The following is a 57,671-nucleotide window of genomic DNA, read 5'->3' as shown; positions in this document are numbered from 1 at the left end:
CGATATTCGCGCGTCAATCGGACGTAGGCGTTCGAGGATACCTCGGACCAGGTCTTCGCGCTCCCCTCGAGCTTCTTCTTGACCTTTGCGGGCGAGCCGGCGACGAGCGTCGCTTCCGGCACTTCCTGATCTTCGAGCACGACCGAACCCGCCGCGACGACGGCGTTCGCTCCGACCTTCGAGCGGTTGAGGATGACGGCGTTCATCCCGATGAGCGCGCCCGATTCGACGAGGCACGCTTCGAGGATCGCGCCGTGACCGATGGTCACTCGATCTTCGATGACCGTGTCGTGGCCTTTGTAGACGTGGATGACGACGTTGTCCTGAACCGATGTGTGCGCGCCGATGCGGATCGCCGCCTCATCGCCGCGCAGCACGGCGCCGAACCACACGCTCGCGCCTTCCCCGATCTCGACGTCGCCGATGAGCGCCGCCGTGGGCGCGATGAACGCGCCCTTTCCGACGACCGGCGTCTTGCCGTTGAAGGTCACGATGCAGGCCACGGCCGCCTATTCCTCGTCTTCGTCGAACGGGCTCGCGAAAGGCGGCCGTATCGGCGCGGGCTCCTCGCTCGGTTCCCCGCGGCGCGCGTCGGCGCGCTCTCGCGCGAGGCGTCGGCGCTCTTCGAGTTCGGCGTCGCCGCTGACGAACATCGACGCGAGTTCGACCCGCTCCGGTTCGCGCGCAGAGGGTCCTGGCGCCGGCGCGCCGTTCTCCTCGACGTATTCCTCATCGAATTGCTGCGGCGGATAGAGCTGGCGCACTTTGCCCTTCGGCGGCGGCTCCGCACCTTTCTCGCGCATCATCGGACCGCGCGGCGTGCGGCGCGAGGCGAACGGCAGCGCTTTGGGCATGCCTTCCGGCGGCGGCGGTTCTTCTTCCGTGCCCGGCGGCGGATACAACTGCTTCACCGGTCTCGGAATGCGTGGCTCTGACGGCCCTCCCCGGTCACGTCCGCCACGCCGCGGTCCGCGATCTCCATCGCGATCGCGACGCGGGCGATCCGGCCGCTCGCCACGGTCGCCGCGTCCAGGGCGTTCGCCGCGCTCGGGGCGTTCGATACGTTCGGGGCGCTCGATACGTTCGGGGCGCTCGACGCGTTCGACGCGAGCTCCACGCTCGCGATCCTCGTCACCCTCACGCGGCTCTCTTCGACGGCGCGGTGCGACTCGGTCGGGCGATACCGTTTCGACGTCGAGCACGACCGGCGCTCCGGCATCGATGACGACGTCGAGATCTTCTTCATCGTCGAATGCAGCCGGTGTGCGACGCGCGACGGGCGCTTCGTCGCGATCATCGCGAGGCCGGGCGGCGGTCCGGCCGCCGTCGTCGCGGCGCGGACGGCGATCGTCGCGATCGTCTCGACCGCGCGGCTCCTCGCCCCGGCGCGATGTCGTTGGCCGTTCTTCGCGCGTCGGCTTGGCAGAAGGTCGTTCGGTGGCGTCCACATCGAGCGGACGCCCGTACAGTGGTTGGATCGCACCGTACTGACGCGGTTCGCGCCGGCGTGGACGCTCGTCTCGATCGTCGTCCGTGCGTACACGATCGCGCACGGGCTCTCGGTCGCGCAGCGGTTCGCGGTCGCGACGCGGTTCACGATCGCGTCGCGGCTCGCGGTCGCGCAGCGGTTCGCGCGTTGGGCGATCTCGATCAATGCTCGGTTCGCGGTCGCGACGCGGTTCACGATCGCGTTCGACGCGCGGTTCGCGGTCGCGTCGGGGCTCGCGGTCGCGCAACGGCTCGCGCGGTCCTCGCGGATCGCGGTCGCGCAGCGGCTCGCGCGTTCCCCGTGCGTCGCGGTCGCGCAACGGCTCGCGCGTTCCTCGTGGTTCGCGGTCGCGGTCACGCTCGGGGCGCACGTCGCGCTCGTCGCGCGACCGATCACGGTCGCGAACACCGCGCTCGTCTTGGCGCGGCCTATCGGTACGTCCGCGATCGCGCGATACGACGCTTGCGCGTCCGCGCGCTACCGCATCGTCGCGGTCGTCGACGTCTTCGTCTCCGCTATCAGACGCAGCGGGCGAACGATCTTGATCCTCGTCGCCTCCACGTCCGCGGCCGCCGCGACGACGGCGTCTGGCACGTGGTACCGCTTCCTCGTCATCTGAAGGACGCTCGCCGTCGGTGCCGGTTCGCGAACGCGATGGCACGCGCGACGACGGCTGCGACGGCATGACGGTGACCGAATCCTCGTCGTCCTCGTAGTCGATGTCGCCTTCGCCGCCGACGATCATCGCCTGCGGGTGCATCGGCGTCCGTCCACCCGGACGACCCCGTCCGCGTTTGCGATCGCCGCGGGCTTCTTCGCGCCGGCGTGAATCGGGCGGCGGTGCCCCGGCGCGGCTCGCCGAGCCGGCGCCGACGGACCCGCCGGCGACGCGGCCGCCGCGAAGCGTGTAATCTTCCTCGTCTTCCTCGTCGATGCCATACGCGAGCGGCATTTCGCGACGGCGCGCGGCCGCCGCAGGACGGGCCGGCTCCTCGCGTTCTTGATCGCGTCCGCGCGCAGCGGGTTCGTGCTCCTCGCCGGGTGCGCGTTTCGGTGTCGGCGGCGCGATCGGCGCCTCGGTCTCCACGGCTGCCTTGCCGCGGCCTCGGCCGCGACGGCGACGGCGCTGACTCGTCTGCAGCGGCTCGGCGAGTTCGGCTTTCGCCAGATCGCCGTCGACCGATGTGATCTTGATCTTCGCCATCGTGCCCGCGCCGTTGGCGGCGTCCTTCACTTCGATGATGTTCGCGTCGTGGACGGCGACGCCCGAAGCCGGGTCGGGGAGCCGGACGCCGAGCAGGTCGACTTCGAGCTCGCGCCCCGCCGTCAGCGGCTTGAGCGTGCGATGCGAGTTCTCGAGCGTGATCGTCTCGCGATGGCGTTGCGGATCGACGAAGAGCTGGATGTCCAGACCGAGCGACTTGCTCAGTTTTTCGAATTCTTCGTGGTACCAGCCGACGAGCTGCGTCGCGACCGATGGATCGACGATGAGATCGAGCTTGCGCCCGCGGCTGCCGTTCTGGCCTTTCTGACGGATCTTGCGGAGGAGCGAGATCGCGAGCGATTCGCTCGACATGACGTCGCCCAGGCCGGTGCAGTACGGACAGTCGGAGCGCAGCTGGCCCGCGAGGTCTTTACCGACCCGCTTGCGGGTGAACTCGAGCAGGCCGAGATTCGAGAAGGCTTGGATCGTGCTGCGCGTGCGATCGCGCTTGAGCGCGTCGCCGAGCGTATCGATGACCTGCTGGCGGCTCCGCTCGTGCGCCATATCGATGAAGTCGACGACGATGATGCCGCCGATGTCGCGCAGCCGCACCTGGCGCGCGATCTCAGCCGCAGCCTCGATGTTCGTGCGGACGAGCGTGTCCTCGAGGTTGCGCCCGCCGGTGAACTTGCCGGTGTTGACGTCGATGACGGTCAGCGCTTCGGTGTGCTCGAGGATGAGATAGCCGCCCGACGGTAGGACGATCTTCGGCTTGAGAAGCTTTTGCAGTTCTTCGTCGATGCCGCGCGTCTCGAAGAGATCGCCCGGACCTTCCCACAGCTTGAGCCGGTTCAAGTATTGCGGCCCGAGCAGCGACATCGTCGAGCGGATCTCGTCGTACTGCTCCTTCGAGTCGATGACGACTTGACGGACGTCGCTCGTCATGAAATCGCGGACGGCTTTGAAGACGAGGTTGAGGTCTTTGTGGAGCAGCGACGGTGCGGTCGAGCGTTTGTACGATTCGAGGATGCCATGCCAGAGACGGAGCTGCACGCCGAGGTCGGCGATGAGTTCGGCTTCGCTGACGCCGCGCGCGGCGGTGCGCACGATCGTCGCCATGCCCTCGGGTCGGACGCGGCGCATGACCTGTTTGAGCCGTTCGCGCTCGCGATCGTCTTCCACGCGCGACGACACGCCCGAATAGCGGCCGGTCGGCATGAGGACGAGGTAGCGCCCGGGGAGCGAGATGTTCGTCGAGACTCGCGCGCCCTTGAGGCCGCGCGGCTCTTTGACGATCTGGACGAGAACGTCGTCGCCGACCTTGAGCAGCTCGTTGACGGTATGGCCCTTCCGACGGTCCGTGATCTCCGTCTCGCCGATGTTGATCGGATCGCGGCGTATGTCGTCGACGTAGAGAAAGGCGTTGCGGCCGAGTCCGATGTTGACGAAGCAGGCTCCCATTCCGGGGAGGACGTTTTCGACGCGGCCTTTGTAGATGGAGCCGATGACTTTTTCTTCGCGTTCGAAGTAGATCTCGGCCAGCGATCCTTCTTCGAGGACGGCGACGCGGTTCTCCCAATCGTCGCACGAGATGAGGAGCTCAGTGTTCAAGTAAGTCTGCCTTTTGCGGAAATGCGGAAGACGCTCATGTATGGGCCGAGCGAAGCTCGGCGCAAATCCCGCCGGCTCAAGGCCCGCGTTCTACATGAAGCGTTAAGGGTCGTCGTCAGCGCCTGACGGTGAGGTTCCGGGATATCGGTGCCCCCGTAGCGGTCGAGCTTTAGCTCGACCGGGTGCCGCGCTCGGTCGGTTAAGCGACGAGCGCGCCGCCGGACTGCCGTCATCGGCTCGATGCGGGAGCGTACTGCGCGAAGCGGTTGAAGTTGCGGGTCGTTAAATTCTTGGCGTCCGTGCGCTGCCGGCTTTATGGGGCGAGCGGCTCGGGCTGCAACGTGGTCCGGTTCGTGGTACGGGCCTCCGGCATTCTCATCCGGCTAGAACTGCAAGTTCGCCGCAAAGGCGGGGTCGGCCTTTTCGCAAATGGTGCCCCCTCAACTCACCAAACCGATTCGGAAGGACTCATACCATGGTCACGCAGGTCGCGAAGGAACGGACTGGACTCTTCACTTGGAAGGGCGAGCCGATGACGCTCGTCGGAGCGGCGGTCGCGCCGGGCGACCGGGCGCCGGACTTCAACGCGCGCACGCTCGACATCAAGCCGTTCCATTTGAGCGACGCGCTCGACGGCGGGAAGCGCGCCGCGCTCTTCGTCGTCGTGCCGTCGATCGACACCGGCGTGTGTTCGAGAGAGACGAAGACGTTCAACGAGCGCGTCAACGCGCTGCCGGGCGATCGCATCGCCTTTTTCACCATCAGCATGGATCTGCCGTTCGCACAGAAGCGCTGGTGCGGCGCCGAGAACGTCGAGCGGATGACGATGCTCTCCGACTTCTACGACCACTCGTTCGGTCTCGGGTACGGCGTCTGGGTGAAGGAGCGCGGTCTGCTCGCGCGTTCGATCTTCATCGTCGACCGCACCGGCATCGTTCGGACGGCACAAATCGTGCCCGACCTGCTCCAGGAGCCGGATTACGAAGAAGTGATCGCGCTCGCGTCGGCGGTCATCTGATCGACTAACCGCGCAGGTCCAACGTCATCCGCGTGCTCTGAAGATGGATGTTCAGCAGCACGCCGATCGACGCGAGGCACGTGACGAGGCTCGACCCGCCGTACGAGATGAACGGCAACGGGATGCCCGTCACCGGCATGATGCCGATCGTCATCCCGACGTTCACGAGGATGTGGAAAGCGAACATCGCGACGATGCCGGCCGCGACGATGAGGCCGTAGCGGTCGCGCGCCGCGTTGACGGCGAGCATCCCCATGAAGAGCAGCAGCGCGTACAACCCGAGGAGCAGCACCGAGCCGACGAATCCGAACTCTTCGCCGATGACGGTGAAGATGAAATCGGTCGTGTGCTCGGGCACGAAGCCGAGCTGCGTCTGCGTGCCGTTGTAGAGCCCTTTACCGAACAGCTCGCCCGAGCCCACCGCGATCTTCGACTGTATGAGGCTCCAGCCGGCGCCTTGCGGATCGTGGTTGGGGTCTAAGAACACGAGCAGACGCTCGCGCTGATATCCGTGGAGGAAGAGAGGCGACGCGGCGGCTGCCGCTCCGACGGCGGCGACGTACGCGACGAACTGCCACCAGCGCGGGAGGGCGAAGAAAAGCATCGTCGTCAAGATGGCGACGAGCACGAGCGCCGTGCCGAGGTCGGGCTGCTTGAGCACGAGCAATGCCGGCACCGCGACCGCGCCGATCGGGATGAAGATCTCCCACCATTTCTTGTAGCGGCGTTTCGGGTTCGCGAGCAGCGCGGCGACGGAAAGCGTGACGAGCAGCTTCGCGGGCTCCGACGGCTGGAAGACGATCGGCCCGACGCCGATCCAGCGCTGCGCGCCCAGCGCGGAGTGCCCGACGAACGCGACCGCGGCGAGCATGATGATCGTGATGGCATAGACGGGCTTGGCGAATCGATACCAGATGTGGTAGTCGGTGAACGCGAGGACGAGCATCGCGATGACGCCGACGATGAGATACGCCAGTTGGCGGCCGAAGTCGGCGTGCGCGTCGGCTACGTGGAGCGTCGCGCTCTTGATCGCGACCAGTCCGTAGATCGACAGTCCGACCGCGGCCGCAGCGAGCGGATAGTTGAAGGCGACGTACCACGGACGTTCGAGCATCGACGTCGACGCGCCGCGGTCTTAGATCGCTCCGTCCGGCCCCGCTGCAGGGTCGTTGGACGAAGCATCGTCTTCGGGCGGATGACTCGTGCCGTTGCTCGATATCGTGCCGTTCGGCTTGCGGCGCCGGCGACGGCGACGCGACGGTGTCGACCGAGGCGTCTCGGCGATCGCGGCGTTGCCGTTACCGGCCATCGAGCCGTTGCCGAAGGCGTGCGCGGGAACCCCGATCGGGGCGCTCGCCCTGATCTCGTCGGCCGAGCGCACTTTGAGCACCGGAATGCTCGCGAGCAGCGCGAACTGGCGCTCGAGGTTCTCGAAATGCATGTCGAGCGCACGTTCGTCGATGTCGAGATAGCGACGGATGACAGCGAGCATCTCGCACTTCATCTCGTCGAAGATGTCGGGCGCGAGCGAGACGCGGTCGGACATGAGGACCAGACGCAGCCGCTCCTTGGCAAGGGTCTTGCTCGCCTCTTCCCGCTTGAAGAACCTCGTGATGAAATCGAGCATGAGCCTTCCTCTGCCTTACGGGCGGGCGATGCCGAGCGTCGACATGAAGCGTGAGAAAAGTCCCTGGCGTTCTTGGAACGACGGGATCTCGATGGTCTCGCCGAGCAGCCGGCGAGCGATGCGCCGGAATGCGGCGCCCGTCTCCGAGCCGTCGATGTCGATGACCGGTGTACCGCGGTTCGTCGCGATGATGATCTCTTTCTCATCCGGCACGACGCCGATGAGCTCGAGACGCAGGATGTTGTTGACGTCGTCGACGCTCATCATCGTGTTCTTCCTGACGAGCGCCGGCCGGACGCGGTTGACGATAAGCTTCGCCGGAACGTTCGGCGGCAAGAGCCCGATGACGCGATCTGCGTCGCGCACCGCCGAGACCTCGGGCGTCGTCACGACGATCGCCTCTTGGGCGCCGGCGACGGCATTTCGGAAGCCCTGCTCGATGCCCGCCGGACAGTCGATGAGGACGAAGTCGAACTGCGTCTGGAGCGTGCGGATGAGTCCGCTCATCGCCGCTTCAGGCACCTCGTCCTTTTCCCGGTTTTGGGCTGCCGGGAGCAAGTAGAGCGTCCGGCGGACGCGATCGCGGACGAGCGCTTCCTCCATCGTGCACTGTTTTTCGATGACGTCGAGCAGGTGCTTGTGGACGCGGTTCTCGAGACCGAGGACGACGTCGAGATTGCGCAGGCCGACGTCCGCGTCGACGACGGCGACGCGTTTGCCGGCATCTGCGAGCGCCGTGCCCAGGTTGGCGGTCGTCGTCGTCTTGCCCACGCCGCCTTTGCCGGACGTGACGACGATCGCGCGGCCATACGCCGTCTGCGCGGCGGGCGGCGGCGCGCCGGCGACCGGTTCTTGGAGGCGCGCGAACGAGGCGTCGCTCGGGGTCTCTATCTCTTTCATCAGGTCTTGGATCCGATCAGACGGCGCAGACGATTCCAGATGCCGTCGTCTTCGAGGTTCGGCAGCGGCGTCTGCTCGCCGAGCAGCCTGCGCGCGATCGCCGTGTAGACGCGGGCGAGCCTGCGGCTCGGATCGAGGACGACCGGCTCGCCGCGATTCGTCGTGTCGATGATCTCTTCGTCATCGGGAACGACGCCGATGACTTCCCGGCCGAGGATCTCAGCGACGTCGTCGACGCTCAGCATGTCGCCGGTGCGGACCATCTCGAGCCGCACGCGGTTGACGATGAGCCGCGCGCGCCGCCCGCCGAGCATCCCGAGGATGCGGTCGGCGTCGCGGATGGCCGAGACTTCGGGTGTCGTGACGACGACCGCTTCGTCGGCGCCGGCGACGGCGTTGCGAAAGCCGTGTTCGATCCCCGCGGGGCAGTCGATGAGGATGACGTCGAACTCGCGGGCGAGCGCGTGCGTCACGGCGCGCATCTGCTCTTCGCTGACCGCCTCTTTGTCTTTCGTCTGCGAGGCCGGCAAGAGAAAGAGCCCTTCGACACGCTTGTCGCGGATGAGCGCTTGACGCGCCTGGCAGCGGCCTTCGACGAGGTCGACGAGATCGTAGACGATGCGCTTTTCGAGCCCGAGGACGAGGTCGAGATTGCGCAGGCCGATGTCGGCGTCGATGAGGACGACTTGATTGCCGAGCATCGCCAGCGCCGTGCCGACGTTCGCCGTCGTCGTCGTCTTGCCGACGCCGCCTTTGCCCGATGTGATGACGAAGGTCTTCCCGTTCAACGCCGCCTCATGTCGCTCTTCACGCGCGCTCGATGGCAATCTTGCCTTCCCGGATGCGCGCGACCTCCGGCGTCGCATGCTTTTGCCGCTTCTCGTGCGGCGGCGCGATCGCGATGCATCGCGCGATCCGCAACTGCATCGGTTCCAGCCGCAGCGCGAAGACGGCGGCCGATTCGTCGCCGTGCGCACCTGCGTGCGCGACGCCGCGCAAGCTTCCCCAGACGACGATGTCGGCGGTCGCGATGAGCTCGGCGCCGGCGTTGACGTCGCCGACGACGACGATCGTGCCGACCGCGCTGATCGACTGTCCGGATCGAAGCGTGCCCTTGTGATAGCGGATGCCGGCCGCGTCGGCCGTCGCGACGCCGCTGCCGTTGCCGTTGCGCGGTGCGTGGCCTTTGGCGCCGCCAGCTTTGGACGCTGGCCCTGTCCGGTCGTCGCGCGATCGAGGGGCCGCGGCGACGCTGGCCGCGACGAGCCTCAGACCGGCCGACTTGGCGAGTGTCGCGACCGCGTCACTATCGCATACGGCACCATCGGCGACGATGCCGAACTGCTCGAGCGTCGCGACGACGGCCGCGAGCTCCGCGGGCTCGGCGGGCAGCGCGCCGAGCATGAGCACGGCCCGGCTGCCTTTGTAGAAATCCGGTGTCGACGAGAGCCGCGAGCGCATTTCGGCGACCGAGTCGGCAAGAGGCCGCTCGTACAGGTGGAGCAACAGACCCGATTTGGTGCCTTTTATCTGCACGGAGACGGTCTCGAACGGGCGCAGCGGTCGGGACAAAAACGCCCCGAACGCGGATGACGCGCCGCATCGCTTTCGTGGGTTTGTACGTTATCCTTGTGGAAAGGTCTGTGAAAGATCTGTGAAAACGTTGTGGATTGGCGGCGCGCACAGCGCTCGCACATCGCAGGGCTTGGCCGCTTGACCGTCGCAAAACTGTTAACGGAGTCGGCCGTTCGTCGACCCGAAAACCGCGGGGAAATTCCGATCATGATGATGTTGAAACGAGCTCTCGCTCTCGCGACGATGTGCTCGCTGTGTTTGTCGATCGCTCCGACGCCGGCGCACGCCGAGTCGACCCAGGAAGAGATCTCGCAGGGCGCTTACGAGGCTCGACAAGTCGACGCGCAAAACGCCTACGTCACCGACCCGGTTCTCAACGCGTGGGTCTCGGGCATCGCGACGAACCTCGCGCAGTACCGCGCGCGCAAGGACATCAACTACCAGTTCAAGATCGTCGACACGGATGACATCAACGCGTTCTCGCTGCCAGGCGGGTTCACGTACGTCAATTTCGGCCTGCTCAACTACGTCAATTCGGACGACGAGCTCGCCGGCGTCCTCGGCCACGAGATCGGTCACACGGAGCGCCGCAACCAGGTGACGCTCCAGGCGAAGGCCCAGGTGCTCAACCTCATCCTCGGCATCGCATCGATCTTCAATCCGTTCATCTATCGCTTCGGCAACCTCATCGGCGGGGCGGCGATCGAGAAGATGTCGCGCGTCGACGAGCTGCAAGCCGACCAGTACGGTCTGCTCCTCATGTCGCGTGCCGGATACGATCCGAACGCCATGGTGTCGTTTCAATATCGGCTCGGCAAAGAATTCGGCGATTCGTCGACCGGCATCGACAAATATTTCGAAGATCACCCGGACTCGCCGGATCGCGTCGCTCACCTTTTGGGCTATCCGGAACTTTCGCAGACGAACTACGATCAGATCACGACGCAGGCGATCCACGATGAAGACGAGGGACGCTACGCCTACGCTCTCACGAAATACGACGCAGTGCTCAACGCGCAACCGGACAACCAGCTCGCGCTTCTCCACAAGGGCCAGGTCGAGCTCGCGCTCGGCAGCTTCGACAAGTCCGCGACGGCCCTCGAGCAGGTCGAGCACGCTCCGTCGGTGACCGAGGCCGCCGCGCGGAGCGCGGCACAAGTGATGTCGTTGCTGCCCGATCGCACGAAGTCGCCCGGCGACCTCATCATCCACCCGAACCTCACGCCGGTGCGCTCGAAGCTCGCATCCGCGATCTCCCAGGTGAAGGGCGAGCAGACAGCGGTCTCCGATCGCATCAAGCTCGGTAAGGACGATGTCAGCAGGCTTGACGCTCGTCTGCAGAACCTCGAGTACGAGATCCCGGACTTCAGCAACGTCGACGTCCGGCCGGGCAGCCGTCTCGAAGGCGTCGAGTTCGACATGTTCCACATGGCTAAAGACATCAATATCGTCTTCGACAAGAGCAGCTATCTCATCGGCCAATCGGATGGCATCATCCGCGACGATATGGGCGTGCTCGACCAGATGAACGCGCCGCTCAAGGGCAACTCGATCGGCGGCGACACGTTGACGCTGCTGCCGTCGTACGACGACATCGATTCGCAGATGACGACTTCGTCGTCGGAGCTCGTCAGCGGGGTGACCGCGGCGCGCGGTTCGGTCGCGCTCATGTGGCAAGCCATCCCCCTGATGGACCAGTACTTCCGCAAGCTCGATACGATGGGCGCGACCTTCGGCGGCGACCTCTCGCCCCGCGACGCACAGGATCTCAAGCCGCTCGCGCTCGCGGCGATCCAGCAGCTCGATCTCGCGGCAGGAGCCGCCGAGACGGCGCAGACGATGTTCTTCGCAGCGCAGGCGCGCCAGATCCAAGCTCGCATCACGCTGCTCGGGCTCGGTTATCCGCAAGGGCGATACGACACGCTGACGCACGTGATCAGCCGGCGGCTCGCCGTCGACCCACCGACGTACAATGAAGCGCTGCGCCTCGACATCAACCCTGGCGACGTCGCGGCCGCTTCTTGGCTCGCCGCCGAGGAGAAGATCCCGGTGAGCACGGTCATCAACGAGCAGCGGGCGACCGGAACGCCGTTCGTCGATCTCGCGCTCTCGAAGCACCTCTCGATGGAGTCGATGGAAGTCGTCCTCGGCCTCATGTGGGAGGGCTATGCAGAGAAGCCCGTTGCTCCGGTCGCGACCACGCACGTCTCGAACCCGGAACCGGCCGCGTCGGCGACGCCCGCGCCTTCGGCCTCGCACTCGCCAAGGTAGCAGGAACGCCCGCGACGAGGAACGCTCCGAATGGCCGGCCTAAAATGGCCGGCCACTTCTTTTTCGTTATTTCCGCGCGCGAACGGGCACGAAGGTGCCGAAACAATAGGTAGACGGCGACGGTATTAAGGACGGCTATGGCCACTGACGCGCGACCGGCTCCGAAGCCGGGAACGCCCGCGGAAAACTTCGGACGCTGGATCGACCAGTTCCGCGACCGCATCAATCTGAACGCGATCGACTCGCATGCGCGCAGGCCGGTCCGGCTTCGCGTTGCGGGCCCGCGCGCGGGCGAACTTATCGCGGTCCTCGACCCCGACGCTGCGCCGCTCAGCGCCGTCTTCGAAACGGCCGACGCTGCGACGCCGACGAGCGATTCGACGAAGGCCTACGTCTACGTGCGCTCGATCGACGATCCGCCGCTTCCCGATGTGCTGCCGACCGTCGGATCCGCGTTACCGCTGTTCATCGTCGAATATCAGCGGCCGGATGTCGGAGCGCCGGACTCTAGGATCGCGACGACCGCGCCCGATCGGCGCCCATCGGTCGACCACCCCGGCACCTATCAGTTGAGCGACCTCACCGTGCCCGAGATGCGCAAGCATTTGCTGCACGATCTGGTGCTCGCCTGTTCGGGCGTCGAGGTGGCGCTGGGGGCTGCACTGCCCGTTTTCCGGCCGACCGTCGCCGCGCGCCTGACGCTCGATTGCGCGGTCACGTGCCTAAAGGTCGCCGGCGCATCGGCCCTGGCGGATCACATACCCGTGCTTGGCATCGTCCTCGGCGGCATCGCTTCTGCAGGTGACACGATCGCGATCACCGGTCTGCAGATCGATATGTTGTTGAAGATCTCGGCGGCGTACGGCAAGCGCGCCGAATTCGCGCGCGTCGTCGAACTGCTTCCGGTGATCGGCGGCGGTTACGGCTGGCGCGCGCTCGCGCGCGAGCTGTCCGGTTTCATTCCGGTCGCCGGCATCCCGATCAAGGCGGGCATCGCCTACGCGGGAACGCTCGTCGTCGGACAAGCCGCATCGTACTACTACGAGCATGGCACGACTTTGAACGCGGCGTCGACGAAGGCGCTCTACCACGACGCTTTGGAACGCGCGAAGAAGCTCGTCGCCGACATGATCGAGCGCGCCCGCAACAAAAAATAGGGGAGCGGTCGAGATTAATCTCGACCGACCGCCGCGGCCTCACATCGTGCGGCGACCTTCGAGGGCGCGCGCGAGCGTCACCTCATCCGCGTAGTCGAGATCGCCGCCGATCGGCAAACCGTACGCAAGCCGCGTGACGTTGACGCCGAGCGGCGTCAGCAACCGCGCCAGATAGAGCGCCGTCGATTCGCCTTCGGCGTTCGGATTGGTCGCGACGATGATCTCGGAGATGCCTTCGGGCTTGATGCGCTCGATCAGTTCTTTCACCTTGAGCTTGTCGACGCCGATGCCTTCCATCGGCGAGATGAGGCCGCCGAGCACGTGGTAGCGGCCGCGGAAGCTCATCGTCCGCTCGATGGCGTAGACGTCCTTCGCCTCGCCGACGACGCAGAGCACCGAGCCGTCACGCTGCTGGTCGCGGCAGATCGTACACGGATCATCCTCGGTCAGCGAAAAGCAGCGGCTGCATAGCCGTATGCGGTCTTTGAGTCCGCCGATCGCGGCGGCGAGAGCGTCCGCGTCTTCGCGTCTGGCCGAGAGCAGGTAGTAGGCGAGCCGCGCCGCGGTCTTCGGTCCGATCGTCGGCAGCTTCTCCAGCTCACGGATGAGGTCGGCGAGAGGCCCGGCGACGTACACGACGCTCGAGTCCGAGATCCTATAGCCCAGGGATGCCGAGGCCGCCGGTGAGCGGCCCCATGCGCGATTGCGAGAGCGCGCGCGCCTTCGCTTGCGCGTCTTTGATCGCGACGAGCACGAGATCTTCGAGCGTTTCCACGTCGTCGGGATCGACGGCTGCCTTGTCGATCTTCACCTTCGCGACGTCGCCGTGGCCGTTGAGCGTCACTTCGACCGCGCCCGAGCTCGCGCTGCCCGTCACCGTCTCGACGCCGAGTTCTTCTTGGATCTTCGCGAGCTGCGCTTGCAGCTTGCGAGCCTGCTGCAACATCTGATTGGGGTTCATCGTCGGCCTTTCGTCAGGCGTTTCAGAAAAGATCGTCGCCGAGGACGTCGGCCGCCAGCGCGAGTCCGCCGGGCGCCTTCGCCTGCGAGGCCACGGGCGTCGGCGAGAGGACGAAGCGCACCTGCGGATGGGCGCCGCTCGCTTCTGCGATCGCTTCGGCGACGAGCTTGCTCATCGCGGAATCGGCGAGTCTATCGCGATTGTACTTGTCGTCGACGCCGATGGTGACAAGTTCATCCGATGCTTCCGCGACGACCGCGTGCTGCAGATGCCCGTATGCCTGCATCGATCGTCCGCGAGCCGCGGTCAGGACCATCGGCCAAAGACCGGAAAGGCGCGCTGCGCTGATCGAGGCGGCGGCCGGCTCGGCGCGCTTCGAGTCTTTCTTCGCGGCGCGACCGCTCGCGCCCGAGGCGGACTCGGGTGCCGGCGACGCGGGCGGCGCATTCGCCGGCGGGCTGCCGTTCGGAGCACGCTCTTCAAGAAGGCGTAATCGCTCCGACAACGCGCGCAAGCTCAAGTCGTCTGACGGCAAGATGATGCGCGCGAGCGCGAGCTCGAGATCGATGCGCGGTTGCGATGAGAAACGCAATGCCGCCGTCTCCGACAGATAGCGCAGCGCGGTGAGCACTTTCGCGCGGCCCACTTTCGCGGCGCGCTCGTCGATAGTAGCCGCTTCTTCGGGGCCGACCTCGGCTTCGACGAGTCCGCGACCCGCGAGCGAGAGCAGCGCGAGCCGGAACCAGCGCAAGCATTCTTTCGTGAGCCAAGCCGGGTCGGCGCCGACCGCAGTGGCATCGGCGACCGCGCGCAATGCTTCGCCGGCATCGCTGCTGGCGATCGCGTCGACGATCCGTTCGACGAGCTCGCGGTGCGAAGCGCCGAAGGCCTCATCGAGCACGGCATCGTCGATCCTGGTGCCGCCCGCGAAGCCGCGGGCTTGGTCGAGCATGACGAGCGCATCGCGCAGGGCGCCGTCGGCGAGGTACGCGAGACGCTCGACGGCTTCCGGCGAGATCTTGATCTTTTCCATCGCCGCCACTTCGGTGAGCCGTTTGCCGATGTCCGCCGGGGTCATGCGCCGGAATTCGTAGCGCTGACAGCGCGAGAGGATGGTGGCGGGAACCCGGTGTGCCTCGGTCGTCGCGAGGACGAAGACGACGTATTCCGGCGGCTCTTCGAGCGTCTTGAGAAGCGCGTTGAACGCCTCGCTCGTGAGCATGTGGACTTCGTCGACGATATAGACCTTCGTGCGGAATTGCGCCGGCGCGAAGCGGACGCGCTCGCGCAGCTCGCGGATCTCGTTGATGCCGCGATTGCTTGCGGCGTCGATCTCCACGACGTCGAACGCGGTGCCCTCGGTGATCGAAACGCATGCCTCGCAGATGCCGCACGGATCCGGCCGTGGGCCATTCGTCAGGCAGTCTAGACATTTGGCTAGGATGCGCGCCGCGGACGTCTTGCCGGTGCCGCGCGGTCCGGCGAACAGGTAGGCGTGGGAGACGCGGCCCGTCTTGACCGCAGCTTGAAGTCCTTGGACGACGGCGGGCTGGCCTACAAGCGCATCAAAACCCGCGGGTCTATGCTTGCGGTAAAGGGCGAGCCCGTCTTGGGACACCGATTCTGGCACGCTTGCCTTTTTCTCGCGCGGTTTTGACCATTCCCGCAGACAGTGCACGGGAGCACAGTGAACGAAAAAGTAGGTTTCAACGTAAATAGAGAAGGGAATGCATGTCATAGGCGGTTTCGATCGCCACCAAGGCCACGGTTCTCCAGTATAAGGAACCGGGTCTCGTCATCTTCCACGCGAGGAAGCCAAGCGACAGTCATGTCAGTCGACATCGACCTGAACGAAGCACTGGTCCGCCACTTCGGGTACGACCGTTTTTATCCGGGCCAGGAACATGTCATCGAGCGCGTCATGGAAGGCAAAGATACGCTCGCGATTTTGGCGACCGGCGCAGGCAAGTCGCTCTGTTACCAATTGCCCGCGCTGCTCTTGCCGGGCACGACCGTCGTCGTCTCGCCGCTCATCGCACTCATGAAGGACCAGCTCGACATGCTCGCCGCGGCGGGCATCTCGAGCACCGTCGCGCTCAACAGCACGCTCTCCGACGAACAAGAGATCGACCACCTCGAACAGGTCGCGCGCGGCAATCTCAAGCTGATCTACGTGACGCCGGAACGTCTCGAAGACGAGAGCTTCGTCGATATCCTCAAGCGACTGCACGTGCCGCTCTTCGTCGTCGATGAAGCGCACTGCATCTCGCAGTGGGGGCACGATTTCCGGCCCGCGTATCTCAACCTCGGCCGTGTCATCGCGGCGCTCGGCCACCCGACCGTGCTGGCCCTGACCGCCACGGCGACGCCCGCCGTGCGCGAAGACATCGTCACGCAGCTCGGCATCCCGCACACAAAGCCGATCGTCCGCGGATTCGACCGCCCGAACCTCGTCTACGAGGTCATCCGCGCGTCGAACGACGACGAGAAGCTGCGCGTGTTGCGCAAGAAAGTCGAAGGCCAACTCGCGGGCCAGCTCGGCATCATCTACACCGCGACGATCAAGAACACGTACACGGTGTCGGAATATCTCGGCACGCACTGCGGCGTCGAGGCTGAAGTCTACCATTCGAAACTGCAAAAGGCCGACCGCGACCGCGTCCACGACCGCTTCATGAACGAACAGGTCAAGATCGTCGTCGCTACCAACGCGTTCGGTCTCGGCATCGACAAGGCGAACATCCGCTTCGTCATCCACTACGATCTGCCGGGCAGCGTCGAAGCATACACGCAGGAAGCCGGCCGCGCCGGTCGCGACGGCGACGAGTCGCTCTGCCTGTTGCTCTATCGCCAGAGCGATACGCGCGTCCAGAACTACTTCTTGACCGGCAAGTATCCCGACGTCGAAGAAGTGCAGAAAGTCTTCGGCACGCTGCAATATTTCGAACAGCAGCAGAACGGGGTGTCGCTGTCCGACTTGCGCAAGATCTCGCTGCTGCCGCTGACGAAGCTCAAAGTCATCCTCGCGCTGCTCAAGAAGGGCGGCTTCATCCAAAACGTCACGAAAGCGACGTACGGATTGGCGCCGCGGCTCAAGACGCAGTCGGAGCTCCAGCTCAACCTGGCGAGCTACGAGACGAAGCGCTCGTACGATCAGAGCAAGCTCGCGATGATGCTCCAGTACTGCGAGACGCGCAGCTGCCGGCGCAAGTTCATCCTCAACTATTTCGGCGAGGATTACGACTTGCCGAATTGCGGCGCGTGCGACAACTGCCGCAGCGGGGCCACCGCGTTGCAAAACCTGGCTGCCGCCGGCGACGAGGCCGACGAAGACGCGGAGTTCGGCGAGTTCCGCATCGGCGACACGGTCTACCACCGCAAATTCGGCCAAGGCACGGTCGAGCGATTCGAACGCGACCTCGTCACCGTGCTCTTCCCGAGTCACGGTTATAAGACGCTGCTCGCGGCGGCCGTGAGCCGCGAGGAACAGCAGATCGCCTAACGTGACGGCTGTGCGGGCGACGCAACGGCGGTGCGCGACGGCGCTGCTCGCGGCGCTCGTCGCGTTTGCGGCCGGCGCCGCGGCGCAGCCGGACGCGACACCGTCACCATCTCCGGCCGCCGCCGTTTCGTCTGCTCCGCCCGCCACGCCATCGCCGTCGCCCTTGGCGAGCGGCTTACCGCTGCCCCCAGTCAGTTCTCCGGTGGCGACGTACGGGCCGATGCCGCTCGCGACGCAGACGCCCGCGCCCGTCACATTGGGCGCTGCGGCTTCTACATTGCCACTCGGTCACATCGGACGCATTCCCGTCGTGTCGCCGCCGAGCGGTATACTGACGTTGGCGGTTTCGGATCCGAACGTCGCTTCAGCGGTGTTCAACGGTATCGACCGCACGATCGATGTGACCGGTCTGCATCCGGGAACGACGACGCTGACCGCGTCGGACCAGTATGGTCAGACGACGACCATTTCCATCACCGTGCAGCCGTACGCGGGCAGAGCGGCCTCGTCGACGCAAGTGACGATCACCGGCAATCCGGCGTCGGCCGATTTCGTCGCGCAGATGGCCGCGCAGGCGGCTTTGCGCGTCGCGTATCCCGTGCAGGGCGCCTCGGTCGCTGCACCCTCGACCGCCGTCGCCGATGCGCACACGCTCGATGCGGACAACACGACCGTCGTCCACGTACCCGTTTCGATGACCGGTCCGGGTTTGTACCCGTACAACCAGACGGTGGCGGTATCGGTCGTCAATCTCGCGCAGCCGCACGTCGATCCGAAGTTCTTGCTCGTCTCCGATTTCCCCGAGACGATAACCGAGGACGGCACGCTGTTCTATGCCGACGTCAACTACGATGAACCCGCGCGCTTGTTGTACTATCACTACGCCGATCGCGGCGCGCCGCTGCGGCGCGTCACGGTGAAGGTGCAGAACAACGGGCTCGTCTCGAGTCTGATCCAGCTCACCGCCGGCATCGCCGGACCAGACCCGAACGTCCTCGCGGTCGGTCACGCATCGACGCTGCGATTCCTAGAGCAAGAGGCCAGCGACGAGGGACAGATCTTCGAAGTGCCGCCGCACGCGACGCTCAACGTCATCGAGCAACTGCTACCGCCGGTCTCGCTGGTCAGCGGGCTCATGGCCGTACGCGTCGTCGAGGGTGACGGCGTGCGGATCGCAGTCGTTGTCCAAGACGCGAGCGATTCGCCGGTCGAACCGATCTCCGACACATTGTTATCGAGCGTCGTCCACCACTCGCGCGGCGTCTACGAGGTGCCGGATTTTTCGTACGACGAGGCATATACGGTCGGCGACGATCCGACCGTCCTCCACATCGGCAAGCTGCCGTTGCCGAACCTCGTGCAAGGCGAAGTGCTCGGTGGCGACTACGGCGTCAAGCAATCGGCCACGGTGACGCTGCTGAATACCGGCGATACAGATGCGAATGTCGGCATGTGGCTGCAGCCTCGCGGCGGCCGCGCGACAGCGACGTTTCTTATAGACGGCGATCTCGTCGAGATGAAGGCGACCGATCCGGGGCGCTACGCGCTCGTCCGCAGCTTCCCGGTGCCGGCGCACGGCTTTCGGCGCGTCGAGATCGTGACGATGCCCGAAGGCGGCTCATCGTATCCGGTCAACGTGCTGTTCTCTTCTAACGCACCGAACTGAGCCGCTTGATAACGCCCCTGGTTGTTCGGCGCTTCAGTTCGCGATCGTGATATACGCGCCGTTTATCCCTGTCGCACTACCTGATATAACCTGGACAGGCGCAACGTTCCCTGTCGCTCCGGGCGCATAGACGGTGATGGCCATTGTCGCATTATTCAACACGAATATCCGGCCGTCCAAAGAAACAGCGATTCCAATCGGGTTATACAACTGAGTGTTGGACCCGATAATTCGACGGACCGGCGTTGCGTCGCCGTTGGCGTTTGGGCGAAATACTGAGATCGAATTAGAATCAAGGTCGCTAGCGACGTAAATATAGCCGGCACTGTCGACGGCGATTCCGGTCGCAAGTGATAAATGGGTGTGCGACCCAGAAATGGTTCTTGCGGGCGCTACATTTCCCAAGGCGCCAGGTTTAAATATCTCGATTGCAGTTTGCTTGAGGACGAAGTGCGTCCCCCGCCCGTCAATAGCTAAGCCCTGCACCTGGTCCAAGCCTGTGTTTGAGCCATATATTTGTTTATGATCGCTAGGGCAAGATGTGGAATTGCCGGGAAGGAGCGCTATCGAGACCCAGTACGGTGGCGGTGGGGCGATGGTTAGATTCGAAAATGCGATCTGCCCAAATGATCCAACCGCGATCGCATTCGACGCTATAATCTGTTGTCCGCAATTCAAAATGAGGTCTGGGCTGACGTTACCCGATGCATGCGGCCGAAACCGGAGGATCTGCCAAACGGTCTGCTGTGTCGACTGATCATACGCTGGCTGCACAACGTAGGTTTCCCCCCTCGGTCCCGAAGCGATCTGTTGCGTAAGCCCGTTTTGAAACCCCGTGTTGGATCCTTGGATGATGGCCGACGGAGCTACGTCGCCGTTGTCTGAAAGTTGATAGGCGCTGAGGTAATTGCCATCGGATACCCACAGCAGTGGCAACGAAACTCCGTTGCTCTTTGATGTTGGGGAAAGCGGAGATACGATGCGACCTAAGTTGATCATGATCGCGCTATTTGCTGAGTAGGTCTGAGTGCTGTTGCACCCAGCGAGGACAAGGAAAGTCAGTAGTTTTGCAAGGCGACTCATGCGGGGGTGGCTACCTCAAGTCGAATCGAACGCGCTACAAGTTTTGGCCATCGCTGGATTGAAGGACGGCAACGCTTATGTTGCAAGACTACCATCTCGGGGACCGCCCGCATAGGGTCTTGCGAACCGTTGGGCCAGAATCGGCAGAGTTTGCTTGCGATTTGACGGCTAGCCCGACGTCCCGTCCTCTTGGAGACCGAATGTCTGAGAACATTCGTTTGGTGTTCCCTACGGAAAACCAATGGCGGTATCAGGCACCGACGTTCCGGGTAGTTGCACGATAGCAGCGCACGATACTGTCTGCGACGGTGGGCCAAATGAACGTCTGGGCTTGTCTGCGGCCAGCTTCGGCGCGCCGGGCGTCGGACGAACTCGTCACGGACGAGAGAGCCACGGCGAATCCGATGTCATCACCCGGTTCGACGTAGACGGGGCTATCGCCGAGCACCTCCTCAGTCACCGGAATACGCGCCGCGACGACGGGTAATCCGCACGCCAACGCCTGTAGGGGCGGGAGACCGAAACCTTCGTAGCGGGATGGAAAGACCAGGGCCGCTGCTCGCGAGTAGAGATCGCGCAAGGTCGCGTGGTCAACGTAGCCGCGTAAGTCGATCCGGTTCGACACGTCGAGACGCGCTGCCCTCGCTCGCACTTCGTCAGCGTAAGGCGTGAGCGGACCGACCGAAACTAATCGGACATCCGGGATACGCGCGACGGCTTCGACCGCGGTGACGAGATCTTTCCGCCGCTCGACCGTGCCCACGCATAGGATAAACGGTGGATCGTCTACGCGGCGTTCGATGTGGAAGAACGAATCGTCGACTCCGACGCCGACCACGTGGATTCTAGCCGCGTCGATGTCGAGACCATCCGCGACGTCGACGCGCGCGGCTTCAGTGTCGACGAGGATCGCGTCGGCGCGCCGCGCGAGGCGTCGTTGGAGATCGCCGAAATACCAGCGCACATAGAAGCGGCCGCGATTGACGCCGCGCACCCAAACGAGGTCGTGAAGCGTCAGGATCGTCGGATGCGTGAGCCTGAGCGGCAGTGTGCCGCCAGTGAAGTGCACGACGTCCGCTTTCGCACGTGCGGCGAGCGCCGGCGCGCGGACCTGGTCCCAGTAAAGCCTGCGGTCGAATCGCCACAGATCGAAGCTGTCGTCGCGCAGCTCGACGACCTCGACGTCATCGCGTGCTCGGAGCGCTTTGGCAAGACCCGATGCGTAGACGCCAAGCCCGGTCGGTGTGCCCACCGCGAACTGCGTCTCGAGCGCGACGCGAAGGCGGGTCAATTCGGGTCGTTGTTTCGAACGCCGAGTTGGGCGAGGCCTCGCTCGGCGTCGCTTTGGTGCGGGTGGAGATCGAGCACCTTCTCGAAGGCGACGCGCGCTTTTCGTTTGTCACCCCACGCCGACTCGGCAAAACCGAGCGAGAGCAAATACCCTTCGTTGAACGGCGCGAGCTGCGACGCGCGCCGGAACGAACGGATCGCATCGGCGTGATACGCCGCCGCTTTCGCCGACTCACGAGCCGCTCTCGCCGCGCGATTATCGAGTCCGCCGATCAGATAATCCGCGCTGGCCACGTCGGCTTGCGACAGCATTCCCGTTCCCAATCGGCTCGCAAGCGCGCGCTCGAGCTCGATCGCATCATCGTAACGCGCTTCGCTCGCGAGCCGGTCGACCGCACCGCCGACGCGCTCGACGGCGTGGGCGGCGAGATAGTCGTTGATGGCGTTATCGAAGTTGCCGAGGCGGCTTTCCGCATCGCCCGCTTCCGCAGTACATGGCTCGCCGCAGTCGGCGGCTTTGAAGTCTGCGAGGGCGACGGCCGGTTCGGCGTCGAGGACGGCGCGGCCATGATCTTCGAGCAGCGCCCGCCACGTAGGTTCGAAACGAAGGCCCTGCACGAAGTCGGCGGCGGCTGTGGCTCGATCGCCTCGCATGTAGGCGAGGTTGCCGACGTCGAGGCACCACCAGGAGGCTGCGGGCCGCCACAGCAGCACGACCGCAACAATGACAACGACGAGGATCACGAGCCAGCGGAGCACGGTCGAAAGTTAGTGGCCCAGCGGCGTGCGACCCCCAAAGACCGCGGCGGTCGACCGTAAAGGTCGACCGCTCCAATCTTTACCGATGGACCGCGGCGGTCGAGATAAATCTCGACCGCTCCCTGATTCGTCGAGGAGCGGTCGTTAGTCGAACGTTTTCGGACGCTAGAACTTGACGGAGAAGTACAGGTTCTGCTTGTTCTGCACCCAGTTCCACGTCGGCGCGTCGTCGTCGTGGTATTCGTACCGGTTGAAGAACAGATTGACCGACGCGTTCGTGTTCGGGATGTTGTACAGCACGCCGCCCGTCAGTTGGAGCTTTCGCTGGCTGATGCTTTGCGTCAGCGTGTTGAGCGCCTCGCCGGTGTAGCGCTGCTCGTAGTAATCGAGGTTGGCGGTCAGCGCGGCTGTCACCGGAAGCGCGAGCTGCGCGTGGCCGACCGTGTGCTTGACGTCGACGAAGTTCGGATAGAACAGGATCTGTTGGCCCGTGCCCGTCAGCTCCGCGCTTGCGACCGGGTTGTACGACGCGACGTTGAGCGCGGGATCCGCCGCGTAGACGAACGGCGTCGTGTCGTTGCGCTCGAGCCGCTCGAACAGGCCTTGCAGCGTCACGGTCGCCGTACGGTCGAAGATCGGCAAGCCGAGCGTGACGCCGGCGCCGAGCTGATCGTATTTCGCCTTCACCGACGACGCGAACTGCGGTCCGAAGATGTCGGTCGCGAGCGAGTTGGGCCGGATCTCGCGCAGCGACTGGCCGCCGAGGTTCAGCTTCGCGCTGATGTTGCCGAGGGTCAGCGGGAAATTGAGCGTCACCGCAGCGCCGGTCGTGTTCGGCGTGAACGAGCTATAGTAGTACGGTCCTTGTGCCTTGAACTGATTGAACAGCGGGAAGGCGAACGAACCGTACGGGAACGTCGTGTTCGACGAGAGGAATGGACCGGTGAAGCCCGCCGCCGCTGCCGCGCGATCGACTTCGGCGTTGAGCGCCAGGTCGTTGCCGATACCGTACGGCGCCGGCAAATACGGGAAGTTGTAGAAGCTGAATATCGCCGGCGCTTGCCCCGAATACTGGAACTGCGCACCGTCGATCCAGTTCGGTCCGACGTTCTGGAAGACGATCGTCTGATCGCCGCCGAGGATCTTGAACTTCAGGCCGATGACGCCCGCTGTGTCGCTCTGCGCCGGCGTGTGCAAGTAGTCGCCGCTGTACTTGCTCGACGATACCTCGCCGAAGATCGCCGGTGTCTGCACCGGACCGATCGCGTACGCGATCGGCAAGACGAAGTCGAGCCCGAAGACCGTGTCGCTGACGAGACCCACGTTCGGCGTGCCGGGGAATGATGTGAACAGCACGTTGTCGTTCGGGATGTCGAAGATGCGGTTGAACGACAGCCCGAGGGTCGCCGCGCCGTTGCCGATGCCAGGGACGTGGTAGACCGCGCGGCCGCCGACGTCGTAGCGCTGCGGCAGCGTATTGTTGCTCGTGCTGTATCCTTGATATGTCAGCGCGACTTGCGAACCGGCCGGCAAAGGCGTCGAGAATATGACTTCGTTCACCGTCTGCACGTAGGTGAAGGGCGGCTGGCCTTGATTCGGCCCGGTGAACGTGCAGCCCGTCGGGCAACCCGGCCCGAGCAAGTACGAGATGTAGATCGTCCCCGGCTGCGCGAGCAACGAGAGATAGACGTTCGTGATGAGCTGCTGGCTCGGGCCGCCGTTCGGGAACGTGTCGGTCGTCTGCGCCGAACTATACGTGCTTGTCGACTGCTGCGGGTAGTACGGCGACAGGTAGCCGACCGCACCGTAGCCGTCGTTCGGCGGGAACGCGCCGGTGTTGATCATCACCGGATCGATGCGGAAACCGTATGCCTGGAAATCAAGCCAGTTGAACGCGGTGCCCTGGACGGAAACACCCATCGGATACGGACGGAACGGGTCCTTGAAGCCGATCCTGAAGTCGTCAGGCGGGCTATAGGTGAGGCCGGTCAGCGAGCCGCGCAAGTTGTTGAGCATGCCGATGCGCATCTCCAACCCCTTGAGGTTCGTGATATCCGGAGCCGTCACGTCGAGCGTCGGGTTGATGCCGACGCCGGTCTGCTGCTGGCGATAGCCTCCGAACGAGTAATCCCAAACCTTGACCGGCAGGGTCACGATGAGGTTCGGCGTCACCGCGTACTGCGCTGTGAACTCCCAGTTCTCGCGCGGGAGCAGCACGCCCGGGCTGTCTCTGCCGTAGTACGGATCGTTCGTGATGTCGGTCTCGATGAACGCGTCCGTGAACTTGAAGACGGAGTCGTTCGCCGCGATCGTGTGTCCATCGACGAGCATCGGTGATGTCGTGCGCTCGCGCTCGGTGAACTGCGACGACAGCGTGCCGTGAACGGAGAAGCGCTGGGCGAACTGCGTCGATTTGTCGAGCGTGTTCAGCCGGTCTTCGACCGTCGAGACGCGGACGCCGAGCGAGTCGAGCTCGTCCTTGTAGGCGTCCATGAGCTTTTGGAGTTTCGCCATGTCCGACGCAGAAGCGCCGTTCGCTTGGACGTAGGAGACGGCGCGGGCGACGATCGCGGCCACCTCGTAGCGCGTCATGTCCTTGCTGCCGTCGAATTTGCCTTGCGGATAGCCTTGGATGATTCCGTCGGCTGCGAGAGCGCGGATGTAGTCGATCGCCCAATGGGTGCGAGGAACGTCAGAAAACGGAGACGCGGCCGACGTGGACGGCGACGCGAACAGGACCAAGGCCGCCAGCGCGCACGCAGCTAGGCCGGCACTCGTCTTCAAAGCGGTCCTCCTAAGTCGGAGGCGTAATTCATATGGACTCCGAGCGCCCCGGCTTGACCGCAGAACTCCACGTTTCCTGACGGTTACCGGTGTCCCGATTTCCATTCGTTACCCGGCCGAAGCAGAACAAAGACATTCCGCCGGGTGAACGCCTCGAAGGTCTGCTTTGGCCCGGATTTCATCCCTTTCCTGCCCTCGGATATGCGCTGTCCCGCGAGCCCTTTTCGGCCTCGAATCGGGTCACGATGAGCAACGCCGCGTAGGCGTCGAGGGGTTCGTCCGGTACGAGCAGCCCCCGCGGGATAAAACGCCATAGCCCCCGGGGCGGATGGTCGATATAGTAGAGCCGGCGAGCCTCGAGCGTCGTGTTCGTCTCGTCCACGACATGCCGGGGGATATCGGGCCAGCGGCTCGCGCACAGGGCGACGATCGAGTCTGAGCCGGTCGCATGGCCGATGCAGATCGCGCGTACGTCCGACGCCCGCACTTCCGCATCGAGGCGATCGGCTATCTCCGGCGTCGGTACGACAGCAAGCGATTTGCGTGATCCATCGTCGTAGACGATCGCGAGGCCGCATTTCGAGCGGCCTGGGTCGACGCCGATTATGACTGTGCGGCGGCTCGTTGCGCCGTCGGTCATCGCCCGATCGGTGAAACGACGAGCATCGTCACGAGCGGGCCGTGCGCGTAGATGTCGTACGGCGCCACTGCCTTGATGAGCGCCGGTCCGCCGATCGACGTCAATTGCCGCAAGCTCGCCGCCGACTCTTCCTCGGTCGTCGTCAAGTTGTCGGCGATCATGTTCGGCATCCCGTGATCTTCGGCGTTACGCTGCAAGCTCGTCTCGAGCTGGATGAGCGCCGCTTGGTCCTTGCCGGTGTCCTTGCCGTTCGAGACCGGGACCGTTCCCATGAGCTCGCCTTTGCGATAGATGAGCTCGTCTTTGAACACGGCGAACGAGATGCTCATCGCAGTGTCGCGGAAGATGTTTTGCCCGGCAACTGGCACGACGATCGCCGGCGTCGGGTTGAGCGCCTTGATGCCGGCCGCCGCGCGTGAGATCGACGTCTTGACTTCCGGGCTCAGCGGGTCTTTCGGATACGGCCGCACGCCGGGCACGGAGCGATATAGGTTCGCGACGTCGACGAAGAGCGCTGACAGCTGTCCTTCGATACTCGCCTGCGTCCCCGACGAGTTGATGATGACCGGCTGCGTCAGCGGCTGACCGGAGAAGTAGATGACCGGGTCCTGCAGCTCGCGATCCCGTTCGCGCGTGAGCGCTGCGATCTGATCGTTCAGCTTGTTGAGCGAGAACAGCGCGAGCCGCGCGTCGTACGAGATCGAGAGCCCGACTGCGATGACCGCCATCGCGATGAGCATGCCGAATCCAACTGCGAAGATCGTGCTCGTGTATTTCGGCCGCAGACCGAAGATCGTCATCCGGCGGCGCCCGACGAGATGGCCGACGCGATCGCCGATGTAGGCTATCGCACCCGCGACGATGACGCTCGCGAGGATGATGAAGATCGGGCCCCACGCGATCTCGGCGAACAAGGCGGCCATCGCGATCATACCTTCGCCGCCTCGCGGACGAGCCAGATCGCGGTCGCACCGAATGCGACGTTCGGCAGCCATGCCATGATCAGGCTGAGGTTCGGGTTCGAGCGGCCGACCGCCAGACACACGGTGCTGACCACGTAGTACGCGAAAACGATGAGGATGCTGATGCCGAATCCGGCGCCCGACGACGAGCGCTGCGGCCTGATGCCGAGCGGCATGGCGAGCATGGTGAAGACGAGCGCGGCGAACGGCCGGGCGAGCTTGCTGTCGAACGTCACCTGGAGCAGCGCGTAGCGCGAGCGATCGGATTCCTTGACGCCGCTTTCCATGAGCTTGTAGATCTCTGCGCGGCTCATGTCTTCGGGCGATTTGGTCTGTTCGACGATCTGGCTCGGATCGGCGCCGATATCGATCTCGAGCATCGGATAGTCGCTCACTTTGCAGCACGGCTGCTGGAGTCCGAAGAGGACGGCATCGCGGAATTGCCAGCGATCGCCTGAGTACGTCGCGCGCGGCGCGTAGAGCATCGATATCGGATAGCCCGCGTGGAAGACCTCGACGGTCGTCCCCTGGAGCTCGTTCGTCGCCGGATCGAAGCCTTGCGCGAACGTCACTTGCTGATCTCCGTTCGGCAGTATCGTGCTGACCGTTTGATTGGCCAGCGCTCCGGTACCTCCGGATTGGATCTCGTTACGCAGTATATCGGCTGCGCGCGCGCTCGCGTACGGCACGACGTATTCCTGGAACAAGAACCCGACGATCGACGCGAGCAGACCGACGGCGAACAGCGGCGCGGCGATGCGGTAGAGGCTGACGCCGCCCGCGCGGATGGCGGTGAGCTCCGATTCGCCCGATATCCGGCTCATCGCGAGCAGTACGGCGAGGAGCATGGACATCGGAAACGTGAGGACGAGCGTCGCGGGAAGCGTATAGACGAAGTATTTCGCGGCCGAGAGGATACTCGCGTGCTCTTCGGAGACGAGACGCGCGATATTGAGCAGATTTCCCGCGACGAAGAGCAGCGTGAACGCCGCGAGTCCGAAGACGAACGGCCCGACCAGCTCTTTGAGCATGTACCGGTCGAGGATCTTCACAACCGGAAGCTCTCTCCCAGGTAGAACTTGCGCGCGACCGGCGATTCCGCCACTTCGGTCGCACTGCCGGCGACCTCGATCCGGCCGCGGTTGAGGATGTACGCGCGATCGACGATCGCGAGCGTCTCGCGGACGGAGTGGTCGGTGATGAGAACGCCGAGCCCCTTGGCTTTCAATAGCCTGATGATCTCTTGGATGTCGGCGACCGCGATCGGGTCGATGCCCGTGAACGGTTCATCGAGAAGCAGGAAGGCGGGGTCGGTCGCGATGGCGCGCGCGATCTCGACGCGGCGCCGCTCGCCGCCGGACAGCGTCTCGGCGCGGTCGTGGGCGAGCGCACTCAAGCCGAACTCTTCGAGCAACGCCGGCAAGCGCCGGTCCTGCTCTTCGCGAGAGACGCCGCGCTGCTCCCAGATGAGCCGCAGATTGTCGGCGACCGTGAGGCGTCGGAACACGGACGTCTCCTGCGCGAGATATCCAAGACCCTCACGCGCTCGCAAGTGCATCGGCTCGTGCGTGATGTCCGTCTCGCGGCCCTGGTCGTCGACGAGGATGACCGACCCGTCGTTGGGCTTCACGAGCCCGACGACCATGTAGAACGTCGTCGTCTTGCCGGCGCCGTTCGGACCGAGCAGGCCGACGACTTCACCGACGTTGACGTCGACGAAGACATGGTCCACGACCGTGCGCGCGCCGTAGCGCTTCGTCAGCCCGCGGACGTCGATCTTCGTTGGCAGACGCTTGTCGTCCAAAGCCGCTCCTCTTCAGCGCCGCCGGCCGATGCCGACGTGGCCTGACATGTGGATTTCTTGGAGGTCGAGGTCGGCGACCGCTTTGTCGCCGGTCAGCACATCGCCTTGGGCGTCGACCGCGCGGACCGAACCCGTCGCCGTGAGCAGTTTCGTGTTGCCGTTGTACGACATCGTGTCGCACGTCATCGTCACGCCCGTCGCGCTCTTCGCCTTGACACCGGTGTCGCCGTGAAGGACGAAATCGTAGGTCAATCGGTTGACGTCCGCGACTTGCGCGACGAGCGTCAGACGCACCGCGTTTCCTTTGTAGAAGTAGATCGTGTCGTTCAGAAAACGGCCCTTTGCGCTCGACGTCGAGTAGTAGACGTCTGTCGCCTTGAGGACGTACACAGGATGGCCCTTGACGATATCTTGTACTTTGACCGGCGCTCCGTTCGAGGAGCTTCCATGGATGAAGTAATCGGCTTTCGTCGGTGTTGGTCCAGGCGTCGGGCTTTGTTTGACCTGCGTCGTCGCGTTTTGCGAGCAACCGCAGAGCATGAGTGCGACGACCGCGACAACGATTCGCCAGGGGGTCCATGCGGGGACGCGCCGATTTTCGGGGCAGACTTGCATCTCGGCGCTCGGCGCCGACGGCTCTCGCCGTCGGCGACGCCCCGCGTTTGGACCCCCTTGTCGAATCGTCATGTCAAGGTTCACGCGACATTCCTAGCATCAATCCCATCATCGGCCACCACATCAAGAAAACGAACGTCGTGACCAAATCGACGCTGTTCTGGATGGCCGATGCGACGAATGATGTGACGAGCGCGACGAAAAGGAGGCCACGTTCGTGGTCCTTTGACGCGATGTCCTTTGATCCGGCGCGGGCTGCTTGGATGCACGCGATGATACAGAATGCGAGGGCCGCGAGGCCGAGGACGCCGTTTTCGATCAACACGTTGAGTGGAAGATCGTGCGCGTGGACCTCGTCGATCTGGGCGTCAGGCATCTTGTACGCCGGATATGCGATGTTGAACGCGAGCGGACCGACCCCGGTGAGCGCGAAGCGTTCTGCCATTCGCGCCGCGCCTCGCCACACGGCGATGCGCGAAGCGTTTTCGCTTGGATCGTGCGCGACGTTGCGCAGCACGGTCAGTCCCAGTCCGAGCGCGATCGCCGCGCCGATGCAATAGACCAGCAGCGTGCGCTTGCCGAAGCGCCGCGCGAGGATCGGCAAAGCGAGAAGCAGGCCGAGTATTGCCGCGCGCGACGCGGACATCGCGATCGCGACCGTTCCGAGCGCCGCCCCTGCGATGCCGAGGCGCTTGAGCCACCCGGTCGCGGCGAATTGCGCGACGCCGATCGGGATCACGAAGAGCAGATAGCCCGCGAACTCGTTGGGCTGCAGGAACGTCCCCGCGGCGCGGCCATGTTCGTACGCAAAGGCGGCTGGTGGATGGCGCGTGAGCGTCAGAGCGATCGCGAACACGCACGCGAGGATGCCGGATATTAAGAAGAGCGAGAGAAACACGCGCCGCACGCGCTCGTCGCGCAATGCCATCCAAAGCACGCAAAAGCCGAGCGCATCGCCGATCTCGCAAAGTATCTCGAAAACACCCGCGTGCCACGACAAACCGGCAGCAGCAGCGATGATGCCGGTCGCGATGAGCGCGAGAAGCCCCCAGAGCACCGGCATGCGGATCAGATCGCGCCAACCAGGCGCGCCGACACTCCCGAAAGTGCCGAGGGCGCAGAGCACGATGACGATCGCGGCTAGCGCCGCGGCGAACCCTTCGCCGACGACTGCGACGCCGCGCGGCAACACGTCCGCGAGTTCGATGAGCAACGGGAAAAGCGGCAACAGCAGCGCGTAGCCGTACGGGAGTGCGAGCGACAACGTCGAGACCGCGCGAGGCTGCGTCATGCGCACCCCTCCTTCGCGACGTCGAGCACTGCCTGCGCGATCGCGTCCGATGCTCCAGGCGCCCCCATGCGCTGTCGACCTGCCGCGCCCATCGCCGCGACGCGATCGCGGTCCGCCAGCAGCGCGAGGACGTCGCGCGCGAAGGTGTCATCATCCTCTTGTAGCACCACGAGAGCTTCGCCGAGGAGTTTCTGCTGGCGCATGCGATACCAGCCGACCGATTGCGGCGACTCGCCCGGCGCCGCCGCGGCGACGACCACCTTGCCGAGCCCCGCAGCCTGTTCGTTGCCGGTGCCGGCCTGACCGAGGACGACCTCAGCCGCCCCGAGCGACGCGGCGAGGCCGCTCCGAACGAGCCCGATCTCGACGCCGTCGCGTACGGCGATGGCCATGACGCCTCGGCCGTGGCGATACACGGTGACCTCGAACTCCTCGGCCTTGAGAGCGCCGATGATCGCGGTGATGTCCGCTGCCGGTGCGAGCGCCAGAAACGCTTGGACCTGCTTGCCGGACAACGCCGACATCCGAAGCAGCCTGCGCGCGGCGGCGCGCGTGTTTTGCGGCGCGTCCGAGCGGCTGCCCGGCAAGAGCGCGACGTGGATCGCGCCGTCGGCGATCGGCAAAGGGAATTCCGGCGCCGCGACTTGGTCCATCATCGCGTTGCCGGCGTAGCGCGCCCGCACGCCGCCTCGCAGGAGCGCAAGCGCGGTCGGCTCGTCGCGCGCGAACGTGATGCGCGCGCCTCGAAGGATGCGGCGTTCGATCCAGGAGTGCGATGCGACCCGCTCGGACTTGGCGGTCGCGACGACGACCGTCGGAAGGCGCGCGAACCACAAGCATGCGGCGGCACAGTACACGTCGCCGACGGCGACGACTGCGTCGTACGACCGTCGCTGGCGCGAAAGAAACGTGAACTGCGAGAGCGACAGGCTGATGAGTCCGGCGCCGACGTCGCGCACGATGTTCGGCGCGTTCCAGTACGTGACCAGGCCGCCCGACGGCATGACCGCTTGTGGTCCCACGGGCTGGGGCCACGCGCCGGCATCCACGCGGCCGACGAGCGCCATGTGCGCGAGGTTCGCGCTCGGATCCCGCGCCGCGATCGCTTTGGCGATCGTCTCGAGGATCGCCATCTCGCCGTATCCGTTGCTCACGAGCAAGATGCGTGCAGGCTGGGTCATCGTCTTGATCCCGACGCGAGCAACGGCACCAAACTGTAGGAGGCGACGCTCGGACGCTCCGTACCGAGGTCGAGTTCGAGGCGACCCACATACTCGGCGAACGGACCCGGTTGGACGATCGGAACGCCGTCGACGATTTCCGGATGCGCGAGGGTATCGTGACTGTGCCCGCCGATGATCGCGGCGAGTTCGGGATGTTGCGGTGCGAGCACTCGGTCGGCGGCGAGGCCCAGGTGCGAAAGCAGGAGCGTCGCGTCCGCTTTCTCGGTGGCGGCTGCTTGCATTTCGCGCAGCGCCACATCCGGCGCCAGGAAGCGCCAACCGAAGACCCGCTCCCAGCCGCTTCCGGTGCGGTACTGCGGCACGAGCAGAGCGAGGATCCTGACGCGCAAGCCGCCCGCGTCGACGACGAGCGAGCGCGCGAACGCGGGCGGACGGTCGCGGAGGTCGACGAGATTCGAACAGACCCACGGCACGCGCGACGAGCGCGCGCGCGCGAGCATCCTCGAATGCAGGTAGTGGAACTCGCGATTGCCGACCGCTTGTGCTTTGTACGGGGCCTCGGCGAATTCTGTCAAGACGCCTTCGACCGAGTGGAAAACCGTCGACGACCCGCGGAGCGCATCGCCGGAATCGACGAGCAGGCTGTCCGGCTCGACGATAGCTGCAAGCTTCGCTCCGAAACCGCGCGCGTCGTGAACGTCCGACGTATGGTAGACGACGAGCCTGCGCGGTCCGCTCACGTGGTCGCCGATCCTTCGAGCATCGCGTGCACGCGAGCCGCTATGCGTTCAAGCGAATCCGGCGGCCCGAGCGCGCGGCGCATGCGGGCGTAGCCGTCGAGCATGGCGTCACGTCGCGTGCGATCGTCCAGCAACGGGGTCGTCTCTGCGAGCAGACGTTCGGCCGACATCGCATGCTGGAGCAGCTCCGGCACGATTCGCTCGTCGAGGACGAGGTTCGGCAGCGTCACCGGTCCGGCGAGCAGATGCGGAAGATGCCGCTCCACGAAGCGGTACTGCGCGTCGGACACCCGATAGAACGTCACCTGCGGCGTGCCGACGAGCGCGGTCTCGAGCACCGCGGTCCCCGAAGCGACCCACGCGACGTCTGCGTCGACGGCTGCGGTCGCCGCGTCGGAGCGGACGACGGCGGAAGCACCACCGCAAACCTGCGGCCAGCGAGCGCCGATCGACGCTGCGAGCGCGTCGGACGCGGCGACGACGCGAAACCGGGCGCCTCGTTCGCGACCGAATCGCTCCGCGGCGGCTGCGAGCACCGGCAAGTGGCAATCGACTTCGCCTTCGCGGCTGCCGGGCATGACGACGACGATCGGCGTCGCGGCTGGCTCGACCGGCGCCCGCGGCGCGATGAGCGACACGAGCGGATGTCCGAACCACTCGATGCCAAGGCCGAGGCCTCGATAGAAGTCGGCCTGGTGCCGAAAAGGTGTGATCGCTTCGGCGACGCGCGCGACCTTACGCGCTTGCGCGGGGCGGTCGAGCCACGCCGCCGGCGGGAAGTAGTAGAGCGCGCGGCCCTTGTAGCCGCAAAACCGGAGCCACTCGAGCATGCGGACGTTGAACGCGCCGAAGTCGACGCAGACGAGTAGGCGCGGCGGGTCGCGCATGATGCTGTTCGCGAGCAGCAGCATGCGGAAAAGCAGCCATGGGATCTTGATGTACGCGCGCAAGTGCCCGATGCTCGCCCAGCCTCCGGCGACCGAATCTTCGACGATCTCGGCGCCGGCTGCGCGCAGACGTGGTCCGCCTATCGCCGCAGCGGTGAGCGATGGTCGCAGGTTGCGAAGCGCGGAGACGAGCAGCGACGCCTGAAGGTCGCCCGATGCTTCGCCCGCGCTGACGAACAGATCGGCGGGCATCCCGCGTTACGTCTCGTCGAACGTGTCGGCCGTCGCCGCTGCCCGGCCGTTGCTCGTGCGGCGCCTGGCGGTCGGCCGCGTCACGATGCCGCGTTCGGTCGGTAGCATGAAGAAGTCGATGAGCTCTTTGCCCTCGGCCGTCGTCAAGCTCGTGCGCAGCTCCGCGAGCGCCGAAGACCGGCGGTCTTCCGAGCGATAGAGCTGACGGTACGCTTCCTTCAGCTCGTTGACGGCTTCGCGGGCGACGCCGCGGCGCTTCATGCCTTCGACGTTGAGGCCGCGCACGTAACCCGGATTTCCTTGGATCATGAAGTACGGCGGCACGTCTTTCAGCAGCTTGCTGTAGCCGCCGATGAACGACATCTTCCCGATGCGCACGAACTGATGGACGCCGACCATGCCGCCGATGCCGGCGTAGTCCTCGACCGTGACGTGTCCGGCGAGCTGGCTCGAGTTCGACATGACGACGAAGTCGCCGATCAGGCAGTTGTGCGCGATGTGCACGTAGGCGAGCAGCAGGTTGTCATGGCCGATCGATGTCTGCGAGCCCTCGCCCGTGCCGCGGTGAATCGTGACGAACTCGCGGATGATGTTGCGGTCGCCGATGAACACGCGCGACGACTCGCCGCGATACTTCTTGTCCTGCGACGTCGCACCGATGACCGTGAACGGGTGCACCTCGTTGTGCTTGCCGATCGTCGTGTGACCGTTGACGACGACGTTGCTGAGCAGCCGCGTGCCCTCGCCGAGCTTGACGTTCTCGCCGACGAGGCAGAACGGGCCGACCTCGACCCCGCGCCCGAGTTCCGCGCCCGGATGGACGATCGCGGTCGGATGGATGTTGAGCGAGTGCGCTCCGAGGGAATCGCGTTTCGTCACATCAGCCTACATGTGCAAGATCGACGCGTCATGGCGGAACAGCCGCGTGTCGGACACCATCGAGAACGCGAGCTCGCCCGAGCAGACGAGCTGGTCGTCGACGCGCGCTTCGGCGCGAAGGCCGCCCATGTTCATGCGCACCCACATGACGTTCACTTCCATGACGAGCTTGTCGCCCGGAATGACCGGCCTGCGGAACTTCACCTTGTCGACGCCTGCGAGATACGGCACCGTCGTCGTCTGGCTGTTCGGCTCGAGGATCGCGCTGCCGCCGAGCTGCGCCATCGCTTCGATGATGAGCACGCCCGGCATGACCGGGTTGTTCGGGAAGTGGCCGGTGAAGAACGGCTCGTTGAACGTGATGTTCTTGTAGCCGACGGCGCGCTTCTGCGGCTCGAGCTCGGTGATGCGGTCGATGAGCAGCATCGGATAGCGATGAGGCAATATATCCATGATGGAGCGGACGTCGACGTAAGCCACTGGTCTATCGTCTCCCGGGATGCGGCCTGAGCGCCGCGGTGCGAATGCTGCGGCGCTTCAACGTGCGATCGCGGCCGGACGGTATGGCGCGAGCAGCTCTCGCACCGCCGTCACGTGCAGCGCATGACCCGATTTGAGCGCGATGACCTCGCAGCGCGGATGCATGCCGAGCAGCGCGAAGTCGCCGATGAGATCGAGCGCTTTGTGACGCACGATCTCGTCGGGAAAGCGCAGCTTGCCCATGTATCCGTCGCGGTCGATGACGACCGCATTGTCGAGCGACCCGCCGAGCGCGAGACCCTGCGAGTAGAGCGCTTCGACCTCGGCGCGGAACCCGAAGGTCCGGTTCGGCGCGATCTCGCGCAGGAAGTACTCTGGCGTGATCGCGGGCGTCTCGAGGAACTGGTTGCCGACCGGCTCGGGAAACGCGACGAAGAAGTTGATCTTGAAATGCGGCGCCGGCACGACGACGAGGAGCTTGTCGCCGTCGCGCACCCAGAAGGGCGAGCGCAGCTCGAGGATGCGGCGCGGCACCCGTTGCTCGACGAGTCCCGTCTTGGCGATCGCGTCGGCGAACGGCTTCGCGCTCCCGTCCATGATCGGGACTTCTTCCGCGTCGATCGAGATGACGGCGTTGTCGACGCCCATGCCGGCGAGCGCGGCGAGCACGTGCTCGACCGTATTTATCTCTGCGGTCGGCGATCCGAGCGTCGTGCAACGGACGGTCGAGCGTACGGTCTGATGCGTCGCAGGTATGCGCGAGCCGTCGGCGAGCGAAAACGAAAAACCCGCGTTTGCCGGCGCGGGCGAAAGTGTCAGATTTGCCTCGCAGCCGGTGTGTAGGCCGACTCCGGACAGGTGTATCTCGTCGGCGAGTGTATGCTGGTATTCCACGATCACCGCGTGCGGACGAGCTACCGACGTTTACGGAGCTCGGTCACCGCATCCATCAACGCCCGCACTTGCTCGACGAGTTTAGGCAGCCTGCGCAGGAGGACCTGCTGTTCCATCACCGCGCGATGCGGCTGCGCAGGAAAGCCCGATACGCGCGAGTGCGGCGGTATCGAATGTGTGACGCCTGCTTGCGCGAGCACGAGCGAATACTCGCCGATCTCGAGATGCCCCGCGATGCCGGCTTGTCCGGCGGCGGTCGTGCCGCGGCCGATCTTCGCGCTGCCGGCGACGCCGACCTGACCGCAGAGCACGCAGTTCTCGCCGATCTGCACGTTGTGCCCGATCTGCACGAGGTTGTCGATCTTCGTCCCCGATCCGACGACGGTCGAACCGGTGACCGCTCGATCGATCGCAGCGCATGCCCCGACCTCGACGCGATCGCCGACGACGACGTTGCCGATCTGCGGGATCTTCACGTGCTCCTCGCCGATGCGGACGAAACCGAAACCGTCGGCACCGATGACGCAGCCGGCGTTGAGGATGCAATCGTCGCCGACGATGCAATGATCGAGCACGACCGCGTGCGGGTGCAGGAGCGTACGTTTGCCGATCGACGCGTGGGCGCCGACGTATGCGCCGGCGAGCAGCACCGCTTCGTCGCCGATCGACGCGCCGCTCTCGACGATGACGCCCGGTCCGATCCAGGCGTCCTTGCCGCGGACGCAGTCGGATGCGACGACGGCGGTCGCGTGCGTCGATTCGCCTCGAGGGAGCGGGGGTGCGAAGACCGCGAGCATCGCCGCGAGCGCGGCTCGGACGTCGCTCGCGACGAGCAGCGTCTTGTCGCGGCGGTCGACTTCCGGCGAGGTCCCCGGTACGATGACGGCAGATGCGTGCGACGCGATCGCCTTATCGACCCAACGCGCATCGACCGCGAAGGTCAGCGCGCCGGCCGTGGCGTCGTCGACGGAGCTGATGCGTTCGATGAGGATGGCGCCGTCGCCGACGACGGCCGCGCCCGCCGCCTTGGCGAGCTCCTCAACCGTGCGGGCGCGCTGCACGACGTCGCCTGGGTCTAGAACGCGGGCGAGGGTGAAGCCGTCGGGATGCTCATCGCCTTTTCGACGTCGGTCGTGATGTCATCGCCGCCGTACGCCACGCCCTCGCGCGTCACGACGAACTCATAGTTGCGGCCCTTGGCGATCGTCGACACGGTGGCACGCAAGTCGTTCGTCACTTCGTCTTGCCAGCGCTTGCTCTGACCCTGCAGTTGTGCGAGCTGCTGCTGCTTCTGCGATGCCGGCATCTTGCTGCCCTCGATCGCGGCGAAGCTCGCCTGCAGCTGGTTCGAATAGTTCTGGAATTTCGGCCAGTTCGCTTCGATCGCCACGATGTTGACGACCGCTATCTTCGAGCGCTGACCTGCGCAGCCGCCCGCGAAGAGCGCGCTGGCCACGCACGCGGCGAAGAGCAGGCCGTATGAGTACGTTCGCATCTATCCCCCGGATGGTGCCGGCGACGGTGTCGCCGACGGTAGCGCGGCGACCGCTTTCGCCACTTGGTCGGTGAGGTCGACGGCGCTCCCAGAGCCCGCGACCGAATCGAAGACGATGGCGATGCCGCGCGCTTGCGCGACTTCGCCGACCTGCTGCTGCACCTGATCGAGAATCTTCGCGTAGAGATCACGGCGCTGCGACGCGATGCCGTCGATCTGCGCTTGGATCGCCTGGTCGTCTTGGAACTGCATGTGCGCGATCGCGCTGTACTTTTCGACGAGCGCCTTGCGGGTGTCGCGATAGGACGCCATCGCGGCGGTCGCATCCGCCTCGAACTTCGCGGACGTCTGGTTCTGGATCGCCTGCGCTTTCTGCTGGAGCGCGGGATCGCTCGCGATCGCTTTGTTGACGTCGGTGAGACGCTGATTGAACTTCTGGCTCAGCGCCGTGGCCTGCTGATGGAACTCGACGTTCATCTCGGTCTCACGCGACGCGAGCTTCTGGCTCGTCTGCTTCTCGGTCGCCGTCCGTTCGGCGTCGAAGCGCGCGGCCGCCTGGCTCTGGAGCGTCTTCTCGTAAGCGGAGAGCGCTGCGTTGTCCTTCGTCTTCAGCTGGTTCGTGAGGAACTCTTCACGCGTCTCGATGTCTTGGAGCTGCGCCGCATACTGCGAGCGGTCTTGCGGCGATAGCGAGAGGTTCTCGAGCTTCGTCTTGAGGTTGAGCCGCTGATCCTGGTCCTGATGGGCGAGCTGCACTTGATACGTCGTCTCGTTCGAGACGAGCTCCGATTCTCTCGCGCGTACCTTCGCGGCGACATCGGCCGCGAGCAGCCGCTGCACGCTCTTGAGGTGCGCCGTGTCTTCTTTGAAGAGCGACGTGCGATACGCCTCGAGCGTCTTAGCACCCGACGCTTGAAGCTCTTGCATCTGTACGGCGAACTGGCGCTGCATGTCGCTCACGACGCCGCCCGACGTCGCCGATGGAGTCCCGCCGGCATACATCTTCGCGAGCGCCTCTTGCTCCATGGCTTGATAGAATTGGCGCTTGTGGAGCATGTCTTGCTCGAACTGCGCTTCGGCCGCCGCGAGATCTCTCTCGAGCCCCGCCTGCGCGTCGCGCTGCGCCGGCGTCACCGCCTGCGGGGCCGAGACCGACTGCGCGTTGAGCAGCGTGATCTGATCCTCGAGCGCTTGAAGTTCGGGATGGAGGGGATGGGCTTGGACGACCTTGTCGATGTCGACGTAGGCGATGCCGTGCGCGGCCGGCCGCGAGTTGAGTATCTCTGCGGTCTTGGCGCACCCGATTCCGAGCAGCGCGGTCAGCGCAAGCGCCAGCACCGCGAATCCGCGGGCGGCCGTGCGCGACTGCGAGCCGTACATTACTATTGAAGCGCCTTGACGACGTCCGCCGTCACGTCCGTGCCGCCGTAGACGCGGTTCTCGGCGTTGACGACGAGCAGCAGACCCTTCGACTTCGCGACCGTCGAGATGGCTTTGTCCGTCTGGTCGACCATCGGCTGGAGCACTTTCGTGCGCTCGTCGGACATCTGGCTCTGGTACTGCGCGAGGATCTTCTGCCGCTGGTCGACCGGCGTCTTGTTGTTGATCTGCGACGACAGACTCTGGCGCAGCGTGTTCTGGAACTGGACGAACTGGTCGCTCGCGGCCTTCATCTTCGGCAGCGCGTCGATCTGCGACCGGTCGACGTAGCCGATCTCGGACGGCGCCGGCGTGTTCACCGGCGGCACGACCTGACCCGGCTGGTTGAGCAGGTCGGTGACGTCCTTCGTTATGTCGAGGCCGCCGAAGATGACGATCTGCTTGTCGACGACGACGCTGAGGCCTTTGTTCGCCGCGACCTGAGCGATCGCCGCGTTCGCGCGTCCGAGCAGCGGGTCGAAGATCTGATGCTGCGCGTTAGCGAGCCGGTTCTGGAAGTCGGTCGAGATGCGCTGCTGATCGGCCGCGCTCTTGCCTTTGATCGCGGATTGGAACTGCGATTGAAGCTGCTGCTGGATCTGGGTGAGCTGCGCTTTCGCGGCTTGGAACTGGCTCAAGTTCCCGATCGCCGCTTGGTCGACGATGCCGATGTCGGCGACGTCGGTCGCGAGCACTTGCGGCGTCAGCGCGAGCACGAGCGCCATGACCGCCGCGGCGGCGATGAGCGCTCGACGGACCTTCGCAGGTCTCGTCGACGCTTGTCGTTGGATGTCCATGATGCCCTTGTTCCCTCTTCTCCCTAGTCGAGTAGGCAGCCGCGGCGCGCGGCTGTACGCTCGAGCGGCCGCGATGCGCCCGCGCGAGCGGCGGTTAGAACGATTGGCCGATGCCGAACGATACGTGCGCGCCGTTCTGGCCGGTCGCGAAATCGAGGCGCAGCGCTTGGCCCGGCAGCAGCGGCGTCTGCACGCGGATGCCGATGCCGAAGTCCGTCTTCAAGTGGAATGGCGCCTCGACGAACGTGACGACGGGTTGCGGCCCCGGCTTGAACGGCGAGTGCGGTCCGGCCGGCGGCGTCGGCGTCGGCGATGGCGACGGACCGACGACCGGTGTGACGTACGGAGCGTCGCCGGTGTCGGTGAACAGCGCGATGGCGAATTTCTTGTCGGGCGTCACCGGGATCCGAAGCTCGAGCTGGCCGAGGATCTCGCGATCGCCGTAGAACACGTACCGTTGGCCGCGCAGCTGCTGGTCCGAAAGGCTGAAGAGCGTGTTGTACGGCAGCGTCGCGCCGCCGCTCGAGAACCCGAGATTCAAGTGCGCGGCGAGCGTCGAGTGCTGGCGCACCGGATAGAAGCGCGTCAGGTCGATGTCCGACTTGTCGTATTGGTAGTCCGAACCGAAGCCGTGGAGCGACACCTCGTTCGCGAGCGATGACGTGCCGCCGAAGCGCGGCGACACGACGTCATCGCGATTGTCGCGATTGATGCCGAGCGAGACGGTGCGCAGGTTCGAGACGCCGTTCTTCACCGGCGAACCGCCGATGTTCTGGCCGAAGTTGTTCGGCGAGATGAGCGCCGAGCGCAGGTCGAGCAGGCTCTGGCTGAATCCGTTCGCGGTGAAGCCTTGGAACAACCGCGTCGCGCTCACGCCGAAGCTGACGCGCGTGAAGTAGGCGACCGGGTGTCCGAAGCCGACTTGCGCGCCGGCCTGCCGCGATGAGTAGCCGGCCGACAGACCGCCGCACGGCGTGCCGCCGGCGATGCAAGGTCCTGACGGCGCCGGTGTTCCGAACTGCGGCGACGGGATGGTGCCGCCCCCTGGCGATATCGAATAGAACGGGTTGTTGCCTGCTTCTTTATATACGGGGTACGGCTGGTTGTTGATGTCGTTGTTGAAGATCGAGAACGAGACCGAATCCGGCTTGAACTTGTGGATGTACGGCACCGTGACGCCGAAAGTGATGTCGCTGATGTACTGGCCGCGCTGGAAGCCGATCGACGCGCCGTTGCCCGTGCCGTTGAGGTTGTTCTCGGAGAACGATATGTTCGCAGCGAGCCCCTGGCCGTACGTGCCGCCGCCCGAGTAGCTGACGCCGAAGTTCGCGCTGCCGGTGCGCTGCTCGACGACGGTCCAGACGAGCGTCACCATGCCGCACTTGGTCCCGAACGGCTTGAACGACGCATCGACCGATTTGAAGAACTGCGTGTTGTTTATCTGCTCGTAGTCGTAGCGCAGCCGGTTGTCGCTGATGAGATCGCCTGGGTGGAGGCGCAGGAGCCGGCGGATGACGTAGTCCTTCGTCTTCGAGTTGCCCTGGATCTCGATCGCGCCGATGCGATACTCGCAGATCGTCACGTTGACGACGCCGGGATCGTTCGGATCGGCACCGCCGTCGACGGCGGCGGAGAATCCGATGTCCTTGTACAGCTTGTTGATCGCGGTCAGGTCGTCTTGGAACGTCTGGTCGGAGTACGTGACGCCGGGCTTCGTCTTCATGACGCCGATGATGGCCGGTGTCGGGATGATCGTATTGCCTGTGACGGCCACTTTCGCGACGGTGACGCCTTCCTTGATGTCGAGCCGAAGGGTGCCGTCGCGATCGATCTTGATGTTCTGGACGTGACGCGTGCCGGTGTAGCCGAGCTTGTCGTAGTACGAGTTGATCTTCTGCACGTCGTCGCGCAGCGTGTTCGTGTTGAGGACGCTGCCGTCGGTCGTGTCCATGAGGGCACCGAGGATGTCGGATGTGACGTGCGCGTTGCCCGTGAAGAAGATCTTCGACACGACCGGGTTTTCGATGACGATGAAGTTGACGCTCACACCGCCCGGCGTCGACCGGATGTCGGTCTTGACGTCGGTGAAGTAGCCGAGCCCGAGGATGGCGTTCTGGTCGTTGGCGACTTGCTTCGTGTCGAGCGGAGCGCCGACTTGGCTGCGTACGACCGCAGCTATCTTATCGACGGGGACGTGCGCGTTGCCGCGCACGTTGATGGCCGTGACGATGGGCGCCAGCGAAGCCGGGCTTTGCACCGGATTTGCGACGACCGCTGCGATGGCGACGACAATCGCGACCGCTGCGCTTCGCAGAATTAGGACCAATGGAAAGGCGCTCCTCATCTTCGGTGGCTAGGCGGCGTCCCGGCGGCCGTCGCGTTGCCTCGGGACTGACCGATGGGCATGACCGGACCGACCGCGGTGTAATGCAGCCGGGTCCTCCTTCGCCCTAGGGAGCAACGAGGCCGATGTCTGAGCTGAAAACGCGAGTTGTTTTCCCACGGTTCCGCTCGGTTTCCTCCCCTGGGACGCTAGTGGAACGTGAGGCGCAGATTCAGCGTCGCTTGCTGCAAACCGCTCGCCGACTGTGTCTGCAAGATCTCGAGGTCGGCGTAATCGCGCAGGCTGTACGCGACGCCGGCGGTCTGCGTGACGGGGACGTTGAGCGAAGATCGATAGATCGCGTACACGGTCGGCGTCACCAACTTGCGGACTTCGACGTTCACCCGTCCTTGCTGGTCGTAGATGAGCGATATCTGCTCGACGTTGATCGTCTGCGCGAGCAGCGATTCGACCGGGAAGAGCAGCGAGCGCGTCAACTGCGCGTTGAAGTAGGACTGCGCTTCGGCGTAGAGCGCCGTTTGCGCCTGGCCAGGCGTCGAACTGATGACCGACTGGACTTGCGGCGCGTGCAGCAGCGTCGCAACGATGTCATCGCGCGACATCGACGGATTCGACGAAAGCTCGGTCTGGAGGTTGTCGATTCGGCCGGTGACGGTGAGCGTGATCTCCGCGCCGCTCAGATTCGTGGTCGCCCTGACGTCAAGCGTCGGCAGCAGGCCCTCGGTCGGGTCGAAGGTCACGACGCCGCGTTCGAGCCGGAAATTCGTGTCGAAGTAGCCGATCTGGCCGCGCGTCGCCGAGAACTCTCCCGCGAGCGTCGGCGCGCGCAGGTTGCCAGCGATGAGCACGCCGCCGCCGGCAGTGAGGTCGATGGCGCCGCCGTGCACTCGCACGTTCTTTCCCGCGCTCGCTTTGATCGAAAGGTCGACGGATGGCAGTTTTGGCCTGGCAGCTGCTGCTTGCTTCTTGCTCGGCGGTCCACCGAGCACGTACGGCCCGCCCTCGCCGAAGACGCTGCCTCCATAGACGACGATGTGGCCGGGCAGCAGCTCCGGCACGCCGGGTATCGGACCGCTTTCCGGCGCCGGTCCGCTTCCGTAACCCGATGCAAGTCTGTAGATCGCAGCGAATGGGATCGTGCCGTCGTCGAGGGTCATGTCGCCGGTCGCAAAAGGCGTCGTTCCCGATTTCGTGACCTGCAAGTCGCCGGTGACGGTGCCGGCCGTCCAGTCGGGGACGTCGATCTGCGCGTCGCGCAGATGGAGACGCGAGGTGTACTGGATGCCGGCGACGCTCAAGAGACCGACCGCGGGTATGATGTGGATCGATCCGCCGCCCGACAGCGTGCCGCGGCCGAGATCCGCGTGGACTTTCGAGACGGTGAGCGTGTCGCGATCGAGCGCGACGTCGGCGTTGAGATGCTCCGCGGGCACGGTTTCGAAGGGCGATGTGATGCTCGCATCGCGGAGTTGCGCGGAACCTGAGAGCAGCGGCCTGCCGGCCGTGCCCGTCACCGCGCCGTTGACGTCGACCGTCCCCGTCATCGCCGCGTAACGCGACGTCATCCCATCGAAGGCGCTCAGGTCGACCGACTTCGCCGCCACCTTCAGGTTGATAGGACGCGTCTTCGGGCCGAGTCCGAACGGCTCGAGCTGGAGCGGCAGCGTTCCGCCGATCGTGATGACGCCGCGATTTCGCGATAGATCCACTTCGGCATCGGCGATATCGACTTCACCTGGTGCGTAGCCGACGCGACCGGTGATGCGGTCGAACCGAACGCCGAAAGCGGCGCCTTTTCCGCTGACGATGTTCGTCGTGACGTGCGGCGCCGAGAGCGACCCGCTGACGCTGACGTTCGCGAGCGCCGAACCGCTCGCGAGACCCGGATGTCCGGCGAGCTCGAGCACGCGCCCGAGGTCGGTCGCGTTGATCGTCGCCGTCGCCGCGATGCGCTTGGCGGGTCCGACGCTTCCTTGTCCTGTGATCTGGGCGAACGGCAACGCGATCGACGCGTAACGGAGCGAGAACGTCTTGCCGTCGGTGTCGATCCTGCCCGACGCGTTGTCGATCGCCACCTTGCCGAGATGACCGTCGTGCAGCGCGAACGTGACGCGGCCTGCGGGCGCCGACGGCCGGCCGCGCAGATAACCGTCGGCGTCGATGACCCCGGTGAATCCAAGATTCTCTTTGCCGATCACCGGCATGATGCGCCCGAGATCTGCGCCGCGTATCCGGCCCGCGATGTCGTAGAACGCCGTGCTGAAGTCGGGCAGCGCGTTGCGGCTTTGGGCGAACGTTATGCTGCCGCGAAGATCCGAGGTGCCGGTTTCGCCGTTCTGCCGGACATTGAGGAGCAATCGATCGCTTTGGCCGGAGAAATCGCCGTCGACGGTACCGAGCGGAAATCCGAGAACCGAGGTCCCCTTGAGATTGACGTTACCCGATCCGATGATGCCGCCGCGCGTCGATTCGAACGCGACCTGAGCGCTCCCGCGACCTTCGAGCGTGTCATAGCCGTTGAAGAAATCGTTGAAGTCGGAGAGATCGACGTCGGCACTCGACGCGCGTACGCTCGCGATCGAGCGTGAAAGGCTGCCGCCGAATGCGAAGTGCGATGAGCCGACGCCGATTTTGCCGCCGGTGACTTGGACCGAACTCGCCGATGCGTCGACCGACCCGCGCAGATCTTCGAACGTGACGCCCTGCAGCGTGCCGCTGCCGGCACTGACATCGCCGACCGCGTGCGGAGCTGCGACCGTGCCGTCGACGCGAAGCGCTGCAGCCACCGTACCGCGCAACTTCACGTTCGACGGCAAGTAGCGGTCGGCGAGCGCGCCGAGATCGCCTTCGCGCATCGACGCGGCGAGGTCGAGTGTCGCATCGCCCATCGGCCGGTCGGGTCCGAGTTTGCCGACCGAACCGTCGAGGTAAACGAAGCCCCCGCCGACTCCGAATCGGACGCCGCTGGCGACGAGGCGATCGGCCCCGTAGCTCACCTCGAGATCACCCGATACTCTGCGCCCGGCGATCTGAGCGCGATAGACCGAGGCTGCACCTGTGATCCGCGGTGCGCGGAGCGTGCCGCCGATCGTCGCCTCGCCGATCGCGCTACCGCCTTTGATGCCGGAACTCGCCGGCGCGATCGCGCCGATATCGAGAGCATCCGTCCAGATCTTCAGATCGCCTTTTTCGCTCGCACCGTTGCCGGGGACCGTTCCCATCCCCGACAGGACGCCGCCGGCGGTCGCGACGCGGCCTGCGTAGACATCCGTCGCCGATCCGCCGCCTCCGCCGAAGCTCGCGTCGAGCGAGCTGACGCGCACGCCGCCGACGGCGGCATCCGCGCTCGATGCGTCGAGGGCAACCGTCCAATGCCCGCCGCCGAGCGCGGCGGTGAATCCGCCTCGCGCGTTGCCGCGAAGCGCGTGGATGCCCGAAGCGCCGCCGAGAGCGGCGAGATCCGCATTGCCCGAGCCTTTCAGCACGGCGGCATAGCGGCCGGATTTCGGCGAGATGACGGCGTCGCCAGCGACCTCCATCGCAGCATCGGGGCCGTCGATCGTCGCGCGCGCGATGTGGACCTCACCGCCACGGCCGGTTGCGACGATCGTCGCGCGCCCGAGCCGCGCACCGCCGACGACGAGGTCGTGCGCGGTCGCGTCGATCGCGACGTCGGGCGAACGCTCGTCGCCGAGCACGACGATGGTGCCGTCGAGCGATCCGTCGACTGCCGGCAGCGTGATGGGTGCCGCTTTGTTCACGCCGGGGAGCGACCGCGAAGCCGCGACCGAGTGGAGCGAGGCCGAGCGCGCGACGACCACACCTTGGATCATCCGCGCAGGCGTCGTGCGATCGATCGCGCCGCTCGCGATGAGCTGACCGCCGCCGGGATCGTCGATGATCGCGGGGCCGATCGCAAACCGCTGCGGACCGGCGTCGAATGCCGCGCGGAACGTGCCGCCGTCCTTGCCGTCGACTTGCGCGAAGCCTACTCCGCGCATCGCCGCAAGGGGTCCGCTCATCGACACGAGCGCGCTCGCGACGCCGCCCGGCTCGACGTTCGCCGCGATCGGCAGTTTGTCCGACGGTATGGTCGCGAGCACGTCGAACGTGCCGGTGATCGGCGCGGCGCTGAGGTCGACCTCTCCTTGCGCGTTGACCGAACCACTATCGTAGACACCTGCGATGATCGGGAACGTCAGGTGCCCGCCCGAGTAGAACACCGTGCCTGCGAGCGACGTCACCGGTACGCCGCCGTACGACACGATCGCCGGTGCTACGTAGCGGCCTGCGACGTCGACGGTTGCCGGCGGCCCGTTGACGCGCAGGTCGATGCCGATCGGCCCGACGATGTCGAGCTTCGTCGCGAACGCGAGCGCGTGCCGCATGTTCTCGAGCGATTGCGTGCTATGAACGGCGAGCGCGAGCGTGACGCCGTGGAGCAAGCGCAGGCCGCCGTCGATAGTCACCGGCGCGCCTTCGAGCGTCCCCGTGAGCTGCGGACTCGTCAGCTCGCCGCCGGCGAACGCGAGCCGCCCCGAGACATGAGCGATCGGGGCCGTGAGTGGCAGCACGCGAAATGCGCCGTCCGTCAGTTCTCCCGATCCGGAGATCTGCCAATCGGGCCCGTACGCCGGGTCGTATCCTATCGAGAATGCTCGCAGCATGAGCCGCCTAACGGTCGCGCTTTCGATGGAGAACGCTTTGGTCGGCACGAGACCGTCGACGATCGACGCGACGTCGATCTTGTCGGCGCGCAGCGTCGTCTGTGCGAACCGCTGCGCGTCGTACTCGCGGATGTCGAGCGTCAATGGTACGCGACCTGGGCCGGCGATGTATGCGCCCGTGAAGGCGAGCGAACTCAGCGAACCGGTCTCGAGTTGCCCCGATCCGGCGATCTTCTCGATGTGAAAGCGTCTGCCGATCGGCGACGCTGCCGCGGGATCTTCGAAATCGAGCTCGCCGGCACGAATGGCGAGCGACAGATGATAAGGAAGCGGCGGCGGTCCGAGCGCTGTGGACGGCGCGCCGAGCAACGGCGCATAGTTGTAGGATCCATCTGCATAGCGGACGATGTGGATGACGGGTTTCACGAGCTCGAGGGTGACGAGCCCGTAGCGCCGGTCGCTGCGTAAGGTCCAGACCGCCGGATCGAGCGTTGCGGCGATCTTATCCGCCGTGAAGAACGGCGAGCCGCTCCGGTCGTCGATCTCGAGGCCAGCCGCCTCGATCTTCGACGACGCGATCCGCAGCGTCTTCGTATGTAAGGAAAAACCGCGCGCGTGAAGCGCCGCGTCCAGCGCGGCGAACGCGGCTGCGTTGCGAGCGGGCGGGATGACGAGGACGAGGACTATCGCCGCCAAAACCGCGGCGGCTGCCGCGGCGAGGACCACCCATCTTCGGCGAAGTCGTCGCACGTTGTCTTATTCCAAGTCGTCGCGCTGCAAACCCGGTCGCGCTCGAGGGCGCGTAGCCGCGGACCCGGCGTGCCCTTACATAATGTAACGCTGCACACGCCGGGCGGGTTTCCCGCCCTCGATCATATGTCGAGGTTCAGGTTCATACGTAGGGTTATCGGTCGACCTAAAGGTCGACCGCTACACGGCCGCCGAGGAGGAGCGCGTTGCGTCAAACATCGAGGTTCTGCACCTCGCGCGCGTTTTCAGCGATGAACAGCTTGCGCGGCTCGACTTTCTCGCCCATGAGGATGGTGAAGGTCTCGTCGGCCGCCACCGTGTCGTCGAGCAGCACCTTGCGGACGAGCCGGCGCTCGGGATCCATCGTCGTCTCCCACAGCTGCTCCGGATCCATCTCGCCAAGGCCCTTGTACTGCTGGATCGAGTAGCCGTCGCCGACCTGGGCTATCGCCGCATCCCGCTCTTCCTCGCGATAGCAGTAGATGAGCTTCTTGCCCTTCTTCACCTGATAGAGCGGCGGCTGCGCGATGAAGAGATGCCCCTCTTCGATGAGCTTCGGCATGTAGCGGAAGAAGAACGTCAGCAGCAGCGTGCGGATGTGCGATCCGTCGACGTCGGCATCGGTCATGATGTAGACGCGATGATAGCGCAGCTTCGAGACGTCGAAGTCGGCGTCAAAGCCCGTGCCGAGCGCGGTGATGAGGGTGCGGATCTCTTCGTGGCTGACGATGCGATCGAGCCGCGCCTTTTCGACGTTGAGTATCTTGCCTTTGAGCGGCAAGATCGCTTGGAAATGCCGATCGCGGCCGAGCTTCGCGCTGCCGCCGGCCGACTCGCCTTCGACGAGGAAGAGCTCGCTCTTCGACGGATCGCGCTCGGAGCAGTCGGCGAGCTTACCGGGGAGCGACCCGCCGTCGAGCGCGTTCTTGCGCCGCGTGAGGTCGCGTGCCTTGCGCGCCGCGTCGCGCGCGCGCGCCGCGGTGACGCACTTATCGACGATGCGCCGCGCAGGCCCCGGATTTTCCTCGAGATAGTAGCCGATCGCTTCGCCGACGATCTCGCTGACGACGCGCTCCGCTTCGGTGCTGCCGAGCTTCGCTTTCGTCTGCCCTTCGAACTCAGGGTTCGGGATCTTGACGGAGATGACCGCGGTAAGACCTTCGCGGACGTCATCGCCGGTCAGGGTGCCGTCGGAGTCCTTGAGCATCCCCGACTTCTTCGCATAGTTATTGATGACGCGCGTCAGCGCACGCCGGAAGCCGGACAGATGCGTGCCGCCGTCGACCGTATGGATGTTGTTCGCATACGCGAAGACATTTTCGATGTAGCCGTCATTGTATTGGAAGGCCACTTCGACTTGGATATTCGAGCGTTCGCCGGTAACGTAGCGGACCTCGTGGAGCGGCTCCTTGTTCTTGTTGAGGTGCTCGACGAAGCTCTTGATGCCGCCCTCGTAACAGAACGACTGCTTCTTGTCGACGCGCTCGTCGATGAGGTTGATCCGCAACCCGCGATTGAGGAACGCGAGCTCGCGCAAACGCTGCTGAAGGATGTCGAGCGACCATTCGAGCGTCGAGAAGACCTGCGGGTCGGGTTTGAAGTGCTGCGAGGTGCCCGAGCCCTCGGCCGCGCCGATGACCTTGAGCTTCGACGTCGCGACGCCGCGCGCGAACTTCATCTCGTAGAGCTTCTCGTCGCGCTTGACGCGCGTGATCATCCACTCAGAGAGGGCGTTCGTCACCGAGATGCCGACGCCGTGAAGGCCGCCCGAGACTTTATAGCCGAGCTGGTCGAACTTGCCGCCCGCGTGGAGCACGGTCATGACGACTTCGACCGCGGGTTTCCCCTCGCTCGGCAGATCGTCGACCGGAATGCCGCGCCCGTCGTCGACGACGCTCAGCGAGCCGTCGGCGTGAATGGTGACGTCGATGTTGCTGCAGTAGCCGGCGAGCGCTTCGTCGACCGCGTTGTCGACGGCTTCGAATGCTATCTGGTGGAGCCCGCGGGTACTCGTATCGCCGACGTACATACCCGGGCGTTTGCGCACGCCTTCGAGGCCCTTGAGGACCTTGATGGATCGGGCATCGTACTCATCGCCGCTCGGGGTAGTCGCTACGTCCTTAGTCGCCAAAGGGTCCTCGTGAGGCAGTGTCACGCACCGTGAGGGCGCGTGCGTTCGTCTTATGTCGTTTCTTTACCGGCGCGCCCGGAGCCTCTCTTTCGGACGTCGCACGCGGGCCGCAAAGCGCATCGGCCCAATCATCGCCGAGCGCGTCGGCGACGACTGCGCGACCGATGAGATGTTGTTGCGTGCCGCTGCGCAACATGAGATAGCTCCACGCGAGCACGCGATCGGCGGCGAGCAGCGCATGTCGCCGCAGCCGCGCGCGCATCGCGAATATCTGCTCATCCCAGCGCGCGAGCAGACGGCGGCGCACTCGTTCGATCGACTCGGCATCCCCATCTTCGACGTGCGATGCGACGTCGTCCGCTCGCAGCCACGGTGCGCTGACGAGCACGCGTTCTATCCGCCCGTCCGCGGCGCGCTGCGCTGCCGCCGTGCAGACCGCGCACGCTTGCGCCGCATCGCTCGGCGGTTTCCAATTGCTGCATGACGAGCAACGCGTCCATCCGTCGCGCTGGCGGCGCCGATCGAGCGCCTGTTGCCGTCTGCGAAGCCGGCGTACGACGTCTTCCGCGCCGTCGGTCGCTTCGTCAACCGCGCCCGCTGCCGCGTCGACCTGTGCGGCCCTCGCTTTAGGCGTGCGGAGGAGCCCATCGAGCATCGCCTTCATGCGACCGGCGGCGACGACAAAACGAAGGCGTTTGACATGCGCTCCCGGACATCGCGCGTTGAGCTCGGCGATGATCGACGGCGCCAAAAACGTCAGCTGATGGCTCCACGTACTGCCCGCCGTGTACACGGTGAGCACGCCCTCGCGCAGCCGGCCCGATCGCGTTCGCCGCGCGACATCTTCGCCTACCGCTTCGGCCCAAACCGCGCCGACGGCAGATGCTTCATCGGTGCGTAGCTCGCCGGGCTCCCACCTTTCCAAGATCACATTGAGCGGCCTCGGCCCCTTCATCGTCGATCCGCTCTCATCTGATGCGTGTCGGGGTGGCCGATGCGCGGACGCGCCGAGATTCGGGGCAGACTTGCATCTCGGCGCTCGGCTCCGGCGGCTCTCGCCGCCTCCGTCGCCGCGACTTTCGGCCACCCCGACACGCATCGCAAGTCGAAATCGCCATCGCGCGAATGTCTCGCCGCGAGGGGTGTCGCTCTAAGCGGGGCGTTGAAGGCGGCGAAAGCCGCCGGAACCGAGCGGCGGAAGGCAAGTATTTCCCGACTTCCGCCGCGTCGCCGCGCGAGCGGCGCCCGAGCGGCGAGACGATACGAGCGATTCACGATGCGAGCGGACTCGCGAGACGGAGAGCGCCTGAGACGACGGAGATGAGCGAGGCTGACACGCCCGCAGGCATATCGGGCGGATCGGTCGCCGTGATGAACGCTTGATCGAACGATCCGATCGATTCGAGAAAGGCGCGTCGCCGATCATCGTCGAGCTCGGAAAGAACATCGTCGAGCAACAGAAGCGGTGCTTCACCGGTGGCGCGCTGTAGAAGCGCGTATTCGGCGGCCTTGAGCGCGAGGACGGCGGTGCGTTGTTGTCCTTGCGAACCGAAGCGCGAGAGCGCTTCTCCGTCGAGCGAGAGCGAGACGTCGTCGCGATGTGGACCGACGAGCGAGCCGCGGCGCGCAATTTCGGCAGGCCGCATGCGTGCGAACGCGGTGCGCAGACCGGTCTCGATCGCAGCGGGCGCTTCGTCAGCGATCGGCGGCGCCGGCTCGTAACGGATGGCGAGCGCCGGCGACACGCCGACCCAGCGCGCGTGGACCTCGCTCGCATCCGCGCCGAGGCGACGGACGTACGATGCGCGCTCGGCGACGAGCCGTGCGCCGACCGGAGCGAGTTGATCGTCGTACGTGTCGAGCAGCGCGCGATCGACCGTGGGCGCACGGAGCAGTGCGTTTTTCTGCGCGAGGATCTTCGCATAGACCGCAAGGTCGTGATAGTATCGCTTGCTGCTTTGCGAGAGCGCGGTGTTGACGAGGCGCCGCCGCAGTGCGGCCGGGCCGCCGACGAGCTGCAAGTCGTACGGCATGAACGTCACCGCATTGACGCCGCCGAGGAAATCGCCGTAGCGGACGGCGCGGCCTTGCCGGAAGAAACGCTTGCGCGCGCCCTCACCGGCGCGCGAGATCACGCACTGCGCGACGACCTCGCCGTGACGCGTGCGGACGCGTGCGCTCACCGACGCTGCCGGCGCGCCGCTGCTGATCAGATCGGCTTCACGAGAAGTCCGAAACGATTTGCCGGTCGATAACAACGCGAGGGCTTCGAGCAGATTCGACTTCCCCTGCGCGTTTTGGCCGACGAAGATGCACGCGCCCTCCGGCGGCTCGAAGCGGAGGGCGGCGTAGTTCCGAAAGGCGGTCAGTTCGAGTGCGAGAACGCGCACGAGCTCATTGCCGCAGCGGCATGAGGATGTAGAGCTGCCTGTTCGCGCGCTCGCCGCTTTGCGGCTTGATCGCCGTCGGCTGCAGCGGGCCGACGAACTCGAGCGTCACGGTCTCCGCGTCGACGTGATTGAGTATCTCGGCGAGATACTTCGCGTTGAAGGCGATCGTGATCGGATCACCCGTGCGCTCGACGTCGAGCTCTTCGTACGCGTTGCCGGCCGTGTCCGAGCTTGCGGTGATGACGAGGCTCGTCCCCTCGGCTGCGATCTTCACCATGCTCGCGCGATCGCCGGCGACGACTTCAGCGCGGCGCAAGCTCGCGAGCAGGCGCGCCGTGCTCGCGGTGATCTTCCGGTCGAACTCTTTCGGGATCACTTGCGGATAATTCGGGTACTGACCATCGACGAGACGTGCGATGACTTTGACGTCGCCCGTGTTGAAGACGAGCTGATTCGCTTGTCCGCCGAGCACGGTCGCTTCGATGACGCCGCCGCTCGCGACGCGCATCACCTCGGCGAGCGCCCGCGCCGGCACGATGAGCCGCGCGGACGTCTTCGACGGTTCGGAGAGCGGGAGCTCGAAACGCGCGAGCCGGTAGCCGTCGGTCGCGACGAGCGTGATCGTCTGACCCTCGATCTCGAGCAGCGTGCCCATCAGGACGGCGCCGCGCGCCTCTTCACCGCTCGCCGCGAACGTCACCGCGGACGCCGCCTCGCGAAACGCTTTCGCGTCGACGCGGAACTGATCGCCGAGCTTGCCTTCCGGCAGCGGCGGATATTCGTCGGCCGGCAAGGCGAAGAACTCGTAGTTCGAGCGCTCGCATTTGAGCGTCGCGCGCGTCGGCGTGCCCTGCATCTCCAGCTCGGCGGCCGGCAAGTTCGCCAGGTAGCCCGAGAACAGGCGGGCTTGCACCGTGCATTGGCCTTCTTCGGAAACGCTCGCCGGGAAGCCGTTCTCAAGCGTCAACTCGAGATCGGTCGCGCGGACGCTGACGCGGCCGGCCTTCGCGGTCAGCAAGACATTGCCGAGGATCGGCATGGTCGTGTGGGCATTGACGACCTTGCTCGCCGCCGCGACGGCGCCGGCTATGTCCTTGCTGTTGCACGTGAATCTCATCGATGTCCCTTTACGCCCGCATCGGTCGTCGGTAGTGGCGCCCGCTTTTCGCCGCGCCCGCTTGTCTCGCCTATCGCACTGAACTCGATGTCGTCCACAGTCATCGGTCCATCGTCTTCCCTAGGAATAGAATATAGATGATCCGTCATCGTCACACTAGAGCGGTGGATTGCGTGGAATAGCGCTGTCGGTCAATCGGCACATGGGCTTGCGGCATCGGGATCGTTGTGGAGGCAGCGGCCGATCCATCCACGTCTACCACAGGTCGCCTCGCGCGAGCGAAAAGCAGACAAAACCGTCCACACCATCCTCAATCCATCCACGGGATGGTCGCAGACGGTCGGGGTTAGCCGTCTTGCGTGATGGTCGCGAGAACCGAGCGGACTTTGCTCCGGAACTCGGGGTCGCGCTCCATCTGCTCCTTCACCTTGTCGCGCGCATACATGACCGTCGTGTGGTCTTTCTTGCCGAATTCGCGGGCGATCTGGGGCAGCGACGCGTTCGTGAGGTCGCATGCGAGGTACATCGCTATTTGACGCGGCACCGTCAAGCGCTGATCGCGGCGCTGACCCTCGAGCTCCTTGAGCGTGATGCCGTGGAAGCGGGCCACCTTCTCTTTGATGAGCGAGATCGTGACTTTGCGCAGCGGCACTTCGTTGATCTCGTTGCGCAGCACGTCGGTGGCGAGCTCGACCGTGAGCGCTTTCTTATAAAGCGACGCATAGGCGGTCAGCTTGATGAGCGCGCCCTCGAGCTGGCGGATGTTCGACGGGATGATCTTTGCGATGTACGACGTCACCTCGTGCGCCACGTCGATGCCGTCACTCTCGGCCTTCTTGCGCAAGATCGCTTCGCGGGTCTCAAGGTCGGGCGACTGGATGTCCGTCAGCAGCCCCCACTCGAATCGCGACCGCAGTCGGTTCTCGAGCGTCTGGATGTCCTTGGGCGGACGGTCGCTCGAGATGACGAGCTGCTTCGACGCTTCGTGCAGCGTGTTGAACGTATGGAAGAACTCTTCTTGGGTCTGCTCCTTGCCTTCGAGGAACTGGATGTCGTCGATGAGGAGCACGTCGACCGTCCGATAGCGATTGCGGAACTCGACCGTCTGGTTGTTCTTGATGGCCGTGATGAACTCGTTCGTGAACGTCTCGGACGACACGTACACGACGCGAGCGCGCGGATCGAACTTGAGCACGCGGTGGCCGATCGCGTGCATGAGATGCGTCTTCCCGAGGCCGACCGCACCATAGATGAAAAGGGGGTTGTAAGCGCGCGCCGGCGCGTCCGCGACCGCTTGGGCCGCCGCGTGGGCGAACCGGTTCGTGGCGCCGACGACGAACTGCTCGAACGTGTACCTGCCGTTGAGGCCGGTCTGCCGGAAGTCGTCGACCGGAGCGAAGGCGGTGCCGTTGCGATCCGGAAGCCCCGGGCGCGGCTCTGCGGCGGGGGCGTCGGGGTCGATCATGAAGCGGATGTTGATGGGCGATCCGAGCAGCTCGGTGAGCGTGCCGACGATGGTCGTCTTGAGACGGTTCTCGGCCCACTCTTTATGGAAGGGCGTCGGCACCATGAGCGTGATCTCGTCGCTCGTCAACCGGTGCACTCGGATCGGCTTTATCCAAGACTCGAAGACCGGCGTCGTCAGTTTGCCCTCCAATTGTGCAAGGCAATTCTGCCACAAGAACCCTTCGTTCGTGTCGACGACGGTCGCAGTGTCCATCCTGTCATGCCTCGTATCGCGAAGAGAAAACCGGCCGAGTTCTTTGCGTTGACGTTCGGCGGGTCGCGCGCTTTAGGGGGCGGAAAAGCTTATTCCTGTTGGGATTGCGCGATTTTTCTTGTGCACAAATCCACAGCGGTCGTGCGAGCGATGTGGATAGATTTTCGCTCGATGAGCGCAACCGCATGCCGTGCAAGCGATTGCGCTTTTCGATCTCGCGACGGCGTCGATCGGCGAGAGCCGTTCGAGCTCGGATGATCAAGTAATGCATCGCCTGCCAGAAAATGCGCAAAGCCTCACCCTATGGGCGTTTGCGACCCGCCGCTTCTCTATCCACAGGCTTCTCCACAGGTGTGAATAACAGACTCCCGAGACCGTTCGCGCGAGCGCAAACGCTTGTCGCTATTGACTTTGAGGGCGATCGGCGACCAGGACCATCCGGCGCTCCATGCACCGCTTGTCCACCACAGCGAGGCCTCAGCCGGCAATCGTAGGCCGTCCCTTTCCAAAGGACATTGGGAAAAGTCGACGAGGCTTGCGCGGTGTTCGCGTCGGCTGCGACCGCGTTGACGGAAAACGGCGCGACAGACGCCAAGCACCACCCGACCTTTCACGCTTTGCCGCCGCGGAGGCGGCATTCCCTTTGTAATGCGCCCTCGCAACTGCGAAAACCGGGCGCTTCCGAAATCGGAGCGACAGAACAGATCCCGTGAAACGCACCTATCAACCGCACAACAGGCGCCGCAAGCGCACGCACGGATTCCGCAAGCGTATGTCGACCCAGAACGGCCGGCGCGTACTCGCGTCGCGTCGCCGCAAGGGCCGCAAACGCCTCACTCCCGATTGACCGTAACGGCGGCGATGCGTCCGTACGTGAGCCTACGTGGGCGGCGAGAATTCGCGACGACCATGCGGCGCGGCGCTTCCGCGTCGGCGCCGGTCTTGACCGTCCATGCCTTTTCGCCGCCGGCCAAGGCGGCTGGCGCGCCGAAAGTCGGTGTCATCGTGACCCGCAAAGTCGGCAAGGCGGTCGTGCGCAACCGGATCAGGCGCCGCTGCAAAGCGATCCTCGAGACGGTGGTCGCGCCCGACGACGTGCGCTGGTTCGTCGTCACCTGCAAACCGGCCGCCGCGCAAACGCGATTCGCCGACCTGCGGCATCAATTGTCGAACGCGATGCGCGGCGCCGGTAAATCGCGCGGGGCTCGCGCATGACGGCTGCGCAGGTGTGCATCGCCGCCATCCGTACGTATCAGCGCTTCGTCTCGCCGTCGTTGCCCGTCGGCACGTGCCGCTTCAGCCCATCATGTTCCGAATACGCTGCGCAGGCGATCGCCAAATACGGGGCGGCGCGCGGCAGCGTCATGGCCGCGAAACGGCTCGGCCGGTGTGGCCCGTGGCACCCCGGCGGTCACGACCCCGTCCCCTAGACGTCGTCATCCTTTGACATAGAAAAGCGACCGAATCTTGCTGTTGATCTCGACCCTAGGCATCACCGCGCTGTTCGCGGACAACTGGTTCACCGACATCATCGCGGGCATCGCGAGCGCGATCTCGGTCGTCCTCGACTTCATCTACGCGCACATCGCCCACAACTACGGCTGGTCGATGATATTGCTTGCGCTCGCCGCGACGCTCGGCATGCTGCCGCTCTATCTGACGCAGTTCCGGTCGTTCCGCGAGATGCAAGCGATCCAGCCGTACGTGAAGCGGCTCCAGGATCGCTACAAGAACGACCGTCAAAAGCTCGCCGAAGAACAGATGAAGCTGTTCCGCGAGCACAACATCAACCCGTTCGGCGGCTGTCTTCCGACGTTGATCCAACTGCCCGTCCTGTGGGGCATCTACCAAGCGATCAACCAGCATCAAGCGGTGTTCTCGCACGCCGGCTGGCTTTGGATCGGCAGCGCATTCGCACAGCATTCGCCCTCGCTGCCGGCCTGGATGGGCATGTTCGGCGGACCGATCTTCGCCGCGAGCCTCGCCGCGCCCGACAAGATCCTGACGGTCTTCTACGCCATCTCGATGTTCTTCTCGTTCCAGATGACGTCGATGCCGTCGTCGGATCCGATGCAGCAGCAGCAGCAGAAGCTCATGAGCTACATGATGCCCGTCATGATGCTCTTCATCGGGCAAAGATTCATATCGGGGTTCGTCCTTTACTGGCTCGGTCTCAACGTCTTCACGACGGCGTTGCGCTTCTTCGCGATGCGCGCGCCGTCGAAGATCCCGGCGCCGCCGCAAGAAACCGCCGCGACGCTCGCCGGCTATCCGCTCCACTGCCCGAATTGCAAAGAACTGCTGACGATCCAGAAAGGTTCGCGCTGCGCCGCGTGCGGCACGAAGGTGAAGAAAGTCGGGCCGGCGTCGAACGGCCAGATCGCGGCGACGTCTGCGAGCAAACCGGCGACGAAGTAGCTCACGCCCGACGCCGGCGGCGGACGAGGATAACCAACGACCCGAGCGGGCGCGAGCCACGCGACCGCGACTGACGAGGACGACATGAACGGATACGGTTACGGCAACAATCGAGGCGGCGCCGCGCGGCGCCCCTACGGCGATCGCGGCGACCGCGGCGGCCCGGGCCGTCGCTCGGATGGCGGCAGAGGTTTCGGTGCTCGCGACGATCGCGGCTATCGCGCTCGCCCGCCGCGACACGTCGAGTGCCCACCGGATCTACGCGCGCCGTTCAAGGACGCACGCGATTTTCTCGCCGGGCTCATCCGCGTCTTCGGTCTGCCCGCGCGCCTGTCGTTCGGCGGCGTCCAGCCGGCTCGCGACGGCCGGCAGATCGTCATCGACATCAGAGGCGTCCGCGCGCCGTCGGATCCGCGCCGTTACGAGCGTGATGATGAACGCGACGACGAGCTCGGATTGCTCATCGGCAAGCACGGCGCGACGCTCGACGCGCTCTCGGCGGTGACGAATGCGGTCATGCACAAAGCGGAGTTTCGCGATCTCTTCTTCGCCGTCGACATCGAAGGTTATCGGGCGCGCCGCACCGCGACGCTGCGCAATCTCGCGCAGCGCTGCGCCGGACGCGCGCTTCGCGAAGGTGTCTCGATCGAACTCGATCCGATGCCACCGGCCGAGCGGCGCATCGTCCACCTGACGCTTGCGAACCATCGCGAGCTCGAGACCGAGAGCACCGGTCAGGGAAACACGCGCCGCGTCGTCATCATGCCGCGAGGCGGCAGACGCCCGGCGTCCGCCGAGGATGACGAGTACATCGACTAAGCGTGGATAGCGACACGATCGCCGCCGTCGCAACGCCGCCGGGCGTCGCGGCCGTTGCGATCGTTCGCATGTCCGGCCC

At 65.1% G+C, this 57,671-nt stretch carries 48 protein-coding genes (2 of these 48 running past the window's edge); 11 read left to right on the top strand and 37 right to left on the bottom strand.

Going from position 1 to position 57,671, the window contains the following annotated elements; translation table 11 throughout:
- A protein-coding gene (locus VFO25_02420) for a gamma carbonic anhydrase family protein (protein ID HET9341757.1) crosses the window boundary here: on the bottom strand, positions 1-503 show its 5' portion. 55 nt of this gene lie to the left of the window's left edge; only the first 503 of its 558 coding nucleotides appear in the window; it begins with the start codon at positions 501-503; its stop codon lies off the left edge, out of view.
- Between the two features lie 6 nt (positions 504-509).
- Positions 510-4,304, bottom strand: a complete 3,795-nt coding sequence (locus VFO25_02415; protein HET9341756.1) for an Rne/Rng family ribonuclease — start codon at positions 4,302-4,304, stop codon at positions 510-512.
- Positions 4,305-4,779: 475 nt separating this feature from the next.
- Between VFO25_02415 and tpx the strand changes: the two genes are divergently transcribed.
- Positions 4,780-5,322, top strand: a complete 543-nt coding sequence (tpx, locus tag VFO25_02410) for a thiol peroxidase (GenBank protein HET9341755.1) — start codon at positions 4,780-4,782, stop codon at positions 5,320-5,322.
- A gap of 4 nt (positions 5,323-5,326) precedes the next feature.
- On the opposite strand, the gene rodA is transcribed toward tpx, so the two are convergent.
- Genes rodA through minC form a run of 5 tightly spaced genes read right to left on the bottom strand, consistent with a single transcriptional unit; the run spans position 5,327 to position 9,385 of the window.
- On the bottom strand, positions 5,327-6,436 hold the full coding sequence (gene rodA, locus VFO25_02405; protein HET9341754.1) for a rod shape-determining protein RodA: 1,110 nt from the start codon (positions 6,434-6,436) through the stop codon (positions 5,327-5,329).
- A 21-nt stretch (positions 6,437-6,457) separates the two neighbouring features.
- Positions 6,458-6,949 (bottom strand): cell division topological specificity factor MinE, encoded by a 492-nt coding sequence (minE, locus tag VFO25_02400; protein HET9341753.1) that lies wholly within the window; start codon positions 6,947-6,949, stop codon positions 6,458-6,460.
- 15 nt (positions 6,950-6,964) lie between these two features.
- Complete coding sequence (gene minD, locus VFO25_02395) at positions 6,965-7,849, bottom strand: septum site-determining protein MinD (protein ID HET9341752.1); 885 nt, start codon at positions 7,847-7,849, stop codon at positions 6,965-6,967.
- The gene (gene minD / locus VFO25_02390) at positions 7,849-8,637 is read right to left on the bottom strand and encodes a septum site-determining protein MinD (protein ID HET9341751.1); all 789 of its coding nucleotides are present in this window, start codon (positions 8,635-8,637) and stop codon (positions 7,849-7,851) included. Before minD (VFO25_02390) ends, minD (VFO25_02395) begins: the two co-directional genes overlap by 1 nt.
- A 19-nt stretch (positions 8,638-8,656) precedes the next feature.
- The gene (gene minC, locus VFO25_02385; GenBank protein ID HET9341750.1) at positions 8,657-9,385 is read right to left on the bottom strand and encodes a septum site-determining protein MinC; all 729 of its coding nucleotides are present in this window, start codon (positions 9,383-9,385) and stop codon (positions 8,657-8,659) included.
- A 246-nt stretch (positions 9,386-9,631) separates the two neighbouring features.
- Between minC and VFO25_02380 the strand changes: the two genes are divergently transcribed.
- Both VFO25_02380 and VFO25_02375 read left to right on the top strand, forming a co-directional pair.
- Positions 9,632-11,695: a M48 family metalloprotease gene (locus VFO25_02380; GenBank protein ID HET9341749.1), complete on the top strand. Its 2,064-nt coding sequence runs from the start codon at positions 9,632-9,634 to the stop codon at positions 11,693-11,695.
- 137 nt (positions 11,696-11,832) lie between these two features.
- Positions 11,833-12,852, top strand: a complete 1,020-nt coding sequence (locus tag VFO25_02375) for a hypothetical protein (GenBank protein HET9341748.1) — start codon at positions 11,833-11,835, stop codon at positions 12,850-12,852.
- A 39-nt stretch (positions 12,853-12,891) separates the two neighbouring features.
- Here the strand turns inward: VFO25_02375 and recR are convergent, their stop codons facing one another.
- Genes recR through dnaX form a run of 3 tightly spaced genes read right to left on the bottom strand, consistent with a single transcriptional unit; the run spans position 12,892 to position 15,443 of the window.
- On the bottom strand, positions 12,892-13,488 hold the full coding sequence (recR, locus tag VFO25_02370; protein HET9341747.1) for a recombination mediator RecR: 597 nt from the start codon (positions 13,486-13,488) through the stop codon (positions 12,892-12,894).
- Between the two features lie 19 nt (positions 13,489-13,507).
- The gene (locus VFO25_02365) at positions 13,508-13,813 is read right to left on the bottom strand and encodes a YbaB/EbfC family nucleoid-associated protein (protein ID HET9341746.1); all 306 of its coding nucleotides are present in this window, start codon (positions 13,811-13,813) and stop codon (positions 13,508-13,510) included.
- Between the two features lie 22 nt (positions 13,814-13,835).
- Positions 13,836-15,443: a DNA polymerase III subunit gamma/tau gene (dnaX, locus tag VFO25_02360; GenBank protein ID HET9341745.1), complete on the bottom strand. Its 1,608-nt coding sequence runs from the start codon at positions 15,441-15,443 to the stop codon at positions 13,836-13,838.
- A gap of 198 nt (positions 15,444-15,641) precedes the next feature.
- Here dnaX and VFO25_02355 point away from each other — a divergent pair, with 198 nt between their 5' ends.
- Entirely contained in the window at positions 15,642-17,315 is a 1,674-nt protein-coding gene (locus VFO25_02355; protein HET9341744.1) for an ATP-dependent DNA helicase RecQ, read from the top strand.
- 1 nt (position 17,316) lies between these two features.
- A complete protein-coding gene (locus VFO25_02350; protein ID HET9341743.1) occupies positions 17,317-18,981 on the top strand; it encodes a pilus assembly protein N-terminal domain-containing protein in 1,665 nt (554 codons plus the stop codon).
- 33 nt (positions 18,982-19,014) lie between these two features.
- Here VFO25_02350 and VFO25_02345 read toward each other — a convergent pair whose 3' ends face one another.
- The 27 genes from VFO25_02345 to dnaA all read right to left on the bottom strand — a co-directional run bounded on the left by VFO25_02345 (position 19,015) and on the right by dnaA (position 54,355).
- Positions 19,015-19,980: a hypothetical protein gene (locus tag VFO25_02345; GenBank protein HET9341742.1), complete on the bottom strand. Its 966-nt coding sequence runs from the start codon at positions 19,978-19,980 to the stop codon at positions 19,015-19,017.
- A gap of 334 nt (positions 19,981-20,314) precedes the next feature.
- Positions 20,315-21,355, bottom strand: a complete 1,041-nt coding sequence (locus tag VFO25_02340) for a glycosyltransferase family 1 protein (GenBank protein ID HET9341741.1) — start codon at positions 21,353-21,355, stop codon at positions 20,315-20,317.
- Entirely contained in the window at positions 21,352-22,113 is a 762-nt protein-coding gene (locus VFO25_02335; protein ID HET9341740.1) for a hypothetical protein, read from the bottom strand. Before VFO25_02335 ends, VFO25_02340 begins: the two co-directional genes overlap by 4 nt.
- A gap of 165 nt (positions 22,114-22,278) precedes the next feature.
- The gene (locus VFO25_02330; protein ID HET9341739.1) at positions 22,279-24,897 is read right to left on the bottom strand and encodes an S-layer homology domain-containing protein; all 2,619 of its coding nucleotides are present in this window, start codon (positions 24,895-24,897) and stop codon (positions 22,279-22,281) included.
- Positions 24,898-25,075: 178 nt separating this feature from the next.
- Positions 25,076-25,537 carry a hypothetical protein gene (locus VFO25_02325; protein HET9341738.1) on the bottom strand — a complete coding sequence of 154 codons (462 nt, stop codon included), beginning with the start codon at positions 25,535-25,537 and terminating at the stop codon, positions 25,076-25,078.
- Complete coding sequence (locus VFO25_02320; protein HET9341737.1) at positions 25,534-26,460, bottom strand: DUF3084 domain-containing protein; 927 nt, start codon at positions 26,458-26,460, stop codon at positions 25,534-25,536. Before VFO25_02320 ends, VFO25_02325 begins: the two co-directional genes overlap by 4 nt.
- A gap of 5 nt (positions 26,461-26,465) precedes the next feature.
- Positions 26,466-27,551, bottom strand: a complete 1,086-nt coding sequence (locus VFO25_02315) for an LptF/LptG family permease (protein HET9341736.1) — start codon at positions 27,549-27,551, stop codon at positions 26,466-26,468.
- Positions 27,548-28,303 carry an LPS export ABC transporter ATP-binding protein gene (gene lptB / locus VFO25_02310; GenBank protein ID HET9341735.1) on the bottom strand — a complete coding sequence of 252 codons (756 nt, stop codon included), beginning with the start codon at positions 28,301-28,303 and terminating at the stop codon, positions 27,548-27,550. Before lptB ends, VFO25_02315 begins: the two co-directional genes overlap by 4 nt.
- 12 nt (positions 28,304-28,315) lie before the next feature.
- Positions 28,316-28,918 (bottom strand): LPS export ABC transporter periplasmic protein LptC, encoded by a 603-nt coding sequence (gene lptC, locus VFO25_02305; GenBank protein ID HET9341734.1) that lies wholly within the window; start codon positions 28,916-28,918, stop codon positions 28,316-28,318.
- A 73-nt stretch (positions 28,919-28,991) separates the two neighbouring features.
- On the bottom strand, positions 28,992-30,209 hold the full coding sequence (locus VFO25_02300; GenBank protein HET9341733.1) for an O-antigen ligase family protein: 1,218 nt from the start codon (positions 30,207-30,209) through the stop codon (positions 28,992-28,994).
- Positions 30,206-31,390, bottom strand: a complete 1,185-nt coding sequence (locus VFO25_02295; GenBank protein ID HET9341732.1) for a hypothetical protein — start codon at positions 31,388-31,390, stop codon at positions 30,206-30,208. The genes VFO25_02300 and VFO25_02295 overlap by 4 nt, the downstream gene beginning before the upstream one ends.
- Entirely contained in the window at positions 31,387-32,133 is a 747-nt protein-coding gene (locus VFO25_02290; GenBank protein HET9341731.1) for a metallophosphoesterase, read from the bottom strand. Before VFO25_02290 ends, VFO25_02295 begins: the two co-directional genes overlap by 4 nt.
- Positions 32,130-33,272 carry a hypothetical protein gene (locus tag VFO25_02285; protein HET9341730.1) on the bottom strand — a complete coding sequence of 381 codons (1,143 nt, stop codon included), beginning with the start codon at positions 33,270-33,272 and terminating at the stop codon, positions 32,130-32,132. The genes VFO25_02290 and VFO25_02285 overlap by 4 nt, the downstream gene beginning before the upstream one ends.
- Before the next feature lie 6 nt (positions 33,273-33,278).
- Positions 33,279-34,151 carry an acyl-ACP--UDP-N-acetylglucosamine O-acyltransferase gene (gene lpxA, locus VFO25_02280; protein HET9341729.1) on the bottom strand — a complete coding sequence of 291 codons (873 nt, stop codon included), beginning with the start codon at positions 34,149-34,151 and terminating at the stop codon, positions 33,279-33,281.
- 6 nt (positions 34,152-34,157) lie between these two features.
- A complete protein-coding gene (fabZ, locus tag VFO25_02275; protein HET9341728.1) occupies positions 34,158-34,631 on the bottom strand; it encodes a 3-hydroxyacyl-ACP dehydratase FabZ in 474 nt (157 codons plus the stop codon).
- A gap of 57 nt (positions 34,632-34,688) precedes the next feature.
- Entirely contained in the window at positions 34,689-35,525 is an 837-nt protein-coding gene (lpxC, locus tag VFO25_02270) for a UDP-3-O-acyl-N-acetylglucosamine deacetylase (protein ID HET9341727.1), read from the bottom strand.
- A 20-nt stretch (positions 35,526-35,545) separates the two neighbouring features.
- Positions 35,546-36,586, bottom strand: a complete 1,041-nt coding sequence (lpxD, locus tag VFO25_02265) for a UDP-3-O-(3-hydroxymyristoyl)glucosamine N-acyltransferase (protein HET9341726.1) — start codon at positions 36,584-36,586, stop codon at positions 35,546-35,548.
- 14 nt (positions 36,587-36,600) lie between these two features.
- Positions 36,601-37,020 carry a hypothetical protein gene (locus VFO25_02260; protein ID HET9341725.1) on the bottom strand — a complete coding sequence of 140 codons (420 nt, stop codon included), beginning with the start codon at positions 37,018-37,020 and terminating at the stop codon, positions 36,601-36,603.
- Positions 37,021-38,400, bottom strand: a complete 1,380-nt coding sequence (locus VFO25_02255) for an OmpH family outer membrane protein (protein ID HET9341724.1) — start codon at positions 38,398-38,400, stop codon at positions 37,021-37,023. It abuts the gene before it with no gap.
- Positions 38,401-38,402: 2 nt separating this feature from the next.
- Positions 38,403-39,236 (bottom strand): OmpH family outer membrane protein, encoded by an 834-nt coding sequence (locus VFO25_02250; protein HET9341723.1) that lies wholly within the window; start codon positions 39,234-39,236, stop codon positions 38,403-38,405.
- Positions 39,237-39,330: 94 nt separating this feature from the next.
- The gene (locus VFO25_02245; GenBank protein HET9341722.1) at positions 39,331-41,562 is read right to left on the bottom strand and encodes a POTRA domain-containing protein; all 2,232 of its coding nucleotides are present in this window, start codon (positions 41,560-41,562) and stop codon (positions 39,331-39,333) included.
- Between the two features lie 206 nt (positions 41,563-41,768).
- On the bottom strand, positions 41,769-46,997 hold the full coding sequence (locus tag VFO25_02240; GenBank protein HET9341721.1) for a translocation/assembly module TamB domain-containing protein: 5,229 nt from the start codon (positions 46,995-46,997) through the stop codon (positions 41,769-41,771).
- A gap of 211 nt (positions 46,998-47,208) precedes the next feature.
- Positions 47,209-49,128 (bottom strand): DNA topoisomerase (ATP-hydrolyzing) subunit B, encoded by a 1,920-nt coding sequence (gene gyrB, locus VFO25_02235; protein HET9341720.1) that lies wholly within the window; start codon positions 49,126-49,128, stop codon positions 47,209-47,211.
- Entirely contained in the window at positions 49,118-50,083 is a 966-nt protein-coding gene (locus VFO25_02230; GenBank protein HET9341719.1) for a DUF721 domain-containing protein, read from the bottom strand. The genes gyrB and VFO25_02230 overlap by 11 nt, the downstream gene beginning before the upstream one ends.
- A 316-nt stretch (positions 50,084-50,399) precedes the next feature.
- Positions 50,400-51,518, bottom strand: a complete 1,119-nt coding sequence (gene recF / locus VFO25_02225; protein ID HET9341718.1) for a DNA replication/repair protein RecF — start codon at positions 51,516-51,518, stop codon at positions 50,400-50,402.
- Positions 51,519-51,522: 4 nt separating this feature from the next.
- Positions 51,523-52,635: a DNA polymerase III subunit beta gene (gene dnaN, locus VFO25_02220; GenBank protein HET9341717.1), complete on the bottom strand. Its 1,113-nt coding sequence runs from the start codon at positions 52,633-52,635 to the stop codon at positions 51,523-51,525.
- A 346-nt stretch (positions 52,636-52,981) separates the two neighbouring features.
- Positions 52,982-54,355, bottom strand: a complete 1,374-nt coding sequence (gene dnaA / locus VFO25_02215; protein ID HET9341716.1) for a chromosomal replication initiator protein DnaA — start codon at positions 54,353-54,355, stop codon at positions 52,982-52,984.
- 709 nt (positions 54,356-55,064) lie between these two features.
- Here dnaA and rpmH point away from each other — a divergent pair.
- The 6 genes from rpmH to mnmE form a co-directional block, all read left to right on the top strand.
- Positions 55,065-55,202 (top strand): 50S ribosomal protein L34, encoded by a 138-nt coding sequence (gene rpmH / locus VFO25_02210; GenBank protein ID HET9341715.1) that lies wholly within the window; start codon positions 55,065-55,067, stop codon positions 55,200-55,202.
- Positions 55,203-55,216: 14 nt separating this feature from the next.
- Positions 55,217-55,570 (top strand): ribonuclease P protein component, encoded by a 354-nt coding sequence (gene rnpA, locus VFO25_02205; GenBank protein ID HET9341714.1) that lies wholly within the window; start codon positions 55,217-55,219, stop codon positions 55,568-55,570.
- Complete coding sequence (gene yidD / locus VFO25_02200; protein ID HET9341713.1) at positions 55,567-55,785, top strand: membrane protein insertion efficiency factor YidD; 219 nt, start codon at positions 55,567-55,569, stop codon at positions 55,783-55,785. The genes rnpA and yidD overlap by 4 nt, the downstream gene beginning before the upstream one ends.
- 43 nt (positions 55,786-55,828) lie before the next feature.
- On the top strand, positions 55,829-56,773 hold the full coding sequence (locus VFO25_02195; protein ID HET9341712.1) for a membrane protein insertase YidC: 945 nt from the start codon (positions 55,829-55,831) through the stop codon (positions 56,771-56,773).
- 84 nt (positions 56,774-56,857) lie between these two features.
- A complete protein-coding gene (locus tag VFO25_02190) occupies positions 56,858-57,592 on the top strand; it encodes a R3H domain-containing nucleic acid-binding protein (protein ID HET9341711.1) in 735 nt (244 codons plus the stop codon).
- 2 nt (positions 57,593-57,594) lie between these two features.
- Positions 57,595-57,671, top strand: partial view of a tRNA uridine-5-carboxymethylaminomethyl(34) synthesis GTPase MnmE gene (mnmE, locus tag VFO25_02185; protein ID HET9341710.1) — the 5' portion only. It continues 1,306 nt past the right edge of the window; only the first 77 of its 1,383 coding nucleotides appear in the window; it begins with the start codon at positions 57,595-57,597; its stop codon lies off the right edge, out of view.

This window comes from Candidatus Eremiobacteraceae bacterium, assembly GCA_035710745.1.
Lineage (GTDB): Bacteria > Vulcanimicrobiota > Vulcanimicrobiia > Eremiobacterales > Eremiobacteraceae > JANWLL01.
This window is presented reverse-complemented; position numbering and strand designations above follow the sequence as displayed.

Bases quoted from the DNA above. Each gene is read 5' to 3' on its own strand.
- tpx (HET9341755.1), top strand. From the start codon at position 4,780: ATGGTCACGCAGGTCGCGAAGGAACGGACTGGACTCTTCACTTGGAAG.
- rodA (HET9341754.1), bottom strand. From the start codon at position 6,436: ATGCTCGAACGTCCGTGGTACGTCGCCTTCAACTATCCGCTCGCTGCG.
- minE (HET9341753.1), bottom strand. From the start codon at position 6,949: ATGCTCGATTTCATCACGAGGTTCTTCAAGCGGGAAGAGGCGAGCAAG.
- minD (HET9341752.1), bottom strand. From the start codon at position 7,849: ATGAAAGAGATAGAGACCCCGAGCGACGCCTCGTTCGCGCGCCTCCAA.
- VFO25_02380 (HET9341749.1), top strand. From the start codon at position 9,632: ATGATGATGTTGAAACGAGCTCTCGCTCTCGCGACGATGTGCTCGCTG.
- VFO25_02375 (HET9341748.1), top strand. From the start codon at position 11,833: ATGGCCACTGACGCGCGACCGGCTCCGAAGCCGGGAACGCCCGCGGAA.
- VFO25_02365 (HET9341746.1), bottom strand. From the start codon at position 13,813: ATGAACCCCAATCAGATGTTGCAGCAGGCTCGCAAGCTGCAAGCGCAG.
- VFO25_02355 (HET9341744.1), top strand. From the start codon at position 15,642: ATGTCAGTCGACATCGACCTGAACGAAGCACTGGTCCGCCACTTCGGG.
- VFO25_02345 (HET9341742.1), bottom strand. From the start codon at position 19,980: ATGATCAACTTAGGTCGCATCGTATCTCCGCTTTCCCCAACATCAAAG.
- VFO25_02325 (HET9341738.1), bottom strand. From the start codon at position 25,537: ATGACCGACGGCGCAACGAGCCGCCGCACAGTCATAATCGGCGTCGAC.
- VFO25_02320 (HET9341737.1), bottom strand. From the start codon at position 26,460: ATGGCCGCCTTGTTCGCCGAGATCGCGTGGGGCCCGATCTTCATCATC.
- lptC (HET9341734.1), bottom strand. From the start codon at position 28,918: ATGCAAGTCTGCCCCGAAAATCGGCGCGTCCCCGCATGGACCCCCTGG.
- VFO25_02300 (HET9341733.1), bottom strand. From the start codon at position 30,209: ATGACGCAGCCTCGCGCGGTCTCGACGTTGTCGCTCGCACTCCCGTAC.
- VFO25_02295 (HET9341732.1), bottom strand. From the start codon at position 31,390: ATGACCCAGCCTGCACGCATCTTGCTCGTGAGCAACGGATACGGCGAG.
- VFO25_02285 (HET9341730.1), bottom strand. From the start codon at position 33,272: ATGCCCGCCGATCTGTTCGTCAGCGCGGGCGAAGCATCGGGCGACCTT.
- VFO25_02260 (HET9341725.1), bottom strand. From the start codon at position 37,020: ATGCGAACGTACTCATACGGCCTGCTCTTCGCCGCGTGCGTGGCCAGC.
- VFO25_02255 (HET9341724.1), bottom strand. From the start codon at position 38,400: ATGTACGGCTCGCAGTCGCGCACGGCCGCCCGCGGATTCGCGGTGCTG.
- VFO25_02250 (HET9341723.1), bottom strand. From the start codon at position 39,236: ATGGACATCCAACGACAAGCGTCGACGAGACCTGCGAAGGTCCGTCGA.
- VFO25_02230 (HET9341719.1), bottom strand. From the start codon at position 50,083: ATGAAGGGGCCGAGGCCGCTCAATGTGATCTTGGAAAGGTGGGAGCCC.
- dnaN (HET9341717.1), bottom strand. From the start codon at position 52,635: ATGAGATTCACGTGCAACAGCAAGGACATAGCCGGCGCCGTCGCGGCG.
- dnaA (HET9341716.1), bottom strand. From the start codon at position 54,355: ATGGACACTGCGACCGTCGTCGACACGAACGAAGGGTTCTTGTGGCAG.
- rnpA (HET9341714.1), top strand. From the start codon at position 55,217: ATGCGTCCGTACGTGAGCCTACGTGGGCGGCGAGAATTCGCGACGACC.
- yidD (HET9341713.1), top strand. From the start codon at position 55,567: ATGACGGCTGCGCAGGTGTGCATCGCCGCCATCCGTACGTATCAGCGC.
- VFO25_02190 (HET9341711.1), top strand. From the start codon at position 56,858: ATGAACGGATACGGTTACGGCAACAATCGAGGCGGCGCCGCGCGGCGC.